Origin of the sequence: Seohaeicola saemankumensis (assembly GCF_021021435.1) — a bacterium.
Taxonomy (GTDB): domain Bacteria; phylum Pseudomonadota; class Alphaproteobacteria; order Rhodobacterales; family Rhodobacteraceae; genus Seohaeicola.
This window is the reverse complement of sequence record NZ_JAINWI010000019.1, coordinates 1-57489: the sequence shown is the minus strand read 5'-3', so window position 1 is coordinate 57489 and position 57489 is coordinate 1. Positions and strand designations below refer to the sequence as shown.

Annotated in this window: 52 protein-coding genes and 3 pseudogenes (1 of these 55 only partly in view); 12 read left to right on the top strand and 43 right to left on the bottom strand. The window is 61.0% G+C overall.

Annotated elements, in window-relative coordinates:
• The 3 genes and pseudogenes from K7H22_RS17235 to K7H22_RS17225 form a co-directional block, all read left to right on the top strand.
• Positions 1–87, top strand: partial view of an efflux RND transporter periplasmic adaptor subunit gene (locus K7H22_RS17235; RefSeq protein WP_230802112.1) — the end only. The gene continues 1350 nt to the left of window position 1, outside the view; only the last 87 of its 1437 coding nucleotides appear in the window; its start codon lies beyond the left edge, outside the window; it ends in the stop codon at positions 85–87.
• Entirely contained in the window at positions 84–3239 is a 3156-nt protein-coding gene (locus K7H22_RS17230; RefSeq protein ID WP_230802111.1) for an efflux RND transporter permease subunit, read from the top strand. The genes K7H22_RS17235 and K7H22_RS17230 overlap by 4 nt, the downstream gene beginning before the upstream one ends.
• Before the next feature lie 232 nt (positions 3240–3471).
• Positions 3472–3795: pseudogene (locus tag K7H22_RS17225) on the top strand (IS3 family transposase); the annotation flags it as partial.
• A gap of 585 nt (positions 3796–4380) precedes the next feature.
• On the opposite strand, the gene K7H22_RS17220 reads toward K7H22_RS17225, so the two are convergent.
• Positions 4381–4662, bottom strand: coding sequence for an EF-hand domain-containing protein (locus tag K7H22_RS17220; protein WP_230802110.1), 282 nt, complete (start codon positions 4660–4662; stop codon positions 4381–4383).
• Between the two features lie 167 nt (positions 4663–4829).
• Between K7H22_RS17220 and K7H22_RS17215 the strand changes: the two genes are divergently transcribed.
• Together K7H22_RS17215 and K7H22_RS17210 are read left to right on the top strand one after the other, a co-directional pair.
• The gene (locus tag K7H22_RS17215; protein WP_230802109.1) at positions 4830–5552 is read left to right on the top strand and encodes a response regulator; all 723 of its coding nucleotides are present in this window, start codon (positions 4830–4832) and stop codon (positions 5550–5552) included.
• Positions 5553–5611: 59 nt separating this feature from the next.
• Positions 5612–6961: an ATP-binding protein gene (locus K7H22_RS17210; RefSeq protein WP_230802108.1), complete on the top strand. Its 1350-nt coding sequence runs from the start codon at positions 5612–5614 to the stop codon at positions 6959–6961.
• 443 nt (positions 6962–7404) lie between these two features.
• On the opposite strand, the gene K7H22_RS17205 is transcribed toward K7H22_RS17210, so the two are convergent.
• From K7H22_RS17205 to K7H22_RS17170, 8 genes are all read right to left on the bottom strand, one after another.
• On the bottom strand, positions 7405–7884 hold the full coding sequence (locus K7H22_RS17205; RefSeq protein ID WP_230802107.1) for a DUF411 domain-containing protein: 480 nt from the start codon (positions 7882–7884) through the stop codon (positions 7405–7407).
• Positions 7885–7922: 38 nt separating this feature from the next.
• A complete protein-coding gene (locus tag K7H22_RS17200; RefSeq protein WP_230802106.1) occupies positions 7923–10256 on the bottom strand; it encodes a heavy metal translocating P-type ATPase in 2334 nt (777 codons plus the stop codon).
• A gap of 66 nt (positions 10257–10322) precedes the next feature.
• On the bottom strand, positions 10323–11633 hold the full coding sequence (locus tag K7H22_RS17195) for an APC family permease (protein ID WP_274561032.1): 1311 nt from the start codon (positions 11631–11633) through the stop codon (positions 10323–10325).
• Positions 11634–11959: 326 nt separating this feature from the next.
• Positions 11960–12676: a copper-binding protein gene (locus K7H22_RS17190; protein WP_230802105.1), complete on the bottom strand. Its 717-nt coding sequence runs from the start codon at positions 12674–12676 to the stop codon at positions 11960–11962.
• Between the two features lie 46 nt (positions 12677–12722).
• On the bottom strand, positions 12723–14081 hold the full coding sequence (locus tag K7H22_RS17185) for a multicopper oxidase family protein (protein ID WP_230802104.1): 1359 nt from the start codon (positions 14079–14081) through the stop codon (positions 12723–12725).
• 11 nt (positions 14082–14092) lie between these two features.
• Positions 14093–15553, bottom strand: coding sequence for a TolC family protein (locus K7H22_RS17180; protein WP_230802103.1), 1461 nt, complete (start codon positions 15551–15553; stop codon positions 14093–14095).
• Positions 15553–15774, bottom strand: coding sequence for a hypothetical protein (locus K7H22_RS17175; protein ID WP_230802102.1), 222 nt, complete (start codon positions 15772–15774; stop codon positions 15553–15555). Before K7H22_RS17175 ends, K7H22_RS17180 begins: the two co-directional genes overlap by 1 nt.
• 73 nt (positions 15775–15847) lie before the next feature.
• Complete coding sequence (locus tag K7H22_RS17170; protein WP_230802101.1) at positions 15848–16219, bottom strand: hypothetical protein; 372 nt, start codon at positions 16217–16219, stop codon at positions 15848–15850.
• Between the two features lie 626 nt (positions 16220–16845).
• Here K7H22_RS17170 and K7H22_RS17165 point away from each other — a divergent pair.
• Positions 16846–17550, top strand: a complete 705-nt coding sequence (locus K7H22_RS17165; protein WP_230802100.1) for a hypothetical protein — start codon at positions 16846–16848, stop codon at positions 17548–17550.
• A gap of 11 nt (positions 17551–17561) precedes the next feature.
• Here K7H22_RS17165 and K7H22_RS17160 read toward each other — a convergent pair whose 3' ends face one another.
• The 19 genes and pseudogenes from K7H22_RS17160 to K7H22_RS17075 form a co-directional block, all read right to left on the bottom strand.
• Complete coding sequence (locus K7H22_RS17160; protein ID WP_008282879.1) at positions 17562–18905, bottom strand: APC family permease; 1344 nt, start codon at positions 18903–18905, stop codon at positions 17562–17564.
• Positions 18906–19250: 345 nt separating this feature from the next.
• Complete coding sequence (locus tag K7H22_RS17155) at positions 19251–19721, bottom strand: ferric reductase-like transmembrane domain-containing protein (RefSeq protein WP_230802099.1); 471 nt, start codon at positions 19719–19721, stop codon at positions 19251–19253.
• Between the two features lie 82 nt (positions 19722–19803).
• Entirely contained in the window at positions 19804–20457 is a 654-nt protein-coding gene (locus K7H22_RS17150) for a methyltransferase family protein (protein WP_018065789.1), read from the bottom strand.
• Positions 20457–20579, bottom strand: coding sequence for a DUF2933 domain-containing protein (locus K7H22_RS17145; RefSeq protein WP_230802127.1), 123 nt, complete (start codon positions 20577–20579; stop codon positions 20457–20459). Before K7H22_RS17145 ends, K7H22_RS17150 begins: the two co-directional genes overlap by 1 nt.
• A 162-nt stretch (positions 20580–20741) precedes the next feature.
• The gene (locus K7H22_RS17140) at positions 20742–23036 is read right to left on the bottom strand and encodes a copper-transporting P-type ATPase (protein WP_419248192.1); all 2295 of its coding nucleotides are present in this window, start codon (positions 23034–23036) and stop codon (positions 20742–20744) included.
• Between the two features lie 56 nt (positions 23037–23092).
• Positions 23093–24040 (bottom strand): ribose-phosphate diphosphokinase, encoded by a 948-nt coding sequence (locus K7H22_RS17135; RefSeq protein WP_008282884.1) that lies wholly within the window; start codon positions 24038–24040, stop codon positions 23093–23095.
• Positions 24037–25545: a thymidine phosphorylase family protein gene (locus K7H22_RS17130; RefSeq protein WP_230802097.1), complete on the bottom strand. Its 1509-nt coding sequence runs from the start codon at positions 25543–25545 to the stop codon at positions 24037–24039. Before K7H22_RS17130 ends, K7H22_RS17135 begins: the two co-directional genes overlap by 4 nt.
• Positions 25542–26924, bottom strand: a complete 1383-nt coding sequence (locus K7H22_RS17125) for an MBL fold metallo-hydrolase RNA specificity domain-containing protein (RefSeq protein WP_008282886.1) — start codon at positions 26922–26924, stop codon at positions 25542–25544. Before K7H22_RS17125 ends, K7H22_RS17130 begins: the two co-directional genes overlap by 4 nt.
• Positions 26921–27286: a DUF5676 family membrane protein gene (locus K7H22_RS17120; protein WP_008282887.1), complete on the bottom strand. Its 366-nt coding sequence runs from the start codon at positions 27284–27286 to the stop codon at positions 26921–26923. Before K7H22_RS17120 ends, K7H22_RS17125 begins: the two co-directional genes overlap by 4 nt.
• Before the next feature lie 466 nt (positions 27287–27752).
• The gene (locus tag K7H22_RS20095) at positions 27753–28007 is read right to left on the bottom strand and encodes a phospholipase D-like domain-containing protein (protein WP_269063181.1); all 255 of its coding nucleotides are present in this window, start codon (positions 28005–28007) and stop codon (positions 27753–27755) included.
• A complete protein-coding gene (locus K7H22_RS20260) occupies positions 27952–28221 on the bottom strand; it encodes a phospholipase D-like domain-containing protein (RefSeq protein WP_419248191.1) in 270 nt (89 codons plus the stop codon). Before K7H22_RS20260 ends, K7H22_RS20095 begins: the two co-directional genes overlap by 56 nt.
• 158 nt (positions 28222–28379) lie before the next feature.
• Positions 28380–29075 carry a CBS domain-containing protein gene (locus K7H22_RS17110; RefSeq protein WP_230802096.1) on the bottom strand — a complete coding sequence of 232 codons (696 nt, stop codon included), beginning with the start codon at positions 29073–29075 and terminating at the stop codon, positions 28380–28382.
• Positions 29076–29114: 39 nt separating this feature from the next.
• Positions 29115–29714, bottom strand: a pseudogene (gene petA / locus K7H22_RS17105) (ubiquinol-cytochrome c reductase iron-sulfur subunit).
• Positions 29711–30556: an enoyl-ACP reductase FabI gene (fabI, locus tag K7H22_RS17100; RefSeq protein ID WP_230802095.1), complete on the bottom strand. Its 846-nt coding sequence runs from the start codon at positions 30554–30556 to the stop codon at positions 29711–29713. Before fabI ends, petA begins: the two are co-directional and overlap by 4 nt.
• Positions 30549–30731, bottom strand: coding sequence for a hypothetical protein (locus K7H22_RS17095; RefSeq protein ID WP_230802094.1), 183 nt, complete (start codon positions 30729–30731; stop codon positions 30549–30551). The genes fabI and K7H22_RS17095 overlap by 8 nt, the downstream gene beginning before the upstream one ends.
• Before the next feature lie 3 nt (positions 30732–30734).
• Entirely contained in the window at positions 30735–32504 is a 1770-nt protein-coding gene (locus tag K7H22_RS17090) for a DUF3141 domain-containing protein (protein WP_230802093.1), read from the bottom strand.
• Complete coding sequence (locus K7H22_RS17085; RefSeq protein ID WP_230802092.1) at positions 32494–32697, bottom strand: hypothetical protein; 204 nt, start codon at positions 32695–32697, stop codon at positions 32494–32496. Before K7H22_RS17085 ends, K7H22_RS17090 begins: the two co-directional genes overlap by 11 nt.
• Positions 32698–32917: 220 nt before the next feature.
• A complete protein-coding gene (locus K7H22_RS17080; protein WP_230802091.1) occupies positions 32918–33544 on the bottom strand; it encodes an RNA polymerase sigma factor in 627 nt (208 codons plus the stop codon).
• A 220-nt stretch (positions 33545–33764) separates the two neighbouring features.
• The gene (locus K7H22_RS17075; RefSeq protein WP_230802090.1) at positions 33765–34655 is read right to left on the bottom strand and encodes a DMT family transporter; all 891 of its coding nucleotides are present in this window, start codon (positions 34653–34655) and stop codon (positions 33765–33767) included.
• A gap of 255 nt (positions 34656–34910) precedes the next feature.
• Here K7H22_RS17075 and K7H22_RS17070 point away from each other — a divergent pair, with 255 nt between their 5' ends.
• The 4 genes from K7H22_RS17070 to K7H22_RS17055 are packed head-to-tail and all read left to right on the top strand — an operon-like array spanning position 34911 to position 38202.
• Complete coding sequence (locus K7H22_RS17070; protein ID WP_230802089.1) at positions 34911–35579, top strand: RNA polymerase sigma factor; 669 nt, start codon at positions 34911–34913, stop codon at positions 35577–35579.
• 57 nt (positions 35580–35636) lie between these two features.
• A complete protein-coding gene (locus K7H22_RS17065; protein ID WP_230802088.1) occupies positions 35637–35792 on the top strand; it encodes a hypothetical protein in 156 nt (51 codons plus the stop codon).
• Between the two features lie 29 nt (positions 35793–35821).
• Positions 35822–37162: an SAM-dependent methyltransferase gene (locus K7H22_RS17060; protein WP_230802087.1), complete on the top strand. Its 1341-nt coding sequence runs from the start codon at positions 35822–35824 to the stop codon at positions 37160–37162.
• A 5-nt stretch (positions 37163–37167) separates the two neighbouring features.
• Complete coding sequence (locus K7H22_RS17055) at positions 37168–38202, top strand: type II glyceraldehyde-3-phosphate dehydrogenase (RefSeq protein WP_230802086.1); 1035 nt, start codon at positions 37168–37170, stop codon at positions 38200–38202.
• A 46-nt stretch (positions 38203–38248) separates the two neighbouring features.
• On the opposite strand, the gene K7H22_RS17050 is transcribed toward K7H22_RS17055, so the two are convergent.
• Genes K7H22_RS17050 through K7H22_RS17025 form a run of 6 tightly spaced genes read right to left on the bottom strand, consistent with a single transcriptional unit; the run spans position 38249 to position 46063 of the window.
• A complete protein-coding gene (locus K7H22_RS17050; protein WP_230802085.1) occupies positions 38249–39019 on the bottom strand; it encodes an SDR family NAD(P)-dependent oxidoreductase in 771 nt (256 codons plus the stop codon).
• 18 nt (positions 39020–39037) lie between these two features.
• Entirely contained in the window at positions 39038–39949 is a 912-nt protein-coding gene (gene arcC, locus K7H22_RS17045) for a carbamate kinase (protein ID WP_230802084.1), read from the bottom strand.
• Between the two features lie 4 nt (positions 39950–39953).
• The gene (argF, locus tag K7H22_RS17040; RefSeq protein ID WP_230802083.1) at positions 39954–40955 is read right to left on the bottom strand and encodes an ornithine carbamoyltransferase; all 1002 of its coding nucleotides are present in this window, start codon (positions 40953–40955) and stop codon (positions 39954–39956) included.
• Between the two features lie 23 nt (positions 40956–40978).
• Entirely contained in the window at positions 40979–42208 is a 1230-nt protein-coding gene (locus tag K7H22_RS17035) for an arginine deiminase (RefSeq protein WP_230802082.1), read from the bottom strand.
• A gap of 23 nt (positions 42209–42231) precedes the next feature.
• A complete protein-coding gene (locus K7H22_RS17030; RefSeq protein ID WP_230802081.1) occupies positions 42232–43680 on the bottom strand; it encodes a YfcC family protein in 1449 nt (482 codons plus the stop codon).
• A gap of 16 nt (positions 43681–43696) precedes the next feature.
• Positions 43697–46063 carry a heavy metal translocating P-type ATPase gene (locus K7H22_RS17025; protein WP_230802080.1) on the bottom strand — a complete coding sequence of 789 codons (2367 nt, stop codon included), beginning with the start codon at positions 46061–46063 and terminating at the stop codon, positions 43697–43699.
• A gap of 315 nt (positions 46064–46378) precedes the next feature.
• Between K7H22_RS17025 and K7H22_RS17020 the strand changes: the two genes are divergently transcribed.
• Complete coding sequence (locus tag K7H22_RS17020) at positions 46379–47233, top strand: patatin-like phospholipase family protein (RefSeq protein ID WP_230802126.1); 855 nt, start codon at positions 46379–46381, stop codon at positions 47231–47233.
• A gap of 49 nt (positions 47234–47282) precedes the next feature.
• Here K7H22_RS17020 and K7H22_RS17015 read toward each other — a convergent pair whose 3' ends face one another.
• Genes K7H22_RS17015 through K7H22_RS16980 form a run of 8 tightly spaced genes read right to left on the bottom strand, consistent with a single transcriptional unit; the run spans position 47283 to position 56146 of the window.
• A complete protein-coding gene (locus tag K7H22_RS17015) occupies positions 47283–48641 on the bottom strand; it encodes an NADH-quinone oxidoreductase subunit N (protein ID WP_230802079.1) in 1359 nt (452 codons plus the stop codon).
• The gene (locus K7H22_RS17010) at positions 48641–50101 is read right to left on the bottom strand and encodes a complex I subunit 4 family protein (protein ID WP_139085412.1); all 1461 of its coding nucleotides are present in this window, start codon (positions 50099–50101) and stop codon (positions 48641–48643) included. The genes K7H22_RS17015 and K7H22_RS17010 overlap by 1 nt, the downstream gene beginning before the upstream one ends.
• 17 nt (positions 50102–50118) lie before the next feature.
• Positions 50119–52008 carry an NADH-quinone oxidoreductase subunit L gene (locus K7H22_RS17005; RefSeq protein ID WP_230802078.1) on the bottom strand — a complete coding sequence of 630 codons (1890 nt, stop codon included), beginning with the start codon at positions 52006–52008 and terminating at the stop codon, positions 50119–50121.
• Positions 52009–52010: 2 nt separating this feature from the next.
• On the bottom strand, positions 52011–52322 hold the full coding sequence (gene nuoK / locus K7H22_RS17000) for an NADH-quinone oxidoreductase subunit NuoK (RefSeq protein ID WP_139085416.1): 312 nt from the start codon (positions 52320–52322) through the stop codon (positions 52011–52013).
• Positions 52319–52834 (bottom strand): NADH-quinone oxidoreductase subunit J, encoded by a 516-nt coding sequence (locus K7H22_RS16995; protein WP_139085418.1) that lies wholly within the window; start codon positions 52832–52834, stop codon positions 52319–52321. Before K7H22_RS16995 ends, nuoK begins: the two co-directional genes overlap by 4 nt.
• The gene (locus K7H22_RS16990) at positions 52831–53730 is read right to left on the bottom strand and encodes a complex I subunit 1/NuoH family protein (protein ID WP_139085420.1); all 900 of its coding nucleotides are present in this window, start codon (positions 53728–53730) and stop codon (positions 52831–52833) included. The genes K7H22_RS16995 and K7H22_RS16990 overlap by 4 nt, the downstream gene beginning before the upstream one ends.
• Positions 53727–55787, bottom strand: a complete 2061-nt coding sequence (locus K7H22_RS16985) for a heavy metal-binding domain-containing protein (protein ID WP_230802077.1) — start codon at positions 55785–55787, stop codon at positions 53727–53729. The genes K7H22_RS16990 and K7H22_RS16985 overlap by 4 nt, the downstream gene beginning before the upstream one ends.
• Positions 55784–56146, bottom strand: a complete 363-nt coding sequence (locus K7H22_RS16980; RefSeq protein ID WP_061979516.1) for an NADH-quinone oxidoreductase subunit A — start codon at positions 56144–56146, stop codon at positions 55784–55786. The genes K7H22_RS16985 and K7H22_RS16980 overlap by 4 nt, the downstream gene beginning before the upstream one ends.
• A gap of 256 nt (positions 56147–56402) precedes the next feature.
• Between K7H22_RS16980 and K7H22_RS16975 the strand changes: the two genes are divergently transcribed.
• On the top strand, positions 56403–57089 hold the full coding sequence (locus K7H22_RS16975; RefSeq protein WP_230802076.1) for a DUF6629 family protein: 687 nt from the start codon (positions 56403–56405) through the stop codon (positions 57087–57089).
• Here K7H22_RS16975 and K7H22_RS16970 read toward each other — a convergent pair.
• Positions 57090–57304, bottom strand: a pseudogene (locus tag K7H22_RS16970) (IS256 family transposase); the annotation flags it as partial. It lies immediately after the preceding gene.
• Between the last annotated feature and the right edge of the window lie 185 nt (positions 57305–57489).

Below are 57489 nucleotides of genomic sequence, written 5' to 3'. Positions count from 1 at the left end.
GTCACCACCTCTACCTTTTTGATCGACGCGGAAAGCAACCTGAACGCAGCCCTGGCTGCGCTGACAGCCCCGGAGGCAGGCGAATGATCTCGCGTGTCATTGAATGGTCCGCCCGCAACCTTGTTCTCGTGTTCTTTGCCACGGCCCTGATCATCGCCGCAGGGGTCTGGTCACTGCGCAACTTGCCGATCGACGCTATTCCCGATTTGTCGGACGTGCAGGTGATCGTGCTGACCGATTATGCGGGCCAGGCTCCGCAGGTCGTCGAGGATCAGATCACCTATCCGCTGACTTCGGCGATGCTTACGGTGCCGCGATCCCGCGTCGTGCGCGGGTTTTCGTTCTTCGGCATTTCCTTTGTCTACATTATCTTCGAAGATGGGGTGGACCCCTACTGGGCGCGCAGCAGGGTGCTTGAATACCTGAACGCCGCAGCAGCCCGCCTGCCGGACGGCGTGACGCCCACGCTCGGTCCCGATGCGACCGGGGTAGGATGGGTTTACCAATACGCGATCACCGGGGAAAATCTGTCGCTGGCGGAATTGCGGTCGTTGCAGGATTGGGTCGTCCGCTTTGGTGCAAGCCGAGCCGAGGGCGTGTCCGAAGTGGCCAGCGTCGGCGGCTTCGTCAAGCAATACTCGGTCACTGTCGATCCGGTGCGGATGCGGGCGCAGGGGATCACGCTGTCCGACATCGGCAAAGCCATCTCCGAAAGCAACATGGACACTGGCGGGCGCACGGTGGAGCTGTCCGAGTTCGAATTCATGGTGCGCGGGCGGGGCTATCTGGCGGGAACCGAGGATATCGGCAACATCACCCTGCGCAGTATCGGCGGGGTGCCGATCAACCTGAAAGATGTCGCGCGGGTCGAAATCGTCCCCAATGAACGCCGCGGCATCGCCGAGTTGAACGGTGAGGGCGAGGTTGCCAGTGGCATCGTGCTGCAACGGGTGGGTGCCAATGCACTGGATGTGATCGAAAACGCCAAAGCGGAACTGGACGTGGTTGCTCAAAGTCTGCCGGACGGCGTCGACATCGTGCCAGTCTATGACCGCTCCAACCTGATCCTGTCGGCAATCGAGACGCTGAAAACGACGCTTCTCGAAGAAAGTCTTGTTGTGGCCGGGGTCACGATCATTTTTCTGCTGCACGTTCGCTCTGCTCTTGTGGCTATCATCATGCTGCCGGTGGGGCTGCTGATGGCGTTCACCGCGATGAAATTCCTCGGGATTGGGGCCAATATCATGAGCCTCGGCGGCATTGCCATCGCCATCGGCGCGATGATCGACGCCGCCATCGTGATGATCGAGAACGCGCACAAGCATCTGGAACGTGCTGTCCCCGACAAGCCCCGAATCGAGGTGCTGGTCGAAGCCGCAAGCGAGGTCGGCCCGGCGCTGTTCTTCAGCCTGCTGATCATCACCGTATCGTTCTTGCCGATCTTTACACTGGAAGGACAGGAGGGGCGCATGTTCGGCCCGCTGGCCTATACCAAGACGTTTTCGATGGCGGCGGCGGCGTTCCTGTCGGTGACGCTGGTGCCTGCGCTGATGGTGGTCTTCGTGCGCGGCCGGATCATCCCTGAACACAGGAATCCAGTGAATCGGGCACTCATCGCCGTTTACCGCCCAATCATCCGCGCCGTGCTGAAGGCCAAAAGTCTCACGATCATCGTGGCTCTCGCCGCACTGGTGGTTACGATCTGGCCCGCGCGGCAGTTGGGGTCAGAGTTCATGCCCGTCCTGAACGAGGGCACGCTGATGTATATGCCGACCACTTTGCCCGGTCTGTCAGTCACCAAGGCCGCAGAGTTGATGCAAATGCAAGACCGCATCATCAAGACCTTTCCCGAGGTCCTGACCGTCTTCGGCAAGGCGGGCCGCGCCCTGACCGCGACCGATCCCGCGCCGACCGAGATGTTTGAGACGATCATCCAGTTGCGCCCCGAAGCGGAATGGCGACTAGGTGTCACCACCGAAAGCCTGCGGCAGGAAATGGACGCCGCGCTGCAATTCCCCGGCGTTTCCAACGCCTGGACCATGCCGATCCGGGCGCGCATCGACATGTTGTCCACCGGCATCCGCACGCCTGTGGGGATCAAGGTCTACGGCACCAGCCTGACCGAGATGGAAAAGGTCGCCCGTGAGGTCGAAGCCGTGGTACGAACGGTGCCCGGAACGACTAGCGCCTATGCCGAACGGGTGATCGGCGGCTATTACCTCGACATCACCCCGGACCGTACAGCGCTTGGCCGCTACGGTCTGTCGGTGCAGGATGTGCAAGAGGTAATCGGCATGGCGTTGGGGGCCAAGGCCATCACGCAGACCGTCGAGGGGCGCGAGCGCTACGACGTCGCAGTGCGCTATCCGGCGACACTGCGGTCTGATCCGGAGGCGATTGGACGCGAGGTTCAAGTTGCACTGCCGGGCGGTGGCACCATTCCGCTGGCGGACGTGGCCACCATTGAACGCACCCGCGGAGCTACGTCGATCCGCACCGAGAACGGACAGCTTGCCGTGTATATCTTTGTCGATATCGTCGGACGCGATCTTGGCGGCTATGTGGCCGAAGCTCAGGCGGCGGTCGCGGCCTCCGTCACTCTGCCACCCGGCTATTCTTTGGGCTGGAGCGGTCAGTTCGAATACCTTGAACGCGCGAAACAGCGGCTGGCCACTGTTGTGCCGCTGACGCTGGCGTTAATCTTTCTGCTACTTTACCTCAACTTCCGCCGCCTGACGGAAACCTTGATCGTGATGCTGTCGCTGCCTTTCGCTCTGGTCGGTGGCATCTGGCTTATGTGGTTCATGGGGTTCAACATGTCGGTCGCGGTGGCCGTCGGGTTTATCGCGCTGGCCGGGGTGGCGGCTGAAACCGGAGTGATCATGTTGATCTATCTCGATCAGGCGTTGAAAGAAGCGCGTGCCCGCGCGGGCGACAGGGACCTGACCCGCGACGAGCTCTACGCCGCGATCATGGTGGGTGCAGTCGACCGGGTGCGCCCCAAGATGATGACAGTTGTCGCAATCATGGCCGGCCTGATGCCGATCCTTTGGGCGCATGGCACCGGGTCCGAGATCATGCAGCGCATCGCAGTACCCATGATCGGGGGAATGGTGTCGTCAACCTTGCTGACCCTGATCGTCATTCCCGCGGTTTATGCCATCATCAAAGGTTGGAGCCTGAAAAAAACTGTCGCCGCGGATCATCTACCCACCGAGCGTGATACAGACCAAGTATAGTGTATTTTTTTTTCTCTCAGAATTGGGCAAAACTAGAGGTCCTCCGCAGAAGTGGTCCAACAACTGTAATAGTATGATCCCGTTCCAGAAGGACCAGACATGGCTGGAAGGAGAGGTAAACCCGAAGACACTGTCCTGAAGCTTCTGCAGGTTGAAGTGATGCCGTGGCAAGGCAAGGCGAGAGCAGATATGGCAGATCGGCGTGACGGTTCAAACCTATTCCCGCTGGTGCAAGCGTGTCTTACGGATCTGGGTGCAAGAAGGGCTCAAAGTTGCACAGAAACACGCTAAGTAGGGACGGCTCTGACTGAGCGATGGCTCCTCTATCCGTCTCCGGCTTGAACGCCCAAATCATGACTGGTCCCATGATTTCGCGCCGGATCGGACGCATGGCGGTCGGCTGTTTCGCACCCTCAACATTATCAATGAGTTCACGAAGAAGGCGCTGGTGATGCGTATCAAATGCAAGCTCAACTCGACCGACGTTGTTGGTGCCTTGACAGATCTGTTCATCCTGCTGGGCCCGACCGATTTTATAAGGTCCGACAAACGTCCCACGTCGGGAACTTTTGGCTGTTTAGGTTAGCAGGTCATAGGACATCCGGCAAACCGGGTGGCCTGTAATCGGCGCCCAGACGGGCTCTGCCATCGAGAAGTGATCTCCTCTACAGCAAACATAGGGTTCGCGCGATGGCGGCCCTCACCGTCCTAAAAACAAAATGCCAAATCCTAAGCAGAAGGCCCGAACATTATCTACGAGGTCAGCGAATTGCCTCCGCGACTCCGTTCAAAGAGAGTGGTGATCTTGGCCCACGAATGACCCTTAATCCGAAATCAGAGGTGGCTCGGTTCTGGGTGAAAATCAACAGCTGCGAGCATCGAAAGACCTCAGCTGGGCGCTCTGGCGACGATGAAGCGGATGCCATCGCCGAAGCTGTATTGAGATAAATATGCCCTGATTGACATTGCTGGGTCAACGCCTGAGCGCGAGGGACGTTGACCGCCAAGTTGCCGAACTCTAGGTCCGCATCGCCGTCCTGAACCGCGCTCGGCATACCTGTCACCGAAGCTGTCGAATAAGTCTGTGACCAAGGCGGGCGATCAGCCAATGTGATCGCCCGCAGGCAAATAGAGCAAAACTCTACTTATCAAAATGCCCAGTTGGTCCTGCCGATGAGCGATGAAACTCTGAAGCGGCTTGAGCGGCTTGCATGTGTGCATCCATTTCAGCGCGGGTGACTTTTCCATCACCATCCTGATCTGCGTGATCGAAATGTTTACGCATGGTATCGCTCATGTGAACATGCTTGTTGTTGACGGAAAGCTCGTGGGGCCCTCTTCCAATCCCCTGTTCGGCGAAAGCTGTTCCGGCGCTGATTGTGGCAATCATGGCCGCGAGAACCAGGTTTGTTTTGTGTTTCATTTTGGTTTAGTCCTTCTCCATTGAGGTTCCGTTAATGTGGCTAATCATGCAAACTATGCAATACTTGCAGTTGTCAGTTTTGTATCGGATTGTCGCAGAGTGCCGCATGGAGACATTCGGTTACATTAAAAATCGGCACTGGCCCTTTTTTCAGGTAAGTTTAGTAAATGACAAAGACACCTCACATCTTGCTCGTTGATGATAGTATCGAAATTTGCAAAGCCGTTTCGCGTTATTTAGAGAGGAACAATATGCGCGTTACGAGCGCTGCCGGAGCGGTGGAGATGGACAGTCTTCTTAAGGTTGGATGTTATGATCTCATAGTTCTTGATGTGATGATGCCTGGAGAGGATGGAATGTCTATATGTCGTCGTTTATCTGCAAAAGGAGGCGTGCCCATCCTGATGCTGACTGCGCTTAGTGAGGAAATGGATCGGATCATAGGACTTGAGATTGGTGCAGATGATTATCTTTCTAAACCTTTTAACCCCCGTGAGTTACTGGCGCGGATAAAAGCGATTCTCCGGAGGGCTCAACGGCCACAACTGCTCGCCGAGGGTCTCACGGGTAAACGCGTTCAATTCGCAGGATGGACTCTCGAGACTGATACTCGTCGCCTATTTTCAGCTGAAGGTCGTGAACAAACGCTAACAACATCAGAGTTTAAACTTTTGACAATTCTGCTGGAACGTCCACGTGTCGTGATGAGTCGTGCGCAATTGATCGACTTGGCCAAGGGTAGCTTACCCTCTGCCTTTGATCGAACCATCGACAATCAGATCAGCCGTCTGCGGCGAAAGATTGAAGCTAACCCCGGACGGCCAAGTATCATCACGACCGTTCGAAGTGGCGGTTACAGCCTTGCGGTAGATGTTGAGACGTTTTTGTGATGCGAGGACTGGTAGTAGGTTTGCGCGGTCAGATCTTGCTCCTGATAATTGGATGCCTTGTGATCGCGCAGGCGACAAGTATTTGGCTATTTATTGACGAACGCAGCCTAGCCGTAAGAGCCGCTATCGGAGCTGAGGCGGCAGGACGCGCAGCGAATGTAGCCCTACTGCTTGAACAAGCTCCTAAAGATCTGCATTCTTCAATCTTGAGCGCAGCCGACTCACCGCTCGCGCGCTTTCAGATCGATCCACGACCAGCGGTTGACCATCTTGATCATCAAGCAAATGGAGCGGTGGAGGAACGGATCAGATCACTTCTCTGGAATGGAGACACGAGAGAGGTTCGCGTTGAGCTTCACGAGGTTGGGCGTCCATTTTCCCCAATTGAAAGTATGCGCACACAAGCGTCTGGCCCTCAGGGAAGGACAATGCATGACAGGGTGTTGGGTCTTGAACTCACTCTCTCAATAGCTCTTCCTGATGATGAATGGCTTAATGTTGACACGCGCTTCCAGCGACCACCCCTGCAGTGGCCGATCTATTCCGCGGTGAGTTTTGTCGTGACTGCTGCGCTGCTGATCGGCGGAGCATGTTGGTATTTGCTTTCAAATTTGACTTGGCCGCTTCGTAGCTTGACCCAAGCTGCCGAGAGGCTTGGAAGGGGTGAGGAAAGTCATCCACTACCAGCTGTTGGCCCGATTGAGGTTCGTGGGCTGACAGAGGCATTCAACCTCATGCAGGAGCGCCTAGTACGAACTGTTTCGGAAAAAACACGCATAATGGCCGCTTTGGGGCATGATTTGCGTTCACCGCTGACCGCTCTTCGTGTCCGTGCGGAAATGGTTGACGATGAGGAGACGCGCGGCGGTTTGATCGCATCCGTTGAGGAAATGCAGAACATGGTTGAGCGCACGCTAGCATTTGCGCGGGGCATAGCAATCAGCGAAACTCCGGAGACGATTGAGTTGGGGAAGTTTCTTAGTGATCTCAAAAGTGACATGCTTGAAGATTTTCAACTTGACGTTGGTGCGCCGCTAGATGTCAGATTAAGACCGCAAAGTATTCGCCGTGCTCTCCGCAACGTTATCGAAAACGCTATTCGCTATGGCGGCAAAGCCGAGGTAACCTACAAACGGGATAATGAAAGAGCGGTTATCGAAATACGCGACTACGGCATTGGTATTCCCAATGAACTACTTGAAGATGTGTTTGAACCCTTTTTCCGTGTTGAGGCATCGCGCTCGCGCGAAACAGGCGGCACGGGGCTCGGTCTTTCCATTTCGCGCGCTATTCTGCGCTCCCATGGTGGTGATGCAACAATACAGAATCACCCAGGGGGCGGAATTCTAGCAAGTTTGAGCTTGCCCCTTTCCCAGAATTTTGAAGACCAAGAAGTCTTTATTTCTTGATGTCACATTAAAATGTAATATTTTGTTCTAGAACTGCTCCAATCGCATGCAATTCTGGCACGAGCCAAGAGCCAATGTAAATCACTTCGGAGAAATTTTGGACTCATTCCGACCACAGCTTCTTTGCTGCAAGATATGTTAGTGGTTTTGACGCCGCAACTCAAGGCTAGGTTTTGCCAGAGCCGTAAAGTTGAACTCAATGTCAGGTCCAATTAACGTGAGAGAAGTAGGTGCGGTGTCTCTCTCCCTTCGCATCTCGATCTGTGGTAGCCAACCGTATCCGACGCCTAAAAATTAGTGCGACAAGTGTGTTCCTGTTAGAAGTATTATTGACTCACAGTGATCTAATGGCCAAAAAACGCTGACATTTATGAGGCGATCCTTTGTTTAGCAAGGTCCAATCCCTTTGACCTCGACCGCCCTTCATTGTCACAGTCTCGAGTTCAGGCTGCCAGATAGTTTGTGAACGGCTCCGTGGTCCCGTCTCGATCGACCAAATGTACCACATAGGCCTCGCGCTCGCTTTCCGGTCCCATCCCGGGCGACCCGTAGGGCATGCCGGGCACTGCGAGGCCGACCGCGTCGGGGCGTTCCACCAGAAGACGGCGAATGTCTGCAGTGGGCACGTGGCCCTCGATCATGTAACCTTCGATGCGGCCTGTATGGCAGGAGACCATCTCCTGCGGGATGCCATTGTCCAGCTTGTAGCGCATCAGAAGCGTTCCGGCGCTCGCCTCTGTCGTGACGACAAAGCCGTCGTTTTCGAGGATCTCGATCCAGGCCGAGCAGCAGCCGCAGTTGGGATCCTTCATCACATGGATCGCCGGTCGCGAAGTTTGCGCTGACGTGCGAAGGGGAGAGGTCGCCACGAGCGCGGTCGCTCCGACCAGAATCGCGCGGCGAGAAATCGTTTCATGGGTCATTTGGTTTTCCTTTCTGATTGATGTTTTGTGCGGGCAGGTCAGAGATTGACCCGCCTGAGCCGCAAGGCGTTGGTGATCACCGAGACCGACGACAGGCTCATGGCCGCCGCCGCGATCATCGGCGAGAGCAGAAGTCCGGTAACGGGGTAGAGCAACCCCGCCGCGATGGGGACACCAAGAGCGTTGTAGGCGAAGGCGAAGAACAGGTTCTGCTTGATGTTACGCAGGGTGGCGCGGGATAGCTTGCGCGCCCGGACAATGCCCATCAGGTCACCACCCAGCAGGGTGATGCCCGCGCTTTCCATCGCCACATCCGCGCCGGTGCCCATAGCGATGCCCACATCCGCGGCGGCCAGTGCGGGCGCATCGTTCACTCCGTCACCCGCCATCGCAATCTTGTGGCCCTCGCGGCGCAGCTGGTCGATCAGGTCCTTCTTTGCCTCGGGCAGAATGCCGGCGCGGACCTCGTCGATCCCGAGTTTGCCTGCAACCGCCTGCGCCGTGCGTTCGTTATCGCCCGTCGCCATGATCACCCGCAGTCCCTGCGCGTGCAGCTCCCTGATCGCCTGCGCGGTGCTGTCCTTGATCGGATCGGCCACCGCTACGATGCCAACAAGCGCGCCATCGACCGCGACGAACATCGCGGTCTTTCCCTCGGCGCGCAGGGTGTCGGCTTGCCCCTCGGCCGTGCCCGTGTCCAGGCCCATCTCAGTCATCATCGCGGCATTGCCGAGCGACACCGCCCGTCCGCCAACCATGCCGCGCACGCCCTTGCCAGTGACGGCGTTGAAGTCCACAGCCTCCTGACGCGGTGCGCCCTGCGCTTTAGCCCCTTCGACGATCGCCTCCGCCAGCGGGTGTTCCGAGCCGCGCTCCAGCGCTGCGGCCAGCGACAGCAGGTCGGTTTCGGTCACATCCCCCAGCGCCACCGTATCTGTCAGCTTCGGTTTGCCCATCGTCAGCGTCCCGGTCTTGTCGACGATCAGCGTATCGACGCCCGCCATGCGCTCCAGCGCTTCGGCGTCCTTGATCAGCACGCCCGCCTGTGCGCCGCGCCCCGCGGCAGTGGTGATGGAAATCGGTGTCGCCAACCCCAGCGCGCAAGGGCAGGCAATGATCAGCACCGAAACGGCTGATGCAATCGCGAACACAAGCGCGGGTTCCGGGCCGAATATCATCCAGACCACGAACGCTATGATGGCGATGGCGACCACGGTAGGCACGAAGACCGCCGACACCCGGTCGGCCAGCCCCTGGATCGGCGCGCGGGACCGCCGCGCGTTCGACACCATGGCCACGATCTGCGCGAGGACAGTGTCGGACCCGACTTTGGCCGCCTTGATCACCAGAGAGCCGTTCTTGTTGATCGTGGCCCCGGTCACAATGTCTCCCGGGCCCTTTTCGACTGGCATCGATTCACCGGTCAGCATGCTTTCGTCCAGCGAGGATCGCCCTTCGATCACCGTGCCGTCGACGGGCACCGCATCTCCGGGACGGACGCGCAGCCGGTCGCCCTCCATGATGTTTTCCAGTGGCGCGTCGTATTCAGTGCCCTCCGGGAGGATACGCCGCGCGGTCTTCGGTGCCAGATCCAGAAGCGCGCGGATCGCATCCCCGGTGCGTTCTCGCGCTCGGAGTTCCAGCACCTGGCCCACGAAAACCAACGCGACGATCACCACGGCCGCCTCGAAATAGGTGCCGACGCCGTGGCCCATTCGGTACTGTTCGGGGAAAACGCCCGGCAGGAACGTCGCCACCAGTGAATAGAGGTAGGCAGCCGCCACGCCGAGGCTGATCAGGGTCCACATGTTCGGGCTACGGTTCACCACCGAGTCCCAGCCGCTCCGAAAGAACGGCAAGGCGGCCCAGAGGATGATTGGCGTCGCCAGCACGAACTCAAGATAGCTGGCGGTCTGATGCCCGATCCAGTCGCGCACTGGCAAGGCCACCAATTCGCCCATCGTGAGGATGACAAGCGGCACCGCGGCTGCGGCCGAAATCCACATGCGACGCGTGAAGTCGGTCAGTTCCTCGCTTGGCTCGTCAGACGGCACCATCGGCTCCAGCGCCATGCCGCAGATCGGGCAGGCACCTGGCGCATCGCGGACGATTTCGGGATGCATCGGACAGGTGTACTTGACGTTGGCCGGGGCGGTCTTCTTCTGTCCAGCGGCACGCCCTGAAGCGTAGAACCACGGATCAGCTTTGAACTTCCCTTGGCATTTTTCCGAGCAGAAATGGAAGGTCTCGCCCTGAAACTCGGCGTGACGCCCGTCAGGCTTGACGGCGACAGTCATGCCGCAGACCGGGTCCTTTGCCGTCTCGGTCCCAGCCGGGATGTCGGGGGGCGCGTGATGGTGATCTCTCTCCATGGTCTGCCAGCCTTTCGATCTGTTTTTTCAGTTTGCGGTTTCTAACGACCGGAACCTCAAGCCCTTTTAGTGATTGGCGTGAGCGCCTTCCCCGACCGAGTTGCGCGCGAGGAACAGCCGGACGAACAGGAACACCAGAGCCATGCCAACGATGCCGACCACAACGATGAGCGGGTCGGACTGCCATTTCACTGCGGCGAAGGCGGCCAGCACCACGGCATCAAGTGCGATGGCCGTCAGCAACACCCAGCCTCTCGCGCTGATTTCCTCGCGCAGATGCCGGAACACACCGAAGTGGATGATCATGTCCATCACCAGATAGAAGAAGGCCCCAAGCGAGGCGATGCGGCTGAGGTCGAAGAAGACCGTCAGGAATCCTGCGATAACGACGGTGTAGACAAGCGTGTGGTCCTTGATCGTGCCCGGCATCCCGAAATGGCTGTGCGGGATCATCTTCATGTCGGTCAGCATTGCCAGCATCCGCGAGACCGCGAACACGCTGGCGATCAGACCCGACGCCGTGGCCACCAGCGCCAGCGCCACCGTAAGGTAGAAGCCGGTCTGACCGAGGGACGGCTGGGCCGCTTCGGCCAGCGCGTAGTCCTTCGCTGCCACGATACGGTCAAGCGGCAGGCTGGAACCGACCGCGAAAGCCACCAGCAGATAGACGACGACGCAGATGGCGATCGACCAGACGATGGCCCGGCCCACATTGCGGTGCGGGTCGGTGACCTCTGCACCGCTGTTGGTAATGGTCGTGAACCCCTTGAAGGCCAGGATCGACAGCGCAACCGACGCCACGAAATCGGTTTTGTCCATGTCTCCATCCATCGCCTCGAACGAGATTCCGCTCGTCCAGAGGCCGGCTGCCCCAAACAGCGCGATGCCGCCCACCTTGAGAACGGCCATGACAAGAGAAATCAGCCCGACCGACCGGTTCCCGGAGGCATTCACGAGATAGGCAAAAATTATAAGCCCAACACCCAGCGTTGGCACTAAAGCGCTATCCGGATTACCGCCAATCACCTTAACTGCATAAGTTCCAAAAGTGCGCGCGACGAGACTTTCGTTGATGACCATCGACAGCGCCATCAAAAGTGCAGCACCCGCTGCGACCGTCGTCGGGCCGTAGGCCTTCTTCAGGATCATCCCGATGCCGCCCGCTGACGGATACGCGTTCGACATCTTGATGTAGGTATAGGCGCTGAACGCGGTCACGATGGCGCCCACGATGAACGAGAGCGAGAAGAGAGGCCCGGCGAGTTCGGCGATCTGGCCGGTTAGGGCGAAGATGCCCGCGCCGATCATCACGCCGGTTCCCATGGCTACCGCGCCAGGCAGGGTAATGCTGTTCTTCTCGTAGTCGTTTCTCGACACGGGATTTCCTTTTTGAGCTTTTGGCGCGTATTTTGTCAGTGAAACCGCAAGTCTGTGACATGCCCCAGGCTAAACATAGTCCATATCTTGCAGTCACTTTCTCTGATGACCGGCTCGCCTCAGGAGCGCAAAACACTTGCCTTGCAAAGGACGCAGCTAGATGCACCTCAGATCACGCAGAAGGGGACAAAGGACACCATCATGTTCATAAAACTTGTTTTCATCCGTATTTGACGAATCCGATGCTAGCATTGGAAAGTGGGGCAAGGCTTCATTTCGAAACGTTGCCCCACCAAGTTGTAGGTGGCCCCGTAGACGTCTTGCTATTATTTCAATGCAGTCACAGTCAGCTTGCCTTTTACGCGGTCTGCAACGAATTGAATGTCCTGCCCTTCTGACATTTTTTCCAGCATGGCTTCGTCCGCGCGGAACACCATGGTCATCGCGGGCATATCCAGGTTGACGAGAGGGCCGTGGATAATTGTGACCTTGCCGGCTTTGGCGTCGATTTTCTTGATGGTCCCGCTCGTGTATTCCACGTCAGCCTGAGCCATCTGGTCACCGACTGCGACCTCCCGGTGCATGCCGGATTCGTAGTGGCCAGGGATCAGGCACGCCGCTTCGAATGTGCCAGAATTTGCGAAAGTCCAGACAACCTCGCCGGAAGCGCCCGCATCGAGACGGATACGGTTCGGATCGTCATGTTCCATGTCCATCTTGGCCATTTCGATCTTGTGCTCGGCATTGCGCTCTACCGTGTCGAGGACGAATTCATGCTCCAGCTCACCCTTGTTGGTGATGTTGAAGCGGATGGTTTCGCCCTCCTTGATATCCATCGGCTCACTCTCGATCAGCATCTGGCCCTCATCGTTTTCGAGTAAAGTGACGTCGATTGTGCGGTCAACCTTGGCGGCGTCACCCGGCATGCCGACCATCATTGCGGCTGGCTTGGTCTCCCCATGTCCACCGTCGTGTGTACCTGAAGCAAAGGCCGGTGCTGATAGCGCGATCGCGAAGCTTGTCGTCAAAAGAAGATTTCTCATTTTATTGTCCTGTAGGTTGGTTCGGTTGGAGATGACGAAGGGCCGCTCAGCCCTTCGAGGTTGGTTTCGGTGTGAGAATGGTCTTGGGGCTGTTGTTGGAGGCAAAGTCGGGTAATTCGCCAGTCCATTCGTAGGCCATCTCGCCCGGAGGGTTCTCGTACCAGCCGGGATCGGAGTAATCGTCCGCGTCGATGCCGTCCCGCACCTTCACGACCGAAAACATGCCGCCCATCTCGATGGGTCCGTACGGGCCCCAACCCGTCATCATCGGGATGGTATTGTCGGGTAGCGGCATTTCCATTTTTGCCATGTCCCCCATGCCGGACATGCCCATCGGCATGTATTCCGGCTGGAATTGACGGATCTTCTGGGTCAGCGGCTTCTTATTCACCCCGATGAACGTCGGCACGTCATGGCCCATGGCGTTCATCGTATGGTGCGATTTGTGGCAATGGATCGCCCAATCTCCCAGATGATCGGCGACGAATTCGTAGGCGCGCATCGCACCTACGGGAATGTCGATGCTGACCTCCGGCCACTGTGCTTCAGGCGGCACCCAGCCGCCATCCGTGCAGGTGACCTTGAAGTCATAGCCGTGCATATGGATCGGGTGGTTCGTCATCGTAAGGTTCCCAACCCGTACTCGCACCCGGTCGCCCTTGTTCACGACCAGCGGATCGATGTCGGGGAAGATCCGGCTGTTCCAGGTCCAAAGGTTGAAATCCGTCATCGTCATGATGCGGGGTACATAGGTACCCGGATCGATGTCGAAAGCATTCAGCATGATCAGGAAATCACGATCCACCGGCATGAATGTGGGATCCTTGGGGTGGACCACGAACATGCCCATCATCCCCATCGCCATCTGGGTCATTTCATCGCCGTGGGGGTGGTACATGAACGTTCCGGACTTCACCAAGTCGAATTCGTAGACGAAGGTTTTGCCCGGCGGGATGCTTGGATGGCTCAATCCGGAGACCCCATCCATGCCTGAAGGAAGAATGAGCCCGTGCCAATGCACCGTTGTGCCTTCCGGCAGCTTATTGGTGACGTAGATACGCACCCGGTCGCCTTCGACTGCTTCGATCGTCGGGCCGGTGGATTGGCCGTTGTAGCCCCACAAATGCGCGATCATGCCGTCGGCAAGCTCGCGTTCTACCGGTTCGGCCACGAGGTGAAATTCTTTCACCCCGTTGTTCATCCGGTGCGGCAGGGTCCACCCGTTCAATGTGACCACGGGTGTGTAGTCCGGCCCGGAATTGGGACGCGGCGTAATCGCCGTTGCCGCACTGTCCATTTGGGCAGCTTCGGGCAGGCCCATGTTCAGTGTTTTACCCCAGGCTTTCGAAGATACCAGCGTTGCACCTGCCGCGCCGGCTCCGAGTAATTGACGTCTGTTCAACATGTCAGTTCCTTTCAGTGTCCTGCGCCGCCACCGGCGGCAAGTGTTGCGCCTTCTCCACCAGCACCGCCGCCATCGCCGCCGCCATAGATCGCAGCGGTCAGGTCAGCCTGAGCCATGTAGAATTCGCGTTTTGCATTTGCCGCTTCCAGCGATGCGCCAAGCTTCTCGCGCACATCAGTCAGCAGCTCGAAAGTATTGGTGATCATGCCATTGTAGGACAGCAGACCCTCTTCTTCGACGGTCGTGCGTAGCGGCACCAGAACGTCGCGGTAGTGGCGGGCGATCTTATACGCGGCATGATAGGAGGTTTCGGCACCGCGCGCCTCAGAGCGGACGTTGACGGCTTTCTCCGCAAGCACGTTGGCCGCTTGCAGGTACGACAATTCCGCCTTGCGCATCCGGGCCTTACCGGTGTCGTAGATCGGGATTGCGAACTCCACTTCCACCTGAGGGGTGGTTACAGTCTCTGTTTCTCCATCCTCGATTTCCCGCTCTGCCTCGAATCCGGCAATGAATTCGAGATCGCTGACAATGCGGGTCTGGTCGGTCAGACCAAACGCCTTGGCCTGTGCTTCCAAGCCGAGTTTGGCAATCCGCAGATCAACCCGATTCCGTAATGCTTTCGCTTCGATGTCAGTCACACGACCGACGGAACGCGGCAGCGCAGGAAGGGCATCGGGCACATAATAGTCTACCTCGGTGCCCCATAGGCCCATCAATCTGGTCAAAGCCTCCTTGGACCGTGTCGCATTCAAGCGTGCCTGGGCAAGTTGTCCGGCGAGTTCGGCATTGAACGCCTGTTCACGGGCCTGTCCGGCTTTGTTGAGGGCTCCGGTCTCACCCAGCCTCATGGCCAATTCCGATCCGGCGTCAGAGGTCGCTTTCGCACGGCGAAGATAACTCACCGCCTCGAAGGCGGCTACGGCATCGACCCATGCCTTCCGCGTCTGATTGGCCAGTGCGAGCGTATCATTTACAGCACTAAGCTGCGCCTGCTGGAAGTTTGCGTCTGCAATGGCCATACGCTGCTGGCGCGTGGTGGCATCGAGCACGTTCGACCGGATTAGTCCCTCGATTGCCCTATATGCACCCAGTTCGGGCGCACCGATGCCCAGGATACCTATCGAAACGATCGGATTTTCCGGGGTCGATTGCTGCCAGGCCTCGGCGGCGGACAGGCCGACGTTCGCGTATGACGCCTGCAACCCCTTGTTGTTTAAAAGAGCGACCTGAACGGCGGTGTCCGCCGAAATGGTCTTGCGATGCACCATTGCGTGCACCTGCTTTTGCAGAGCCTCGTTTTCGGCCTGGGTTTCAGCGAAGGCTGTCCGTTTGCCGATGGCTGGTGTGACCTGGCTGGAAATGTTGACGAAGCCAGCCTTTGGTTCCGTGTAGATGCCCGGTACAGCCGTAGCGCAAGCACCCAAGATTAGCGGAAAGCCGAAAACCAGCGGAAACTTCGATAGCCGCATCAGTTGCCCTCCGTCTGCTCTTGATTGACGGAACGCCAATCCCGGGGGCCAGTTGGTCCGCGATAGGTGTAGCCAGCCAACGGGTCCTGATAGCTGATCGGCGACGAAACTGTCGTATTAACGGCGGCCTGTTGAGTCTCGACGGACGGCAAGGCGGTGGGTTCATAGGCGCATGCGCCAAGCCCGAGGGCCGAAGCCCCCATAAGAAGATGAATTTTCATGAAAGTAACCTGATTGGTGAACGTTGTCTCACGCAGAAACTGCGCAAGGCTCACACCCAATTTGGGCGCCGGTTCAGATCAGGAATCGAGGGGGCCGCAGAAAACCAGTCGTTTCGAAGGAATACGTCTGTCCGTCCAGAATCACATATTGCCTCGTACCAACTGGCTCTGCTCGCAAGTTGGTATCGTCGAGGAAGGCGACAGAAATACAGATACCGTTACAACATTCGTCTGACTGCCGCTCTTTGCCATCCTTGTCGGACACTTCTATGCCGATGTCACTTACGACCTCAAGCATCGTGTGTGCGTGATGCGCATCGCTTCCGGTTTCACGGGCCTCCGCAGCACCAACGACACCAACAGACTTGACTTCATGTCCGTCATGCATGCCGGACGACGCGTGAGCGGCAGAAGGTGGTGACAATACCAACGCCAGCGCAAACACGATGCACGTAAACGCCCTTGACCAGCTTGATATGAAAACTCGGAAGCTCATGCCGCGACTATCGGAGAACGATGCAGTACAGTCAATCCGTCCTGCGCAGGAAGGTTAGTTGAATTCTTCGTGAAACGGGCGGGATACGGCCGCTGCTGTCAAAAATGTTGAAAATCGGAAACATGTAACGGGCCAAAGCCTCGCCCGCGCTCAGCTCACCAATTTCTCACAGCCATAGCTCGCTTCGTTGATCGCTGTGGCCAATTCACTTTCATCTAAGTTGCTGTCAACGTCGACTTCAAGTGCGGTTAGACCGCACGAAACCGTCGCATCTGGGCCGGCAGCCATGATGGGCTTTTGTATGGAAGCGGCACGATGGCCGCGATCTCCGCGCAGATTGCAATAGACCCTGAAAGGAGTCCGCCCACTCGGATAGGAATATTCCGTTCTGAAAATCACCGCCAGCGTAAGACATGCAGAAAAGCTACTTTCCAATGCTATCAACATTTCCGCAACTAGGTCCGGCAGTAACCTACCATTTGTTATGTCGCTCGGCCTGCAGTTGAGACATGGAACGCGGTTCAGGAGATTTCGAAACTTAAATTTCATTCGTCCCAAAGACCTGGAGCGAATGCTTGGTTCCCAAACGCAGGTTCAACATCCTCGATCTCAAGCCGTATATGTGCCAACGTTCTTACATGCAGAGGTTTTTCTCCGTCGACATGCCCGGTATTCAGTTTGTGAGCATTGTCTTGGCATTCAGCCTCGCAGCGTTACTGCCGGTCCTCTGCCTTTATATCTTGCTTTCGCCGGGCTTTGCAGCGGCTCTTGCCGCCGGCGGGCCATCGCTGGCCCGCTTTCTGAGGCAAGTTACGACCAACGGTCTGCCCGTAGTTTTTGCCGTAAACTATGTCAGTTTTTTTCTTTTCGCGGTGATACAGAAACCAAAGGTCGCCCGCCGAGATACGGCGTTTTTCGTGCTGGTGGATATCTTGCTCAGAGCCATTCTCTTTCCAAGCCTCCACGCATTGATCTACGTTTTGTCTGCCGACTGGTTCGAGTCATTCGGGGGCAGTCGTGCAACCGCGTTGTCGGTCGTTGCCCCAACCCTTGCGCGTTCGGCGTTTTTTGAGAACATCTCCGGAGTTTATCTTTATGCGACAATGATCAGCGCGCTGCCGCTATATGTTTCAGCTTTCGGGCAGTCGGAATTTCTTGGACCGACTGTTCGTCGCTTGCCAATAAAAGCGGGCTTGATGCTGCTCGCCTTGTTTGCGTTTGCCCTGTCGGTCGGATTGATCGCAATCGGTGCACAAGGCATCGCATACCTTCAGGGCTAGATGATGGCTGGCTATTCACCGTGGGAATGCGCGGCCTGAGGTGCCAACCATCGCGACAAGTAAACGCGCTCGAAAGCGAAGACAGCGATCATTCCGACAGCCGCATACAGAACGATCATTGGATCACTTTGAAGCTTCATTACGGTGAAAGCTGCCAATACAATTGCATCGAGAGAAAGCGCAGACAAAAGCACGATACTGGAGGCGCCAACTTCGGTTCGACGATAGCGGAACACGCCCCAATGTATGATCATGTCCATGACGAGGTAAAAGAAGGCACCAAGGGATGCGATCCGTCCCAAATCAAAGAGCACGGCCAGCGTCGAGGCGATAACGACTGTATAGACCAGCATATGCCGCTGGACAGCCCCGGACATGCCAAAATGGCTGTGCGGGATCATTTTCATCTCCGTCAGCATGGTCAGCATCCGCGACACTGCGAAAACGCTGGCCAGCACGCCGGATGCCGTGGCCACGGCCGCCAACACGACCGTCAAGTAAAAGCCGACCTGCCCGAGTGCGGGCTCAGCCGCCTGGGCCAGCGAATAGTCGCGCGCGGCGATGATTTCGTCGATTGTCAGGCTCGCGCCCACGCCAAAGGCCACAAGCAGGTAGACCACCACGCAGATCGCGATGGACAGCATGATAGTGCGGCCCACATTGCGGTGGGGATCGGTGATTTCGCCGCCGCTGTTGGTGATCGTGGTAAAGCCCTTGAAGGCAAGGATCGCCAACGCAACGGACGCGATGAAGCCTGTCACTCCAAAGGTCTCGGCCGTTTCTGACGCGGCTGCGAACTGAAACCCGCTTGACCAGAGTGCTGCGATACCGAACAGCGCGATGCCCCCGATCTTGATCGCCGCCATGATTAGAGAGAATAGCCCGACGGAGCGGTTTCCTGCGATGTTGACCAAGAATGCGAACACGATCACGGCAACCGCCAGAACGGGCACAAGTGGCCCGCCCGTGATGTCGAAAGGCCGCAAGACATAAGTGGCGAATGTCCGTGCGACGAGGCTTTCCGCGATCACCATGCTGAGCGCCATCAAAAGCGCCGCTCCCGCCGCGACCGCCCCCGATCCATAGCATTTCTGAAGGATCATCGCGATGCCCCCTGCCGAGGGCCAGGCGTTCGACATCTTGATGTAGCTGTAAGCGCTGAAGCTGGTCACGATGGCACCAGCGATGAACGCGAGTGGAAATAGTGGTCCAGCCAGCTGGGCGATTTGTCCGGTCAGGGCAAAGATGCCCGCACCGATCATCACGCCCGTGCCCATAGCAACAGCTCCGCCAAGGCTGATCGAGCCTTCACGGTAGCCGTCGTTCCCATCGTGGTTTTTATTGTGTTTCTGCATTTCGATCTGCCTTGGTTGCTTTTTAGGTCGTTACGCCTCTGCGCATGCCCACCCGATAGGTTTCAGGCCGCCAGAAGTCCCGACCCTGGGCGTCTGATGAAATCGCGACTACTCCCGTTGCGAGGGTGCGCCGTAGATCCGCCGGGAAGTTTGCGAACGCCATGTGACTACAACGGCGGCCCCTTGCAGAGCGATAACTGACGCCACAAGGGCAACGAACGGCCATCGCGCCCAGTTCGGCTCAGGCATTTGGCGGTGAAAATCAAGAAAATGAAAGAACAAGAAATAGGCCGTGTGCAGCACTGCCAGCCACCACAGAACATAAGGGCCCTGCTGGATGTATTTTCACACGGACGTGCCAAGTACCCTTTGGCTGAAATTATTCGACGTACCGGCAAGCACAAAGCCGTAGAGCAGTGCCGCGATCCCAACCACATTGGCCAGCGCAAACCCGTGCCGAAGCATCACGTAGCGTTGCAGCTGGGGGTGAAACTCAAAACCGAACAGCCGTGCAAAATCAAGCTCGACCCAGCCGATCAGTATGATGATGGTATGCACCGTCGCCGCCAGAACCGCATAAATACCGAGCTCGCGTCGGTACGGCATGAGCTTCCGTAAAAAGGGCGCAGACGACAAGCGTGCGAGCGGCCCAATCGCCATTGCAGCAACGATGAGCAGCAGTGAAAGATCCCCCAGCGCTCGGTTGTAGCGGTGCATCTCCGACCACTCGGCACGCGAAGCAAGCAGCAGGTATCCCGTCAGCACGGACGTTCCTATGATTAGTACGTGCCGCAGAAGGGCGGGTTTTTTCATCATGGTTTCAGATACCGTATGTTTGCAGTCTTCCAAAGATGTTTTAGGCACGCAAATAACACATCAGATCGGCTTTCGCTTCCAATCAGCGTTCAACATTCTGCAGAGTGTTGACGTTTGGTATGAAAGCCGGAACCCGGCTGGCATACCTGTCCCAGCTTTCGCCAAAACGGGCGCGACTGTCCCCCTCCTCGCCGCGGGCAAGCCGTGCGTACATCCAGACCAGCACCGGGAACATCGCGAGCGTCAGGAGGGTCGGCCATTGCACGAGAAAGCCCAGCATGATCAGCACGAACCCCACATACTGGGGATGGCGAATGCGGGCATAGGGGCCTGTCGTCGCAAGCAACCCCTGACGCTGCGCGTTCCACAGATGGTACCATGCCACGGATATGAGCCAGAAGCCGCCGCCGATAAAGACGAAGCTCAGGAGGTGGAACGGCCCGAAATGCGGGTTCGATTGCCAGCCGAACATCATTTCGGGGAGATGTCCGCTGTCGTGGGCAAACCAGTCTACCTCCGGCCAGGTCGATTGCAGCCAGCCGGAAAGAAAGAAGATGGTCAACGGGAACCCATACATCTCGGTGAAGAGAGCTACGACAAAGGCGCTGAACGCTCCAAAACTGCGCCAGTCGCGTTTTGTCTGCGGCTTGAAGAAACTGAAGGCGAAAATGATGAACACCGCCGAATTGATAAATACTAGCAGCCAGAGTCCATAGGAAGCACCTGCATCGGTCATTACTGGTCGTCTCCCTTACCGTGCCCGCCGTGGCCTCCATGACCGCCGTGCATGAAGAAGTGCATTCCAACGCAAAGCAGCAATGGCAGCCAGATCAGCAATCCGCTGCTCAGGATGTGCACCCGGTGCTCGTAACCCAGGAGAAGGCCGCCAACTGCCAGCGCAACGATCAGATAGATGCCGGCGCGTGATCGCCAGAATGAGGGCGGGCGGGGGGCATGCTCCGATTGACTTTGATTAACATGTGATGGATCAGGTTGATGGGTCACGTTGTGGCTTCCTTTCTAGATCTTTGCGCCGCGAAGGCGCAGCGAATTGAGCACCACCGAGATCGACGAGGCGCTCATGGCGAAGGCGGCAAACATCGGGCTGATGAGGATGCCGAAGAACGGAAACAGCACCCCCGCCGCGACAGGCACGCCAGAGGCGTTGTAGATCAGCGCGAAGAACAGGTTCTGCCGGATATTACGCATGGTGGCCCGTGCGAGCCGCCGTGCGCGCACGATACCGTCGAGGTTGCCCTTGACCAGTGTGATGCCCGCGCTTTCGATGGCCACATCGGCCCCGGTGCCCATGGCAATGCCGACATCGGCCTGTGCCAAGGCCGGTGCGTCATTGACGCCATCGCCGGCCATCGCGACCTTGCGGCCCTGCTGCTGCAATTCCTTGATGATCCGTGCCTTGTCCTCCGGCAGCACATCGGCCCGGATCTCGTCTATGCCCAGACGCGCGCCGATGGCCTTGGCCGTGCGTTCGTTGTCTCCGGTCGCCATGATAACGCGGAACCCCAATTCATGCAGATCCTTGATGGCGGCGGGTGTGGTTTCCTTCACCGGGTCAGCGACCCCGACAAGACCGGCGATCTTGCCATCCAGCACCACGAACATTACTGTCTCGCCCTCGTCGCGACGGGCATTTGCCTTGGCGGTCAGGTCGCCCGCCTCAAGGCCAAGGTCCCGGATCATCGCCAGATTGCCGAGCGCGACCGCTTTGCCGTCGACGACCCCCTTGACGCCCTTGCCGGTGACCGCCTCGAAGTCGTCGGCATTAGCCATCTTCACATCGCGCTCTTCCGCGCCGCGCACGATGGCCTCGGCAAGCGGGTGTTCCGATCCGCGCTCCAGCGATGCGGCGAGACGCAGGACCTCGGCCTCGTCGTGACCGGGTTGCGGCAGGACGGCGACAAGCTGCGGCTTGCCCATCGTCAACGTGCCGGTCTTGTCGACGATCAGGGTATCGACCTTCTCGAACCGCTCCAGCGCCTCGGCGTTCTTGATAAGTACCCCGGCCTGGGCCCCCCGCCCCGTCGCCGTCATGATCGACATCGGCGTGGCGAGGCCGAGCGCACAGGGACAGGCGATGATCAACACGGCGACAGCCGAGATCAATGCGTAGGACAGCGCAGGCGCGGGCCCCCAGATCGCCCATGCGATGAAGGACAGGAGCGCGATACCGATCACGGCCGGAACGAAATATCCCGCCACTTTGTCGGCATACTTCTGGATCGGTGCGCGCGACCGTTGCGCGTTGGAGACCATCTCGACGATCTGCGCCAGCATCGTGTCGGATCCGACCCGCGTCGCCTCCATCACGAGGCTGCCGGTGCCGTTGATGGTGGCACCGGTCAACGGGTCGCCCTCGGTCTTCTCGACTGGCACGGGTTCTCCGGAGATCATGCTTTCGTCGACTGAGGACCGGCCTTCCAGAACCACGCCATCTACCGGCACCTTGTCGCCGGGACGCACGCGCAGCCGGTCGCCGACCTGCACATCCTCCAGCGGAATCTCCTCTTCGGATCCGTCGTCCCGGATGACCCGCGCGGTCTTTGCCGCCATGTCGAGAAGCGCGCGGATCGCCTTGCCAGTGCCTTCACGGGCGCGCAATTCCATCACCTGGCCAAGCAGCACAAGCGTCACGATCACCGCCGCCGCCTCGAAATAGACGCCGACATGACCTTCGGCGTCGCGAAATCCGTCCGGGAATATGCCGGGTGCCAGAACGGCGACGACGCTGAAGAGCCAGGCCGCGATTACCCCCATACCGATCAGGGAGAACATGTTGAGATTCATCGTCCGGAACGAATTCCAGCCCCGAACCAGAAACGGCCAGCCGCACCAAAGAACAACCGGGGTTCCGAGAACCAACTCGATCCAGAGGGTTGCGCGCTCGCCGAAAATCTCTCGCACTTCCGGGAAGCCGAGATAGGGACCCATGGTGAGGATCAGAAGCGGAATGGTCAGTACCGTGCCAACCCAGAAACGCCGGGTGAAATCCACCAGTTCGGGGTTCGGGCCGTCGTCCATCGGGACCCCGGACTCAAGCTCCAGCCCCATTCCGCAGATCGGGCAGGAGCCGTGCTCGACCTGGCGAACCTGCGGGTGCATCGAACAGGTGTAGACGGCGCCGTCATAGCCCTCCGGGACGGTATCGTATCTGCCGTCCGCCGGGGCGGCACCAGCGTTATGGTCATGACCGTGGTGATCATGCCCGGCATGGCTGTCGAGCTCCGCCTCGGGCACAAGATGCATCCCGCATTTCGGGCAATCGCCCGGACCGTTCTGCCGTACCTCAGGGTGCATCGGGCAGGCGTAAATGTTGGATTCGGTTTCATGTGAAGCATGGCTTACTTGGTCGTTCATTCGGTTGTCCTCTCGGCGGGATTCGGGTCCAGCCTAATTGTTCCGGCAACTGGAAGGTCAAGGGCTGTCACCACAGAAAGGATCGCTTCGGCCAATAAACCGGCAATTCCGATCGCATTCGTTGGATGGGGTATGGTGTCGGTGGTGATGATTCTTGCCGCACCAGCCGACAGAATGGCGTCCTGAGCGCCGTGCGCAAAGACCGCATGGATAGCCAGGCAGACAGGCGCGGCGGTTCCAGCCGCAAGCAATCTTTCGACGGCGCGTGCCATCGTGACGCCGGAAGATGCGATGTCGTCGAGGATCACTGGCGTACCTTCGTGCAGCGCCGCGCTTTCGGGCACACTGACATCGACACTGCGGTCACCGGATCTCACCTTGCGCAAGACCTCATAGGGCCGTCCGGCCAGCCGGGCCACCTCGGCGACCCATTGCTGGCTTTCGCTGTCAGGGCCCAGAAGAACGGCGTCTGGCAGGTTCGTGCTGATCCAGGTCGCAAGCAGCGGGGCGGATACGGCGCGTATGGCAGGCATCGGGAAGACATCCTGCAGCCGCGCGATGCGGTGCAGATGCGGATCGACACTCGCCAGCCAATCGAAGCTTTCCCCCAGGAATTGCGCAAAGAGCGGCGCGCTGACCGCCTGCCCGCGCTCGAAGCGGCGGTCCTGCCGCATGTAGCCAAGATAAGGCGCGATCAATCCGACGCGACGCGCGCCCATCTCGCGCGCCGTCGCCGCGGCGAAGCGCAAGGGCAGGGCAAGCCGGTCGGGATCGCGCAAAGTCGCCAGAAATGCCACATCGGCCCCGTCCAGATCGCCGGGCAGCGAAATCAGGCTTTCGCCATCTGGGAAGTGGTGCCAGTCGAGAGCGAGCAGGTCCGCCCCAAGCGCGGGTGCCAGGTCTTCGGCAAGCGGCCTCATCTCGGGAAACGCGACAAGGATCATGACACTGCCTCGGACAGCGTCAGCACCCCGGTCTGGGACTCCGCGTAAGCCAGGGCATAGGCCAGTTCGCCTGGTGTCTCGGCATGAAGCTCATAAAGCGGCTGGCCCTTGTCCACCCAATCCCCGATCCGCACCAGAAGGCGGATGCCGGCGCTCTTCTGACGCGGGGCCCCGGCCAGCTTGGCGATGCGTGCGATGCGTCGGTTGTCGATGGCGGTCAACTGGCCCGCATGAGGGGCGCGTATTTCGATCTGCTGCGCTGCGGTTCCGGGTTTGCGGAAACCGCCCTGTGCCGCGCAAATTGCCATGAACTTTGCCTCCGCTGCACCACTATCGAGAAGCGCCTGCGCGCGGTCCCGCCCCCGCCCAGCAACGGCGTGCGGTGCGAGGTCCAGAAGATGTCCGGCCAGATCCAGCGCCCGCGCACGCAGGTCGCCAGGTGCATCCGGCGCGCGCCGCAAAACCGCGAGCACGTCGTGCGCCTCCAGCGCCGGGCCCATGCCACGTCCCACCGGGGCCACGCCATCGCTGATATGTAGCGCCAGGTTCAGACCCAACGCCTTGCCCACCGAAGACAGCCGTATCCCGAGTGCCTCCGCCGCTCCGGCAGACCGCACCTTGGCCGTTGGTCCGACCGGCATGTCGATCAGAACATGGGTGACACCGGCGGCCGCCTTTTTCGACAGTACGCTCGCTACGAGTTGACCGGTGGAGTCGAAATCGAGGGGGCGTTCGACACGGATAAAATGATCGTCGGCAGGACTGAGGGCGAGCCCGCCACCCCAGACGAGGCAACCGCCCTCGGCTTCGACCACCCGGCGCAGCGCGGCGGCGTCAAGCGCGACGGGCGCCATCACCTCCATGGTGTCGGCGGTTCCGGCAGGCGATGTGATCGCACGGCTCGACGTCTTGGGGATCAGATGCCCCGCCGCCGCGACGATCGCGACGACGATGGGTGTCGTCCGGTTGCCCGGCAATCCGCCGACGCAATGCTTATCGAGGACAGTGTGCTGCCCCCAGTCGAGCGTCTGCCCTGCTTCCTTCATGGCGCGGGTCAGCGCCACGGTTTCGGCCTCGTTCAGCCTGTCGCCGGCGCAGGCGGTCACGAAGGCGGCAAGGTCGAGATCCGATAACCGGCTGTCGAGCGTGTCGCGCACGATCGTCGCGAACCCGGCCCGGTCCAGCCTCTCGCCATAGGCTTTCGCCCGGATCATAGACGCCGAAACGGGCGGTTCAGGGTGCGAGAAAGCGGCTTCGTCTCCAATCTCAGCGCCAAGCGCGGCCCAGGCGGAAACGGACAATGCCGCCTGGTCCACGGCAAGCCATGCTCCGCGGCGGACGACATTCAGGGTCGCGATGATCCAGCGGTCCTTCAGGTCGATTCGTATGCGTGTCTGGGCAGCAAACCCCTCGGAACGGCAGACGTGACAGTCTTCATGCATGTAGACGACCGGCTGCCGGTAGGTGTCGATGCGGGAAGAGACCAGGGCAAGCGTTTCGGTCATCGCGGCCTGTCCAGGTAGACGGATTCGAGATGTTCGGGCACGCGCACGGATCGCCCTAGCTCGTGTTCGACGCGGAATCGCAGGGTGTCGGCGGTGACAGGTTCCCCATGGGTGAGATAGGTCATCTCGGGGGCGGGACCGGCGGACATCCAGCGCAGGATCTCATCGGCATCGGCATGTCCGGAAAAGGACTGGAGCTGAACCACTTCGGCCTCGATCGGGAACTCCCGTCCGAACATGCGCAATGTCCGCGCGCCCCCGGCCAGCGCCGCGCCACGCGTGCCGCCGGCCTGGAAACCGGAGAGCAAGATCGCGTTCCGCCGATCGCCGCCGAAGCTGGCCAGATGGTGCAGGATACGCCCGCCGGTCAGCATTCCGCTGGCGGAGACGATGATCATCGGGCCCTGGCGCGTGTTCAGCTCCTTGGATTGCTCGACCGTGTTTACCCTCTTGGCGATCTCGAACATCGCAATGCAGTCTTCGCGGCTGACGTGGTGCTCGGCGTGATGACGGTGATAGATCTCGGTCGCATTCACCGCCATCGGGCTGTTGAGGAACACCGGGACATAGGGAATATCGCCGCGCTCCATCAATCGCGCAATGTGCAGCATCAGCCCCTGCGCCCGTCCGACGGCAAAGGACGGGATCAGCACCGTGCCGCCGCGGGCAAAGGTGCGTTTGAGGATCGGGGCCAGTTCGGCTTCTGGGTCCACGTCGGGATGGGACCGGTTGCCATAGGTGGACTCGCAGACCAGAACATCTGCTCCGCCGAATGGCTGGGGCGGTCGCATCAGCGGATCGGGATCATGGCCCAGATCGCCGCTGAAATGGACAACCCTGCCGCCGACCTCAAGCCGGATCTGCGCCGCCCCGAGCAGATGCCCCGCCGGAATGAAACGGGCCGCGATGCCGTCGCCTAAATCTATTCGCCGGTCGAACGGTTGAAGATCAAAGCGGTCCAGCGCGGCCTTTGCATCCTTGAGCGTATAGAGCGGTTTTGGCTTCTTGTGTTTGGAATATCCCCTCCGCGCGGCAAAGCGCGCCTCTTCTTCCTGGATATGGCCGCTGTCGGGCAGAATAAGCCCGCACAGATCTGCCGTTGCTTCTGTGCAAAGAACCCGCCCGCGAAACCCCGCCCGGATCAGTGTCGGCAGATATCCCGAATGGTCCAGATGAGCATGGGTGAGCAGCACAGTGTCGATGGTGTTGACACGCACAGGGAAAGGTTTGCGATTGCGCGCCCGCAACTGCTTGAAGCCCTGGAACAGCCCGCAATCGACCAGAATGCGCCGCCCCAGGGCCTCGACCAGATAGCGCGATCCCGTCACCGTCCCGGCGGCGCCAAGAAAGCGCAGTTTCGGACGTGCGGTCGGGATCATGTCGCTGTTCCCCTTGCCGCGATGGCGTTGTAAAGGCCGCCGAAGATCAGCGCGGCGTACCAACCGTAGAGAAAGCTCTCGACCAGCCCGATGATGAAGCCCACCGGGGTCAGCCAGACGAAACCGGGCAGCAGACCGGACCAGGTTTCATACATTGCATAGGCGGGAAAGATCAGATCGAATGCGATGCACACAAGGTAGGTCAGCGCCAGGAACAGGCTCAGCGCCCAACCAAGCGGCACAACCGGCAAACGCACACGCCCTGCCCCGGCAGGCCCGCCCATGACGCAGGCCCCGCACGTCATGCGCAGGGCCAGGAAAAGGATCACCGCGACTGCGGTGAAATAGAAAATGGGCATCATGGCTTTCTCCCTTCTTGTCGTGAATTCGGACGGAGCGCGAACACATCCGCTGGACGGCGCCGGTTCAGGATGGGCGAACCAAGCGCCAGACGCCCATCCTGCGGTGGCTTTGCCTCGGCCCTAGCCGCAGCAGCAGCCGGATTTGGCCGGTTTTGCCTTTGCGGGTTCCGCGACCTGCGGTTCGACATTTGCTTTCGGCTGCGCATCGGTCTTGCCACCGCAACATCCGCCCTGTTTTTGCTGTGCTGTGTCTTGCGTCTGAGAAGTTGATCGGTCGTCCATCTGGACCTCCTTTTGTTTGGTTTCTTTCTATAGACGCGCCCCGACCGGAAGCATTACAGAGATTGGCAACCTGTCGGTCTTCGTTAGTACAGGAACAAGTGTATCGCTCTGCCGTAGGAAGGCGTCGATATTGCAGACAGAGTTACTGCATCCCGGCAGGCTGTCGGCTGACCGGTGCTATAGGTTACAGCAGCCGCCGCGCGGCCCATCCGATCACCTCGAAACCTCGCGCGCGCCAGCTGCGGGAATGCCAAGCCCGAAGAGTGACTTCGCGGGCATCCGAAAGATCTTGCAGATATTGCGCCTGCAACTGCCCTGCCAGGACGCGGTCATGTGCGACCAGAACCAGCTCCTGATTGACGAACAGGCTTCGGTAGTCGAGGTTAGCTGACCCGATGATCGACCAGCCTGTATCGACGACCGACGTCTTGGCATGCAATGGACGGGGCAGATACTCGTGAGACCCTCACGCCCGCCGAGAGAAGCTGCGCATATGCCGCCCGCGTCGCCCAGCCAGCGAACATAGGATCGCTCGTGCGAGGCACCAGCACACGGACGTCCACGCCGCGACGCGCGGCATCCTGAAGCGCCCGGTCGACCACGGTGTCCGGACCGAAATAGGGCGACGTCAGATAAACGCAGGTCTGTGCCATCCCGATCAGTCCCGCGTGCAGACAGGCAAGCCTCTTTTGAAACTTGCGCGAATAGCTCGGTACCAGCAGTCCTTCGATTGCGTCGGCCTCTTCGGGAATGGCGTTTGACGGAAGCGGGCGGGCGTCCTGCCAGGCCGGGTTTATCTGCGCAATGTGAGTCAGATCCCGTAAGCCCAGGCCGACAGTCGTCCCATATGGACCTCAACCATCCTGACACCGGGCACGTTTTCGACGGCAACCCGGATCGCATTCTCCTCGAAATCGCTGTCGGCGACACCCCAGACGGCGACATTCCCCTTGTCCACCGTGTAGTTGATGAGGTTGACCGCTGCACCGGGCACTTCTTTCAGAGCCTCTTCAATCTTCGCACGCAGCACGCGGTCGTCCTCCGACGGCTCCGGCAGCGCCCCATCCTGAAGCGCCGACAAGGCGTGGAGCAGGTTCGCACGGCTGACGATGCCGACCACTTTGTCGGATCTCACCACCGGCACGCGCTTGATCCGGTGCTTTTCCAGAAGACGCGCGATTTCCGCGACATTCGTATCCTCTTCTACCGAAACCACATCCCTTGTCATCACGTCTTCGACCCGGTGGCTTTTGAGCTTCACGAAATCCTGTGCGGATTCGCTTGCCCCGCCAAGCACCTCGAGCCACCATGACCGGCGTGGTCCGTCTGTTTCGCGGACACGCCGCATGAGGTCGCCTTCGCTGACAAGTCCCTTGAGGTCGCCCTCGGCGTCAACGACGGGCAGCGCGCTGATATTGTGGTCGAGCATCAAGCGTACCGCGTCCTCGATTTGTCCCTCCAGCGGGACCGAGATCACCGATGTTGTCATGATATCCTTGGCGAGCATGTCATAGTCTCCTTCTTGAGTTTTGGCTTGTTCAGCACGTCAGGTGCCGATAACGAGTTGCAGGTCGTCGCCCAGATTATAGGGCGGGATGTCGAGGTTGCGTGGGGCCGGCCCCTTCCGGATCCGGCCCGAGGTATCGTAATGCGATCCGTGGCACGGTCAGAACCAACCGCCGAACTCGCCCACCGCCGACCCATCCTGCCCTAGTGGAATGCACCCGAGATGGGTGCAGACACCGATAACGACCAGCCACTCGCCATCCTCGCCCGCCGCGCGGTTTTCATCCAGTGCTGGCTCTTCGCCACTTGCGTTCGGATTCTCACCCGCTTCGTCAACTGGATCGGGAAGCTGGTTAAGATCGACGGCCCGTGCAGCCTCGATTGCGGCTGGTGACCTGCGCCAGACGAAGACCGGGCGCCCCTGCCACTTCACAGTAATACGTTGGCCCGGTTCGACGCCGGAAAGATCGACCCTGACCGTGCCGGACGCGGTCACGTCGGCCGAGGGGTTCATCGAATTGATCAACGGCCAGACCGCCGCGCCTGCGGCAACCGCGCCGGTTGAGGCCGTTGCATAATACAGGAAATCGCGGCGCTCAGTTGCGGGCGATTGTCCGGGGTTGTCACTGGTTTTGATCATCGTGAATTCTCCGATTTAGAGTTCATCTCGGCTGCCGCGACAGGGCTTTCGACGTGAACACCCGCATCGACATGCAGCACCTCGCCCGTAATGCCGCCGGTATAGTCGCTGGCGAACAACAAGGCGGCGCGGCCCACCTCATCGGCCGTGACGTTGCGCCGCAAGGGGGCAACTCGCGCGGTCGCGTCCAGAAGACCCGCAAAGCCGGTTAACCCGGACGCCGCGCGGGTCATCACGGGTCCCACCGAAATGGCGTTGACGCGGATGTTCGATGGCCCGAGTTCGTGAGCCAGATAGCGCACCGGGGCCTCAAGCGCCGCCTTGACCGGCCCCATCACGTTGTAGCTCTCCACGACGCGCTCGCCGCCGAGATAGCTCAGCGTGATCAGGCTGCCGCCGCCCTTCATCAGGGGTTCTGCCAGATGCGCCATGCGGATCAGCGAATGGACGGACACCTGCATCGCGTCGGAAAATCCGTCGGCAGAGCAATCGGTCAGGCGGCCATGCAGATCGGCGGGCGGCACGCTGCCCACGGCATGCAAGATGAAGTCCAGCTTTCCCCAGCGCTCGGTGATGGCGTCGAAAACAGCGTCGAGTTCGTGTAGCACACTCACGTTGCAGGGTAGCAGGATCGGGGCCTCCAGCCGTTCGGCCAATGGCGCGACAAAGGGTTTGGTGCGCTCGTCGACATATGTGATCGCCAGATCCGCCCCCGCCTGCCGGAAATGCAGGGCGGCGGGCCAGGCCAGGCTGCGATCATTCGCTATACCGACAACCAGACCTTTCCGGCCGGACAGATCAAGCAGTTCGGCCGGATCGCAACATTCGTCGAAGTCAGGCATCCTTCGACGCCGCCTCGGTATCGGCGGACGCTTCGGTCTTCTTGTCGTGCGCACCATGACGCTTGGCCGACTTGCCATGTTTGTGCCCGCCATGTCCGTGCCCGAAAAGGTGCATCGCGGCCATTCCGCCGAAGAGGAGCACCAGAACCCAGTTCTCGAAAAGCCATTCCATCATTGTTCACTCCTTGTGTGATGCGGCGTCCGGATGGTCCGCCTGCGCAGGTGAGGGGATGCCGGGCAAAGGGCCGAATATCGCGCCGAAGACATGGGTGATCCAGGCATCGCGCCCCTTGCGCCATGCGCCCAGAACCTCGCCGGTGCGCGCCGACAGCGCGCGTTCGGTGACAATCGCCGGGTGGTCTTCCGGCAAGGGGTCGCGCGTCTCACGGATCGTTTCGGCGGTAGATTTGACGAGCGCCATCCACGGGTTCACGCGCTCGGAAAACATCGTCCGCGTCCAGCGCATGGGATGCAGGGTGCGCAGGGCCTCGGCGCTGGCCGCGCTGGTCGCGGCCCGCAGCCACGGGCTGACGAAGGTCGAGTAGGCCGCCTCGTTGATCCGCGATATCTGCGCCACTTGTTTCAAGGCCGCATCGTCCGATGCAATGCCCAGATCATCGACCTCGCGCGGTTCGAATCGCACCTCAAAATCGCCGGTCTCGCAGTCCGGGTCACCCGACGGGTTGTCGATCACCATCTCGTAGAGACCCGGGGAAAGGGCCTCGACATCGTCCAGGCTTTCCAGAATCGCACGATGCTGGAGCCGCGCGACGGAGCCGGAGACGAAGATGCCCAGATGCCCGACACGCGGATGCGTCATATAGACGATGCGCTGCCCGGCTGCCTTGAGCGCATCGGTATCGGGATAAAGCTTGCCAATCCACCCCATTGCCTGTTCGGGCGGCGTGATGTTGTCACCGTCCGAGGCGAAGATGATCAGCGGATTGCTGATGCGCTTAAGATCGACGGTGCAATGCGCATCCAGCTGCATCTCGCCCTGTTCCAGCCGGTTGCCGATGAACAGGTTCTGCGTGATGCCGAGGATTTCCTCGCGGCTGAGCGTGTAGTAGCCATTCCACCAGCGTTCGAACTCAAGGAACCGCTCGCGTTCGGTGTCGGCATGGGCAAAGAGGTTCGCGTATTTGTCCCAGATCGCCTTTTCGGGTTGCAAGGTCTCAAAATTCTGTGCCAGCCAGGCACCGTCGAACCGCCCGTCCCCCAGATCGGAGATCATATGGGCGGCCCATGCCCCGCCCGACAGTGCGCCCATCATCCGCATCGGGCTGCTTGCCGCCTCGCCCGACCAGTAGCTGAGCGGCGAGCCGTTCAGTACAATCGGACCGGTCAGACCGTCGCAATCCGCCGCCAGCAGCGTGGCCGCCCAACCGGCCTGGCAATTGCCGTAAAGTACGGGAGCTGTGTCCGGGTGACGGCGAGCGACCTCGGAGACGAAGTCGCGCAAGGCATAATGCACATCCGACAGCGTCTGACCTGGCATGGGCTCGGGGTAGAAGATCACGAAATAGACCGGATGGCCCTCGTGCATCGCCATGCCGACCTCGCTGTCGCGCTTGAAGCCGCCGATACCGGGCCCGTGCCCGGCGCGCGGATCAATGACGATCACGGGCGGCTTGGCCTCGTCCACGCAATCGTCCCAGCAATCGTCGCCGACCCGCGTGATCCTGAGCAGCGCGTAGTTGGCCGACCGCTCAAAGGTGCGTGCGTCCAGCAGCAGTTCGTAATCGAAATCCAGAAGCGGCGGCATGCCCTGCCGCTCATGCGCGATCATATTGTCGGCGCGTTCACGCAGCGTGTCGAGAAGCAGCACCCAGCGTTCAAAGGCGTCTTGGACGTAAGGCACGTTACTAGCGGTCGTTGCGTTACCGGAAACGGGTGCAAGAAATTGTTCCGGGGTCACTGTCGCAAGGCGCAGGCTCTTATTCATCATCAGCTTCCTCTTGATTGGTAGTGTCTATGGAGGGTCGTCCAGCGAGCATCACACGCACGAAATCAATCGCCACATCCTCGCGCAGACCGGAAAGGAGATAGGTCGCATCGCGAGACGCAATACCCAGCGCGCGTGCCGCAAGCGTCGGGGGTTGTTTCATCACTTCCACACGGTTGAACAACGCGCGTGCCATCGGGGCATCTGCGTACGCGGAAGTCTCGGCACATGCGCAGGTCATCCGGGATAAAAAGACGCGAAGATCGTCATCGGATGATGGTTGACGGGGTACTCCCGAGTTCCAATCCGACGTGATACGTGGCATGTTCAATTTCTCCTGCGGTTGTGCCTTCGGGCACACTCACAGAAGAAGACGCTGGATCATGGAAATCGTTACAGACCCGACTTCGCTGCGATCAGGATAGTTGTCCCTCTTCTTCGCAATCAGTCTCGTGTTTGTCGTTCTCGCAGCCCTCGGGCGGACAGTAACAATCGTCCCGGTCCTCTTGGCAGCACTTGCCGCAATGCGTTGTAAGCGCCTCGCGCAAAGCAGTGCGTGCCCGGTGTAGCCGGACACCAAGTGCGTTGCGGTTAAGCCGCAGATCGGCTGCCACGCTTTCGCGATCTTCTTCGCCGAAATCGATGCGCCGGATCAGTTCGGCATCCGCCGGGCGCAGTTCGGAAATCAACCCGCCATGGCAGGTGCACAGCCGCGCCATCTGTGAGGGCGCATCGGCAATCCATTCCTCTGGTTCGCGCGCCGCCGCCGCCGCCAGCCGGCTACGCCGGGTCCCTTTGCGGTAGTGATCGTTCAAAGTGGACCGCAGGATTGTGTAGAGCCACGCATCCATTCGTTCGACCTCTCGGAGCTGATCCTTGCGTGACAGCACGCGGATGCAGAAGTCTTGCAGGACATCCTCTGCATCTGCGCGGTTGCCAAGCCGTTTGACCAGAAATCCCATAAACGCTCCGCGCCCGTCCAACAGGGCGCGTTCCGGCGAAGCGTCGGGCACATCGGGCTTGCCACTGTCTTGCGATGCCATGATGTCTCTGCCCTTTCCAAGAGGTTTGCGAAGGTGCGATCAGCGCTGATTCGAGCATTGTCTCTCTAACGTACAATGCGCGCAGTCATTCTAAGAACAATTTGCCCCTCCGCGCGTCACTCTGAATAAGCAACACACATTCGTATCGAAGCAAACAGGCTTTCGACGAAGACAATAGCCAAAACGACCGTTTGAAAACAGGTTAACAGGTTGTTCTGTATTATCGACCTTGAGACCGCCGTGCTCCCTTAAGATTGACGAACACGATCCCCAAAATGACCAGCGCAATACCGGAAAATTGAATCCCGGACAGGCGTTCCCCGAAAAACAAGGCACCAATTGAAAGACCGAAGATTGGAACAAGAAAGCTGAACACAATCGCCCGGTTCAGCTCAACTGCCTCCAGCACGGAAAACCAGAGCCAATACACCAGCGCTGAGCCGAACAGGGCCAGCCCCAAAAGCGATGCCGTGAAGACCGCGTTCCATTGAATGGCGTTTTGATCTTCCAGCGCGAGGGCTGCGAACGCGAGCGGCGCGCTGCCGATGAGCAACTGTAACCCCATTGCAAAAAGCCCGTCCACTTTGCCGGCGATGGACTTGATGGCCACGTTGCTGATGGTCACCCCAACCGCGGCCAAAACGATATAGGCGAAACCGATGGCCGACCCCTCTTGCCCTCCATCAAGCAATTGCGGCAGCGCGATCACGAGGATTCCCATGAATCCGATCGAAAGGCCGACCCAACCGACCTTCGGCAGCCTTTCGCCAAGCCATACAACACCCAGTATTGCGGCCAGCAGCGGCTGCGCGTTTGCGATGACCGTGGCGAGGCCCGGAGACACGAATTCTGCTGCATGAAAAATGCCCAGAAATCCCAAACTTGTCGCACCAATCCCGACGATCCCCAAGGTCAACCACGTGCGCCAACCGCGCGGGAATGGTCTGCGCAAAATCATGGCCAGACCCACCAAAGTTGCTCCGGCCAGAACTGCGCGCATTGTCGCAAAAGTCAGATGCGGCGAGTATTGCAGCCCTGCCGTGATCAACGGAAAGCACGCCGCCCACAGGAACATGGCCAAAACGATTTTGGTTATGACAGTCGGCGACATCGAGATTTCCTTTCCAAGTCAGAAGTGGCAGGAATTGCAGAAATTTTCCGATGTGCCAACTCAGGGGCGAAGTAAGAAGACGCTGCGGCAGCCGAAACCTTACGCATTCCTGGGCATACGCCCGTTGGCCCGGGTTCCAAAAGACCGCGCCTGTGCATACCCAACAGCAAAACCACCAACAATCAGGTCACCCGAAGCACCCGAAAAAGTGTAACGTTCTCGATGCTTCGGCGTCTTACTCTTCAGAGGTGTATCATGAATCACGACCCGAATGATCGGTTGTCCGCGGCAGATCAGCCCGACACAGCCGCCAAAGATGCGGACATCGCTGTCCGTCGCGCGCTGGTGGAAGGTCGTCAACATATCTTGAATTTCCTGCGTCGGCGCCTGGGTGATGCAGAAGCCGCTGAGGATGTCCTGCAAACGTTCATGCTGCGGGCCATAGACCGCTCCGAGCAACTACGCGATGTACGCGCCGTTCGCGGCTGGCTCAGTCAAATCCTGGCGTCGTCAATCGCGGACTTCGGTCGCAAGGTTGCGCGGCAGCGTCAGAGGGAGATGGTGATGGCCCCGGCCAATTTGGACAGTTTCCAAGACGGGTTCGACGATGAACTCGATGAGGCGATATGTAATTGTCTATACAAGCTATTGCCGACGCTCAGACCGGACTATGCCGAGGTCATCTGGCGCGTCGATCTTCAGGAGCAGCCGCGCGAGGCTGTCGCCAAGGACCTCGGCATCACCTTGAACAACCTTACGGTCCGTCTTCACCGGGGTCGGCAGGCGTTGAAGACAAGGTTGGAACAGATGTGCCTGACCTGCCCGGTTCATGGCTTTCTTGATTGCGATTGCGACGCAGCAGAAAAGGCCCGCGCGCGTTTTCAAGCGATGAAGGACGACGCCGGAGCGAAAACAACGGACTGAGCCCCGATGCGCTGACCCTCTCTCACCGGCGTGTCTGCAATTCACGGATCGCGTTCTATGGTCCGCAAGCGAGGACACGCCGATCCGTTTCTCAAGGGTTCCGCCTACGTACGCGTGTGCACCGCCGGCACCGTGTCGGCAGGCCGCTGCGCTGTAATGAACCTTGTCGTCTTTCGTCTGTTTTATCAGAAAGCGGCGGTTGACGCCGCCTGACGACGAAAAACAAGACGGAGCAAGCGAGCATGTCCAACAGCGAAACCTCTCCCGACGAAGGCTTCGAACGAGAAGCCGGACAAATTGAAACCGGACGTTTCGCACCGGGGCGAGCGGCCATGTGGTTGCTCGCCAAATTGCTGCTCCGCCTCGTTCAGAACGGACGCCTCACCATTTACGATCCCTCCGGCGAGGCATGGCATTTCGGCCCCGGCGGCGAACCCGCCGTCTCTGTCCGTTTGACCGACAGGCCGCTGCCCGCGCAACTGCTTGCGAACCCCAGCCTCGCGCTTGGCGAGGCCTATATGGACGGGACGCTGCGCATCGAGTCGGGCAGCCTGCGCGATCTGCTCTCGATTTGTACGTCCGACATGGACGCCATCGAAGCATCGCCCGGCGTGCGGTTGATCCGCTGGTTGGACGCGTTCATGGCACGCAGGCTACATCACAATCCGATCAGCCGATCCCATGCGAACGTCGCGCATCACTATGACATCTCGACTGAGCTCTACGATCTTTTTCTCGATGCGGACCGGCAATACTCTTGCGCCTACTTCCCGACTGGCAACGAAACACTGGACGAGGCCCAAGCGCTCAAGAAAAAGCACATCGCGGCAAAGCTGCTGTTGCGGCCAGGGATGGAGGTTCTCGATATCGGCTCGGGTTGGGGAGGACTGGCGATGGAATTTGCACAGCTACACGGCGCCCGCGTCACCGGCCTCAGCCTGTCGACCGAACAGATCGCCGCCGCCCGCGACAGAGCAGCGCAATCAGGTTTGTCTGGTCGGGTCACGTTCGAGCAGCGCGATTACCGCGAAGAGCGCGGACAATATAACCGCGTCGTGTCGGTGGGCATGTTCGAACATGTTGGCCGCAGCGGGTTCGACGCGTTCTTTGCCACCCTGCAAAGGGTTCTGCGGCCCGATGGGGTCGCTCTTGTCCATGCGATCGGCACAAAAGCGCCCAGAGGAGGCAGCGATCCGTGGATCCGCAAATACATCTTTCCCGGTGGCTATCTGCCGACCCTGTCCGAAACCATCGCGGCAGCGGAGCGGTCGGGGATGTGGGTCACGGATGTCGAGGTCCTGCGGTTGCATTACGCCGAGACGCTGCGACACTGGTCCGAACGCTTCGCCGCCGAGCGCGAAACTGCGCGCATGCTTTACGACGAGCGGTTTTGCCGTATGTGGGAATTCTATCTGGCTGTCTGCGAAATGGCGTTCCGGAACGGGCGGTTGATGGTCTTCCAGATCCAGCTTGCCAAGCGCCGTGATGCGGTTCCGCTGACCCGCGACTATATCGCCAAGGTCGAGGCAGGCGAATCCGCCTGGGATATTTCGACCGGCACAGAATTCAACAGAGGGAGATGACTGACATGAAACCTATCAGAGTTGCCGTAAACGGATACGGCGTGATCGGCAAACGTGTGGCAGACGCAGTGGTCGCACAAGAGGACATGGACCTCGTTGGCGTGGCGGATGTCACCGCCGACTGGCGCGCCCGCATGGCGCGCGCGAAGGGTTTCGCGCTTTATGCCGCCGACCCGGATCGCACCCCGGCCATGCGAGAGGCCGGCCTTGATGTGGCCGGAGGGCTCGACGACCTGCTTGCTACCGCAGACATCGTGGTGGACAGCACGCCCAAGAAAGTGGCTGTGCGCAATGTGGAAACCTATCGCGAAAGAGGCATCCGGTTCATCGTTCATGGCGGCGAAAAACACGAGGTGACCGGCCATTCCTTTGTTGCCGAAGCAAACTATGCAAGCGCGATTGGGCGCGACAGCACCCGCGTGGTGTCCTGCAACACGACGTCGATCGTCCGCACCCTCACAGCGCTGAAAGTTGCAGGGCTTCTTGGCTCAGCGCGCGGAACGCTCCTGCGGCGCGCCACCGACCCGTGGGAAAGCCATCTGGGCGGTATCATGAACACGCTTGTCCCCGAACCCGAGATTCCCAGCCATCAGGGCCCGGATGCACAAAGCGTCGATCCCGATCTCGACGTGATCACGATGGCGGTCAAGGTGCCGCAGACCCTTGCCCATCTGCACTATTGGTCGGTCAGGATGCCGCGCAAGGCGTTCAAGGACGAGGTACTGGAAGCGTTCCGCGCCTCCTCGCGCATCGCGTTGATCCGGATGGCGGACGGGCTGGGCGCACTCAACGCGGTCAAGGAGATGATGGCCGATCTCGGACGCCCCAACGACAGTCTCTACGAGGTGGCCCTGTGGGAAGACATGCTTAAGGTCGAGGGCGACGAATTGTTCTATGCCTACATGGTTGACAACCAGGCCATCGTAATCCCCGAAACCATCGACGCGATCCGCGCCCTGACGGAAGCCGAGCGCGACGGATCGGCGTCGATTGCGCGTACGAACGCGGCGCTTGGGGTCGGGACATTTGCGGCGACCTGACAGCCCCCTAGCAACAGGTTCCAAACCCATGCGGGCAGAGAACCGATCAGCCTGCCGCCATGCCCCCGTCGACGGGATACTGCGCCCCAGTGATGAAGGCGGACTCGTCGGAGGCGAGGAACAGGACCAGATTGGCGATATCGTAGCTTTCACCATAACGACCCAGCGGAATCGTGCCGGTAAGCTGTTGCTTCACTTCGTCGCCGTGGCCGGGATTGAACCCTTCCTCCAGCGACCGCATCATCCGCGTGTTGACCGGCGAGGGATGCACCGAGTTGACACGCACGTTGTGGCCTGCGGCCTCTATTGCGGCGGCGCGCGTCAAACCGACAACGGCATGCTTCGACGTGATATAGGGCGCGACGTTCGGGCTGCCCTTGAGGCCTGCGATCGACGACATGTTGATCACGCTACCCGATTGCTGTGCAGTCATCACGGGCAAGACATGCTGCAACCCAAGGAACGCGCCGCGCACATTGACCGCCATCACGCGGTCGAAATCCTGGATCTTCTGATCGACCAGCGGCGCGACCTTGCCTTCGATGCCGGCATTGTTGAAGAACACGTCGATGCGCCCGAACGTCTCGACAGTCTGCGCGACGTATCTATTGGAATCCTCGACCGAGGAGACGTCGGCTGCGATGGTCAGCAGGTCGTCCGGATTACCCAGATCCCGCGCAGCATCCGACAGGTCGTCTTCGTCGAGGTCCACAAGCGCGACCCTGGCCCCTTCGCTCAGGAAGAGCCGCGCGGTTTCCAGCCCGATACCCGCCGCGCCCCCGGTGATCAGGGCGACTTTATCTTTCAGACGTTTCATGGATTGTCCTCCTTTGTTTCAGGTGTTTGCGATCATTGTTCCTGCGCGGCCTTCCAGCATGGCCAGCGCATCTTCCAGCCGACCCACGCAGGCGAAACGGTCCCGATCGGATACGAAAGTCGCGGCAGCGGCCACCTTCGGCGCCATCGAGCCGTCGGGCAAGTCCAGGCGGACCGCGTCCTCCGGTGACAAATGCCTTATAGCCGATTGCGCGTCGGTGCCGAAATCGCGGAACACGGCCTCAACGTCAGTCAGCAGCAACAGCGCGTCGGCGTTCAGCTTGTGTGCCAGAAGCGCCGTCGCGTGATCCTTGTCGATCACCGCCTCGACCCCGATCAGCGAACCGTCGGCACGCCGGACGACCGGAATGCCGCCACCACCCGCACAGATCAGCGTCACGTCCTGCGCGAGCAGGAGCTGAAGCACCCGCAAGTCCGGAATGTCCATCGGCATCGGCGAGGGCACAACACGCCGCCAATGCGCACCGTCGGCCGCAATGCTCCAGCCGCGCGCTTCGGCCAGCCGCTCAGCTTCGGCCTTGTCATATACCGGGCCGATGAACTTGGTTGGCCTGTCGAATGCCGGATCCTTGGGGTCGACCTCGATCTGGGTCAGCAGCGTGGCCACCGCGCGGTCGTGACCGAGTGCGTTTTCGAGCGCCTGTTCGATCATGTAGCCGATCATTCCATCGGTCTCGGCACCAAGCACGTCGAGGGGAAACGCCTCGTCAGGCTTGTAGGCCGCGCCCTGCAGCGCAAGCAGGCCGATCTGCGGGCCGTTGCCGTGGGTGATGACCAGCCTGTGTCCGGCGCGGATGATCTGCGCCAGCGCAGCTGCCGCACCGGCGACGTTGGTCCGCTGCGCCTCGGCGGTGAGCGGCTCGCCCCGGCGCAACAGGGCATTGCCCCCCAGAGCTGCGACAACCCGCATAGCCTTACGTTCCAAGCGTGGCGACGAGCACCGCCTTGATCGTGTGCAGCCGATTCTCGGCCTGATCGAACACGATCGAGGCCGAACTTTCGAACACCTCTTCCGTCACCTCCATCGCGGTGATGCCGAATTCCTCTTCGATATTGGTGCCAACTTCGGTCTCGGCATTGTGGAAGGCGGGCAGGCAATGCATGAACTTGGCCCTCGGATTGCCGGTCTTGACCATCACGTCGGAATTCACCTGATAGGGCGTAAGCAGCTCGATCCGTTCCGCCCATTTTTCCTTGGGCTCGCCCATCGACACCCAGACATCGGTATAGATGAAGTCGGCACCTGCCACGGCGGCGTCAACATCCTCGGTCAGCGTGATCCGCGCGCCGGTTTCGGCGGCGATGGCATCGGCCTCGTCACGGATCTCCGGCTCGGGCCAGAGGCTCTCGGGCGCGCAGAGCCGCACATCCATGCCCATCTTGGCCCCGCCGATCAGCAGGCTGTCACCCATGTTGTTGCCCGCGTCGCCTAGGAAGCAATAGGCGATCTCGCGCAGCGGCTTGTCGGAATGTTCCTGCATGGTCAGAAAATCGGCGAGGATCTGGGTCGGGTGAAACTCGTCTGTCAACCCGTTGTAGACCGGCACCCCGGCGTATTGCGCCAGCGTTTCGACGATTGGGTGACCAAATCCACGATATTCGATCGCGTCATAGACCCGGCCCAGCACGCGGGCGGTATCCTTGACCGTTTCCTTGTTGCCCAGATGCGAACCGGAGGGGCCGAGGTAAGTGACATGCGCGCCCTGATCGTGGGCGGCCACCTCGAACCCGACGCGGGTGCGGGTGCTGTCCTTTTCGAAGATCAGGGCGATCTCCTTGCCGGTCAGACGCGGGACTTCGGTGCCCGCATATTTGGCCGCCTTCAGGTCGGCGGAGAGTTTCAGCAAGAAGCTGATTTCCTGCGGCGCGAAGTCGCGCAGGGCCAGGAAATGGCGGTTTCTCAGATTGTAGGACATGGGATTTCCTTATCGTCGGTGGTTCAGATTGCGTCGCGGATCGTCGGGCAACTCATGCAGTGGCTGCCGCCCCTGCCCCGGCCGAGTTCGGCACCGGGGATGGCCAGCACCTCGATCCCGGCCTCCTTCAGTGCGGCGTTGGTGTCGTCGTTGCGGTCATAGCCGATGACGACGCCGGGGCGCAGCGCCAGCACGTTGTTGCCGTCATTCCACTGTTCGCGTGATTGCTCGGCCGCATCAGAACCGCCAGTGGGCACCAGATGCAGTTTCTTGTGGCCCAGAATTTCCGCGGTGATCTCGAAGAGGTGGCGGGCATCCCGGCGGATATCGAGCGCAGCCTTGCCCTGACCGGGGCGTAGGTCGTAGCAGGTGATGGCATCCGCCACCTCCTTGAACGTGGTCACAACATCGCCGCCGCAATGGGTGAAAACGGTGTCCAGGTGCATCGCCGCACGCGAGCGGGGCATCTGGCTGGCGATGACGCGCGTCACATCGCCGCCCTCGAACAGCGCCTCGGCCAGTTGGCCCACAGCCTGGGGTGTCGAGCGTTCGCCCATGCCGACCATGACCACGCCGTGCCCGATCGGCATGATGTCCCCACCTTCCAGCGTGGCGGCGCCGTATTCCCGCGTCGGATCGCCGAAGAGGACCCTTACCCGACCCGCGAATGTCGGATGGAACCGGTAGACTGCTGCTATCAGCAGCGTTTCGGGTCGCCGCGCCGCGAAATGCATCGGGTTCAGGCTGACGCCGCCATAGACCCAGGCCGAATTGTCGCGAGTGAAGATGAAATTCGGTAGCGGCGGCAGCACGAAACCGTGGGGGCCAAGGTAGCTGCCGAACATGCCGGAGGGCGTGAAAGGCAGATCGTCCACCCGGATGCCGCCGACCAGCAAACGGGCCAGTTCCGTGCCGGGCAGACCCTCCATCCAGGCACGCAAGTCGTCCCGCATCCCCACGCCGACGTCATTGCGGGTGATGCGGTGGTCGAGAACCCAGGCGCGCGCGTCGGAAATGTCCAGCGTCTCGCCCAGCAGCGCCATCGCATCCAACACCTCGACCCCTTCGCCGCGCATGACATCGGCAAAGACGGCGTGATCCTTGATCGCCTGTTTGACCCAGAACACATCGTCGAACAGCAGGTCTTCGCGGTTGTCCGGTGTCAGACGGCGATGCGCCAGGCCGGGTGGCGATACGATCACCTGCCGCAATGTACCGGCTTCGGAATGAACGCCCAATTTTGGTTCAGACATCTGGAATGCCTCCTTCTTTCTAATCAGAGAATGGCGGCCAGGCTGATCCCGGCCGAGATGAAGACGACGAGGATCAGCAGCAGGGGCCAGACGAAGACGACCCAGCGGTCGAACGACACGCGCCCGATGGCCAGACCGCCGATCACAACCGCAGAGGTGGGCGTGATCAGATTCACGAGCCCGCTCGCCGATTGATAGGCCGTCACCACGAGGTCACGGCCGACCCCCGCGAAATCCCCCAACGGGGCAAGGATCGGCATCGACAGGACGGCCAGGCCGGACGACGACGGCACGAGAAAGCTCATCCCGATCTCAATCCAGAGCATCAGGTTGATGAACGCGACTTCCGGCAGGCCACCGAGGGTATCGGCGGCACTGTTCAGGATCGTGTCGGCAATCAGGCCCTGCTCCATGATCACCACGATGCCGCGCGCCAGACCGATCACCAGCGCCACCCCCAGAAGATCCTTCGCTCCGTCCACAAAGGACGACGTCAGCTTCTTCTCCCCCATGCGGGCGACCAGCCCGACGACGATGGCCATGCCGAAGAACAGCGCGCCCATCCGGGCCATCCACCAGCCCTGGCTGGAGACACCCCAGATCATCACCGCAAAGGTCGCAAAAAACAGGATCAGGACCAGCTTCTGAGTTCCGCTCAGCTTCGGCTCCTCGAACGTTGCATCAGTCTCGTTCAGAGAAAACTGCCGGTCGCTGTCGCGTTGCGCAGCGACGACGGACCGAGCCGGGTCGGCTTTGACCTTTGAGGCATAGTGCATCACATAAGCCACGCAAATCACGAGGCCGCCCAGCAGAAGGACCAGCCGCAGCGCGATACCATCCGTGAATGGGATGCCCGCCGCGTTCGACGCGATCACCGTGGCGAAGGGGTTGATCGTCGATCCCAGCGTGCCGATCCCGGCACCGATCAGGATGATCGCCACGCCGGTCACGGAATCGTACCCCGCCGCGATCACCACCGGGATCAGAAGCGCGTAAAAGGCCAGCGTTTCCTCGGCCATGCCATAGGTCGTGCCGCCCAGGGCAAAGAGCGACATCAGGATCGGGATCATCCAGATCTCGCGCCCCTTCAGCCGCACCATCGCCGTCTGGATGCCGGTGTCGATGGCATTCGTGGCATTCACCACGCCCAGAAAGCCGCCCAAAAGCAGGACGAACAGCGCCACGTCGATGGCATTTGCGGCATAGCTGTCGGGATCATAAAACCCCGCCACCGGTGCCAGCATGACGTCGATGATCCCTTGTGGATTGGGCTCGACCGTTCGATACGTACCCGGCACGGCGATCTCGCGCCCGACCTCTTCGTTCATGGCGCGGTCATATTGGCCCGCAGGGATAATCCAGGTCAGCGCCGCGACAACAATGATGAGCCCGAACAAGATGGAATAGGCGGTGGGAAACCGCGCCGCCATGCCCTGCCCGTCCGGTGTCTTGGTTGATGATGTGTCAGACATCTCAAGTCCCCCTTCTTCAATGTGATTTCTGCGAGTGTCCAGCGTGAAGCGGCACCTGGCCTGCCTGCGCATCGCCCTGACCGCCGCCGCTGGCGGACCCACTCTTGCCCGCACCAATACCTTCCAGCCGCGTTCGTTTCAGCAGCAGCGCGTTGACCGCCACCAGCGCGGAACTGCCCGACATGGCAAGTGCTGCCACGGCGGGGCTGATGATCAACGGATAAAACACCCCTGCCGCCATCGGAAAGGCGACCACGTTGTAAGCCACGGCCCAGAACAGGTTCTGGTGCATCTTGCGCAAGGTGGCGCGCGACAGCTCGATGGCTCCCACGACATCGTAGGGATCGCTTTTCATCAGCACGACATCGGCGCTTTCCATCGCCACGTCGGTGCCCGCACCGATGGCAAATCCGACATCGGCCTGGGTCAACGCGGGTGCGTCGTTGACACCGTCACCGACCATGCCGACCTTCTTACCCTGGGCCTGAAGCTCTTTGACCTTCTCGGCCTTTTGGCCCGGAAGAACATCTGCCAGCACAATGTCGATGCCCAGCTCGCCCGCGATCCGCCTTGCGGTACCTTCGTTGTCGCCGGTCAGCATCGCCACCTCGACGCCGCGTGCGCGCAGCTTGGCCACGGTGGCCTTGGCGCTCGGACGCGGTGCATCGGCAATAGCAATCAGGCCCAGCATCCGTCCGCCCTGCGCCACATGCACAACCGTGCGGCCCTCGCCCTTCAGGCGCTCGGCCTCCGCCGTCAGGGTGCCGACGTCGATACCCTCCTCGTCCATAAGGCGCCGATTGCCGACCAGCACGGTCTTACCTGCGACTTCGGCGCGTGCGCCGCGGCCTTCGAGGTTGAGAAACTCGGCCATCTGCGGGACGTCGAGGTCCGCAGCGCGTTCGACAATGGCGAGCGCCAGCGGGTGGTCCGAGCCGCGATCGACGGCCGCCGCAGCACGCAGCGCGTCATCTTCGGTGCTGTCCTCAGCAGCCACGACTTCGACCACGCGCGGTTCGCCCATCGTCAACGTGCCGGTCTTGTCGAAGATGATCACGTCAAGCTTTGTCGCGTCTTCCAGCGCACCCGCATTCTTGAACAGGATACCGTGCTGCGCCCCTAAGCCTGTGCCCACCATCACCGCCATCGGCGTAGCAAGCCCAAGCGCGTCCGGGCAGGCGATAACGAAGACGGTGATCGTCAGCGTCAGTGCGAACAAAAGCGGAGAGCCGATCCACCAGAACCAGACCGCGAAGGTTGCAAGTCCGATCACGACGGCGATCAGCACCAGCCATTGTGAGGCTTTGTCGGCCAGAAGCTGGGCGGGTGCCTTGGAGTTCTGCGCCTCCTGCACCAGCTTGACGATCTGCGCCAGCGCGGTGTCGGCCCCGACCTTGGTGGCGCGGTAACGGAAACTGCCGCTCTTGTTGATGGTGGCGCCAATCACGGTGTCGCCAACGGTCTTGTTGACCGGCATGGACTCGCCTGTCAGCATGGATTCGTCGACCAGTGATGCGCCTTCGACAACCTCGCCATCCACAGGGATCTTGTTGCCGGGCCGGATCAGCACGATCTCGCCCTCAAGTACTTCGGAGGTAGGCACCTCGACGTCTTGCCCGTCGCGGATAACGGTCGCCATCGGCGGCGCAAGATCGAGAAGCGCCCGGATCGCCGCCGAGGCCCCTGCCCGCGCGCGCATCTCCAGCCAGTGACCCAACAGGATGAACACCAGCAGCACCGCCACCGCCTCGTAGAATTGCACGCCCGGAAAGAAGAAGGTAGACCCGACGCTGAACACATAACCGGTGCCAACCGACAGCACGACCAGGACCGCCATGTTGAGGATGCCGTTGCGCAAGGCGCGCCAGGCGGCGACGAAGAACGGCCAGCTTGGCCAGATAATCGCGGCACTACCCAGGAAGAACAGCCACAGATCCAGTTCCAGCCCGAAGGGCGGCGCGGGTGGCGTGAACAGGCCACCCATTGGCGAATAAGTGAAGATCGGGATGGTGAACAGCAGCGCCACCCAGAAGCGGTTGCGCATGTCGCGGACCATGCTGGCCATGTCCATGCCACCGCCGTGGCCCATCTCGTGCGCCATCGCGTCGTGGCCAGCCGGGGCCTCTGCGCCAGACATTTGATGGTCGGCATGGCAGACATGGTTCGGAACCCGCTCCCCGGCGCAGTGGAATCCGCAGGCCTCAACCGTGTTGCGCAGCTCTTCCTCGCCCACTGCCGTCTCGTCGTATTGGACTGTCACGCTTTCCGATGCCGGGTTCGCTTCGGCTCTGTGCACTCCGTCGAGAGCTGACAAATGGCGTTCGACCGCGAGATGATCGAGTTCCTCGAACAGCCCGCGGACCTCAAGGGTCAATGATTTCATGTTGGCTCCTGTCCACTTTCCTTGCGATCGAGAACGACCGTTTAGGTAAATAGACGTTGCCCACTCTCTGACGTTACAACGTTGGTTGGCAAAAATCGTTACGGTTTGATTTTTTGGCGTGTTCCACCTTCTCGAGTAAGTGACCGAGATACGTCAGTTACAATTCATTTCGTAACGATATCCCTCGTTCAGCGTCTATTTCGATGCAGGGTTTAAGCGAACATGCGGCTGCTGTATGCGTTTTTCGAACATGAAGGCTGAACATTGACGGATTTCACGAAACCAGTCGGCAAGACGCACAAATCCTTTGCCCTCGTGTTAAGTGGTGGCGGGGCGAGAGGCCTGTCACACGCCGGTGTCCTACGCGCCCTCGTCGCAAGGGGCTATACCCCGAGCGCGATCGTAGGGGTGTCCATGGGTGCGGTCGTCGGCACCACATACGCCATGAACGACGATTGGTTCGACGCATTGGTCGCCATGGACACCAGCGGGTTTCCGGCAACCCCGGACTTTCGCTTGCCAGGTCTAACCGCTCGGATGAAAGGCCTTCGAACCGCTTTGCTTGCCGCGCGGGACATGTACTTCGGCTGGGGAGTTGGAGCGCCTGCCGAGACATGGGGCCGCAGCGTCCTGTCCAGTCTGACGCAAGGTAAAAATCTTGAGAATGGTCGCATCCCGATCTTTGTCTGCGCGACGGATATGCTGACCGGGAAACGTGTGGTTTTCGGCAAGGGGAATGCCACAGATTACATCTATGCAAGCGCGGCGCTCGCCGGAATATTGCCACCCCTGGTCGATGGACCGCATGTGCTGATGGACGGGGCTTACGCAGACATAGCGCCGGTCGACGTTGCGAGGGCTACAAGTGCCGAGATCGTGATCGCCGTCGACCCAAGCCAGCGCGAAAACACCATTGGCCCGAAAAACGGGATGCAGGCGATGCTGCGATCCATAGAAGTCTGCCAGTATGAACATGCACGGTTGCGGTTCGCGCAGGCGGATCTGGTGATCCGGCCTGAATTCGGACGGTCGATCGGCACACTTGAATTCGGTCTAAAGCGCCACTGTATCGCGGCTGGGGCCGTGGCCACCCGCCGCGCTTATGGTGATATCGAGACGCTGCTTAATCCCGGGAATGCGGAGCGAATGGCCGAGCCGCTGGCAGGCTAGGATAGCAAGATCACCACTTTGACCGACTGGCACAAAACCGCGCCTTAAGTCAGCCGGGAAACACTCCCGCAAATAGCCCCATCAGCGCCGTGACCAGCGCGGTCGCCCAGAGAACGACCAACAGCGGCGGCGCCATCTCAGTCCGGCCCGCATCGCCCTCGCGCGCCTGATACATCGACACCACTATGCGCAGATAGACCGCCAGCGCCAGCACACTGTTGAGGATGCCGATCACCGCCAGCCACAGATAGCCGGTCTCGATCGCGGCGCCGAACAGCAGCACCTTGCCGACAAAGCCGAAGAGCGGCGGAATGCCGGTGAGCGACAGCAGGAACACGACCATCGCCACGCCGACCACCGGTCGCGCGCGGCCGAACCCCTTGAAATCGTCCAGATTGCGGCCCGCGATCATTATGACTGCAAAGGCTCCCAGGTTCATCGCCACATAGGCCGCACCAAACACGATTACCGAAGGCAGGGCCAGCGCGCTGGTACCGAGCGCCACGATCCCCATCATGAAATAGCCCGCCTGCGCAACCGAAGAATAGGCCAGCAGCCGCACGGCATTGGTCTGCACCAGAGCCGCCAGATAGCCGAGTGTCATCGTCACTGCCGCGATCAGCGCGACGACGAACGGCCAGCCGGTGGCTACCGGCAGATCGCGCAGCACCTGCGCAAAGGCGAAGATCGCGGCAACCTTGGTGATGACCGACAGGAACGCCGCGACCGAGACCGGCGCGCCGTCATAGGCGTCCGGTGCCCAGAACTGGAACGGCACCAGCGCCGCCTTGTAGCCCAGCCCGATCAGCACCGCGACCAGCCCCGCCAGCGCGATCAGCGGCTTGCCATCGAGCGCCCCGAGCTCGGAAAAGAGCGTCGACCCGGCCCCACCGAACCAGAAGGTCAGCCCGTAGATCATCACCGATCCGGTGACGGCGCCGAACACCAGATATTTCATCGCCGCCTCGGTCGCGGCATCGTTGCGCGGCCAGGCCACCATCGCGAAGGAGCCGAGGCCCGTCAGGACCACGCCCAGGACCAGCAGCATCATGTCGCCACCGCCCGCCAGCATCAGCGCCCCCAGCGTCACCAGGCACAGCAGCACATAAACGCTGCCCTCGCGGTCCTTCCCGGCGATCTCGGCCCGCGTCATCAAAAGCGCCAGCGCGGTGCCCGGCAGCAAGATCAACTTGGCCCAGCCGGACAGCAGATCGACGCGGTAGGTGCCGCCAAAGACGCTGGTGTCGGCCTCCAGCAGCGGAAGGGTCAGCGCGGTGGACAGACCCAGCCCGATCAGCCCGAACGCCAACGCCAGACGGGGCGCGCGCAGCATCTCGGCCACCAGCATCAGCACGACAGTGGAGGCCAGCATCAGCTCGGGAAACAGAAAGGACAGGTCGCGCGCCATTAGAATTGCAGTGCCCGCATCGTCGCGTCGATCATGCCCAGCAACCAGGACGGCGCGACCCCGATAAGGATGATGAGGATGAGCAGCGGCACGACGGCCTGCATCTCGCCGCGGTCCAGATCGGGCATCGCCGCCCATTTCTCGTTCGGCTCGCCCAGAAATACCGCCGCGATCGCGCGCAGGTAAAGCCCCGCCGTCACCACAATGGCGATAATCGCCACGATGGCCCAGGGCTGAGCATTCAGCGTGGCCAGGAAGATCTGAAATTCAGCCGGGAAATGCGCCAACCCCGGCAGCCCGAGCGAGGCAAAGGCCGACAGCACGAAGGCCCAGCCCAGCCATGGCACCTGCCCCAGCAGCCCGCCGAACGCGGTCATCTCGCGTTCGTGGGCGCGCGACTGCAACATGCCGACGAGAAAGAACAACGCCCCGGTGACGACGCCGTGGCTGACCATCTGCAAGGTCGCACCATTGAGCGCGACCGCCCGCAAGTCAGGGTCCAGCGTCAGCGCCGCCACCGCGACGCCGATCACCACATAGCCCATGTGGTTCACCGACGTATAGGCGATCATCTTCTTCAGATCTGACTGCGCCAGCGCCACGAAGGCACCGTAAAGGGCGCTGAATACGCCAAAGGCCAGCACCACCTGACCGGCCTGCGCAAAGGCGTCGGGCGTCATCTGTAAGGCGAAACGCACAAGGCCGTATGTGCCGAATTTCAGCATCACCCCGGCGAGGATCACGCTGCCCACGGTCGGGGCCTGCACGTGGGCCGCGGGCAGCCAAGTATGCACTGGAAAGGACGGGATCTTGACCGCGAAGGTGAACAGCATCGCGATCAGCGCCAGCATCGCCGCCAGCCCAGTCAGTGGCGGCGCCTCGATCCACAGCCGCATGTCAAAACTTCCCGTGGCCAGATACAGCCCGATGATCGCCAGCAACAGCGGCAGCGAGCCTAGCAGCGTGTAGATGAAGAACATCAGCCCGGCGCGCTGGCGTTCTTCATAGCCCCAGCCGACGATCATGAAGTACATGCCGACCAGCGACACTTCAAAGAAGACGTAGAACAGGAGCGCGTCCAGCGCCGCGAAAGTGCCGATCGACGCGGTCTCCAGCATCAACATCAGCGCGACAAAGACCGCCGGGCGGTCGGTGATCCGCGCCGCATAGATTGCCGACAGGAAAAACAGCAGCGAGGTCAGCAGGATCAGCGGCAGGCTTAGCCCGTCGATGCCCAGCCGGTAGGCCGCGCCGATGGCCGGGATCCATGCGATCTCCTCGACCTGCGCGAAACCGCCTGGCAGCGTGCCCCGCGCCCAGATCGCCAGCGTCACCACGAAGGTCAGCCCGGTGGTGGCGATGGAAACGCCATGGGCGATGCGCGCCGACTTGTTTGGCAGGGCCATCAGCAGCACGCCACCAAGAAGCGGCAAAAAGACGGAGATCGAGAGAAGGGGCATGGCGGGGTCGTCTTTCTTCAGGAGGACATCGGTAAGATCAGCAGCACCGCCGCGATGACGGCAATGCCCATGACGGTCAGGGCGAGTTCGCGGTGGATGAGCCCGCTTTGCAGCAGGCGCAGGCGGCGGCCGGCGGCAATTGTCCGGTCGACAAGGCCGAAGATCAGCCCGTCGATGCCTTTTGTGTCGGTGGTCTCGGCGCTGTCACCCAGGCGCAGGTTCATCCGGCCCACCTGAAGGGTCGCGGCATAAAGCCGGTTGTCTGAACGCTCGGCACTGGATGCGGTGCCAAGGCTCAAGATCCGCACAAGGCCAAGTTGCGACGCCAGCAGACGCCGTTCGAAACCTTCACAGGCGGCGGCAAAAGCCAGCGACGGGCGCAGCACCAGCCCGTCCATACCGCCCGCGACGGCAAAGCCGCGCTGCGCCATCGGCAGAACCGGCCCCATCAGGCGGGCAGGTTGGATGAACCAGCCCAGCACCAGGCCGCTCAGCGCCGCCATAAGCCCGAGGATCATCGCGGTTCCTTCCGGCGGCAGTTCGGCCTCAAGCAGATGTTCCAGCGGCGTGAAGGCGAACCCAAGCCCCGCCGCCAGCGCCGTCAGCACCGCCATGCCCGCACCCATCCAGCCCATCCCCTTGCCCAGAACGGGCTGGGCCTCGCCCTGCCACAGCACCCGCAGCGCCCGCGCCATATAGGCCCCGGTCAGCACCGTGCCTGCCAGCGCCAGCGGCGCGAGCCATACGACCCCGGGGGCCGCCAGCGCGGCGGCAAGGATCGCGTCCTTGGAAAAGAACCCCGCCAGCGGCGGGATCCCCGCCAGCGCCAAAGCAGCAATGCCGAAAGCGGCCAGCACCAGCGGTCGTGCCCGGCCCGCGCCCGCGACCGCATCCATGTCGGTGCTGTCGCGATCATGCTGGAACACACCCGCCCCCAGAAAAAGCGTGCTCTTTATCGCCGCGTGGGCGATAAGGTGCAGCAGCGCCGCCACCGGCACCCCCGCGCCAATGGCCAGCAGCATCAGCCCGTACTGGCTGGAGGTCGAGGCGGCCAGCAGCCGCTTCAGGTCCCGCTCGGCCAGCGCGATCAGGCCGGCAACGACGGCGGTGACGCCGCCCACCAGCCCGACCGCAATCAGCGCGCCTGCGGGCAGCATCGGGGTCACGCGGATCAGCAGGATCGCCCCCGCCGCCACCAGAGTCGCGGAATGCAGCAAAGCGGAGACCGGCGTCGGGCCGGCCATGGCGCGCTGCAACCAGTCCTGCAACGGCACCTGCGCCGACTTGCCCATCGCGCCGATCAGCAACAGCAACCCGGCGACCAGTGCGGGCGTGCCGGTGATATCCAACGTGGCCGAGATTTCCGCGGTGCCGGCCCAGCCGATCAGCACGAAAATCCCCAGATAAAGCCCCAGATCGGCGCTGCGGGTATACAGAAACGCCCGCATCGCGGCACCGGGCACGCCGTCACGCCCATGCCAGAACCCGATCAGCAGATAGCTGGAAAAACCGATCAGTTCCCACGCCGCCAGCACGGTGATCCAGTCGCCCGCCAGAACCAGCGCCTGCATCGCGGCGACAAACAGCAGCAGGATCCCGAAAAAGCGCGGCTTCTCGGGGTCGCTGCGCATGTAACCGACAGCGTAGATCAGCACACTGGCCGCCACCGTCGCCACCATGGCCGAAAACACCGCCGTCAGCGGCGTCGCGACCAACCGCAGCGGCATCTGCGGCAGCCCCGGCAGGACTAGTTGCATGGTGCCACCGGAAACGATCCCCGCCAGCAACGCCATCGCCGCGACAAACCCAAGGCCGACGCCCGCCAGTGCAATCGCTTCGGGTGCGCGGCGCAGCACAAGCGCCGCGAGACCCGCCAGCAGCGGCGCAAGGATAATGAGCGCCAGCATCGTCATCCCTTCAACTCGCGCGCTTCTTCCATCTCAACCGACCCGCGCACCCGGAACCGCGCGATGGCGATGGCAAAGCCGACCGCCATTTCGACCGCCATCACCGCCATCACGATCAGCACGAACATCTGACCGGCCGGTTCATCGGGATGCAGATAGCGCCAGAAGGCCACCAGATTGACCAGTGCTGCGGCCAAAATCAGCTCGACCCCCATGATGATCATCACCAGGTTCGTCTGGCTCAGCGCGCCGTAAAGACCGATACCAAACAGCCCCGCGCCGACGCTGAGCGCGATCATCATCTCCACAATCATTTGCTCTGCTCCGCGTTGGGGACGATGGCCACCATCGTGGCCGCAACCATGGCCGTCAGGATGGTCAGCCCTGCCGACTGGAAGATGAACATTGACCGGCCCAGCAATTCGCGGCCCAGATCGGCGGCCTGTTCATGCGCACCCGGCACAGACAGGGCGACCGGACCCCAATCGGGCAGCCAGACCAGCAGCAGCGCCGCCAGCAGCCCAATGCCCCCGGCCCAGAGCGACAGGCGTTTCTGGTGGGTCATGTCCATTTTGCCCATGCCGCCGGGATCCATCATGAACATCACCATGAAAATCGCCATCACGCTCATTTCCGTGGCCATCATCATGATCTGCAACACGCCCAGAAACTCGGCCTGCATGACCAGAAACATCGCCCCTATCGCGGTTTGCGAAAACAGCAGCGCCAGCGCCGAGCGCACCATCGAATGGGTGCGGAAAACCACGACGCCGAACCACACCGCCGCGCCGCCGAAGAACGCCAAGAAGATCATCTGAACCGTCATATCGGCACCACCAGCGCGATCACGCCCACGACAAAGATATTGGCCAGCGCCAGCGAGATCCCCAGCTTCCAGCTCAGCGCCAGGTAACGCGCTTCGCGGATGCGCGGCATATAGCGCCCGACGCTCAGCATGGCCGCGGCCACGGCCAGGATCTTGATCGCGCTCCAGGCCCACGCGGGCAGCCACGGGCCCAGCCAGCCGCCCAGATAGAAGGTCACGGTCGCCCCCGCCAGCGCCAGGATAATGACCATCCGCGCCAGCCGCAGCACTGCCAGCCGCACGCCGGTATATTCCGCCTCGACCCCGCCGGCCAATTCGCCGGTCGCATCGGGCAGGTCCAGCGGCGGCAGCCAGGCCAGCCCCATCGCCGCCACGACGAACAGGACAAACCCCATCGGCTGGTACAGCACGTTCCAGAGCTGCGCCTGCGAGGCGACGATCTCAACCGTCGAGAGCGACTCCGCCCGCATGGCGACGGCGGTGATCGGCATCACGATCAGCATGGCATAGGCAATGAACTGGCCCAGGAACCGCCAGCCCGCGATCATGGCGTAGGCCCCGTTCGGCCCCCAGCCCGCCATGATCAGCGCCACCAGCACATAGGCCAGCGCAGCGTTCAAAAACAGCGCTCCGGTCGCCAGGTCGGTGATGATAAGCCCCGGCGCCAGCGGGATCACTGCCACCGCCATCAGCCCCGCCACCAAAAGCAGCACCGGCCCAAGCTCAAAGAACAACCGGTCAGATTTGCGCGCCAGCAGCGATTCCCGCCCCATAAGCGCCAAGGCGGCCCAGGCCGGACCGGTCAGGCTCAGGTGCCCATGCACGGCCCATCGTTCGATGACGGCCAGCGCATAGGCCCCGGCGGCGAGCGACAGGAGAACGACAAGAATGCTCATCCACGCACCTCCCAGGGCGACAGGTCGAGCGAGGCGACGGCGCTCAGGGCATCGCCCAGTTCCTGCTGCGCCGTCACCGTTTCGACAAGGGCGATGTTCACGTCTGTCGGCGTGTCGAGATCGGCCTCGACCACCTTGCCATTGGCCAGCTTCACGCGCAGCGACGCCGTGCCGCGCGGTGTTTCGATGCGAGCCTCGCCCTCGCCCGACACCCTGTCCACATCCGGCACCTGCGGCACAGCAATCATCCCGGCGGCCGCGATCAGGTCGAGGCTTTGGGCGATCTCGTCGCAGCGCAGCCGCAGCCGCGCCAGCGCATCGCCGCCGTTGCGGACGCGCATTTCGAACCCGAGATCCTTCAGCGTTGGATCACCCGTTCGGGCATCCGATCCGCCACCTCGCGCCCGGTCCACCGGGCCGCTGGCCGGGGCGTCATTGCCGATGCGCGCGATGCGTCTAAGCCGCATCCGCATCAGCGGGGCCGCCTGCACCCGGCGCGACAGCCGCCGGATCGCCCCAGCCTGCGTGGCAATCCCGGCAACGTCGGCACCTTGAACGGCCAGTTGCAACGCCCCAGCGCGCGCGGCGAGCCACAAAAAACCCGACTGAAGGCCGAACTCGGCCAGCCAGTTCAGGTGGCTGGCGATCCGCTCGCGTTCCACGGCGGCGGCGCGGCCACGGCGCGCGTCATGGTCGGGCTCGACGCCGGCGGCCACCTCAATCGCAGCGCAAGCCAGCGCGCGATAGGACACGCTGCTGAGCGGCATCATGGTGGCCAGACGCTCGACGAAATCGGCCACCCTCATCTGCGGCCCATCCATCAAATCCGTCGCGCCGACAAGGCTCGTGGCGTCGCTGGCCGCAACGGTATCGCCATCCAGCGTCAACGTCAGCCGCAGCCCAGCCGGCAGGCCGGGAAAGAACGGCCCGAACGGCACCTTGATCCAGTCCATCTGTAACCCGTCGCTGCTGCGCGGCTGGTCCTTGGTCATCTCGACCATCGACATGAAATGCGGCTCGATCCCGTCGATAGTGGCCTTGGAGTGGCCGCCATGTCCGGCATGCCCATCGTGGCCGGAATGGTCCTGCTGTTTGCCATGACCGCCGTGACCGCCATGCCCGTGACCGTGACCGGGACCGTGGCTTTCCACCTCCTCCGCCTTCACCAGGTTCATGCCGCATTTAGGGCACTTGCCCGGTGCATCGCTGATCACCTCGGGGTGCATCGGGCAACTATATGCCCCCGACCCGCCCGCCTTGTCGTCGTGACCGGCATGATCGCCATGCGCGGAGGGCGCGTGGCTTGCGTGCCCATGCCCATGCCCGTGACCGTGGCTTTCCACCTCCTCCGCCTTCGCCAGGTTCATGCCGCATTTGGGGCACTTGCCCGGTGCGTAGCTGATCACCTCGGGGTGCATCGGGCAAGTGTATGCCCCCGACCCGCCCGCGTCGTGAGCGTGGCCCGCATGTGCGTGATCGGCGGGGTTTGGCCTGTCCTCCCGGGGCATGTCGTGGCCACCGTGCCCACCATGTCCATCGGACGCTGTTTCGCGCGGCACCAACGTCATGCCACATTTGGGGCAGTCTCCGGGGGCGTCGCGGACGATTTCGGGGTGCATCGGGCAAGTGTATTCCACGCGCACCTCAAGAGCGGGGGCGTTAAACTCCCCGCTGTCAGCGCGAAACGCGCCCGCGGCGATCACGCGGCGCAGATCGGCCAGCCCGGCCCGTGTCAGCGGGGCCGACACGTCCGCATCGGGCAACGGGGCGATGTCGCCTGCGCCCAGTGCCAGGATCGCGCGGGGGCGCGGCATCTGCGCGTAGGTGACGGCGGCGGCATCGCGCAGACCGTCCGGAATCGGGCCGACGACGATGAGAACGTCGGCATGGCGCGGGGTGCCTACAACACGCAGGTGCGCATTGGCAAGGTCGATCCCCATCGACCGCGCGACAGACGGGCCGGGCAGCACAAAGGCCGTCAGATCGCGCGCCATGGCCGCCGCGACCGCCCGCCTGATCCCGTACATCGCGCCCTCTCGCGCCCCGGCTATGGTCATTGCCGCCTCAACGCGCCCTGGCTCCAGCCATAGAGCAGGCCCAGGAACAGGATTGAGAGGAAAACGCCCATGTCGAGCAATGCGATCAGCCCTTCTTCGCGGTAGACGACCGCCCACGGATACATGAACGCCATCTCCATGTCGAAGGCCAGAAACAGCAGCGCATAACCGGCATAGCGCGCATGATAGCGGACCCAGACCGGATCGCGCGACAAGGTACCGGCCGTGGCGGGCACGTCCTTGCCCGGTTCCGAGCGCGTGCGCCCGATGGCCCGGGCGAGCCCGTAAAGGCTTAGCACGAAACCGAACACACCGACACTCAGCCCGAAAAGGATCGCGTATTGGGAAAGCTCGCTCATCCGTGTTACCTCCTTCGGGTGCTCGACTCTCTAAAGTGTTAAGGGTTTAAGCAGAACGGCACAATCAAACTAACGCCAGCGGCCATGCTGCCGTTATGCACAGACGCTTTGAGCTGCGGATCATTACAGCTCTCCGAAAATTCCGGGCTTGGGACTTCAAGAACACAGGTCTCCAATTGGTTTCTTCCAATTGGGTGGCCGGTGATTTAGCGTTGCATGATTGACGATCCGAACAAACAGGACAGAGGGAAGTCAAATGTGCCTGTCCGCTCAAGTCAGCTTTGCCGCCAGTGTTTTTCTTGTTGGCGGCGGCACGGCCATTTCAATTGTGGCTTGGCGGCGCAACAAACGCTATCTCCCGCTTGCCCTGATGCCGCTTTTCGCCGGACTGCAGCAGTTTACCGAGGGTTTTGTCTGGGTCGGCATGAACGGAAACGATCCCCTGACGGTTTTGTGGGGGGCAATGGGGTTCATCTTTTTCACCTGGTTCATGTGGCCGATCTGGGTCCCCTTCTCGGTCTACGTGCTTGAACCGGACGACAGCCCCCGAAAGCGGTTGTTCCGCCTCATGGCGTTGATCGGGCTGGCTTTCGGACTGCTGCTTTACATACCGCACGGGCTAAACAGTGACATGGTGGTGGTCGAGGTCAACAATCAGTCTCTGGCCTATGAAAAATCCATGTGGCTGGATTTCATGATGCCACGCTGGCTGACTAATACAATCTATGTGACCCTTATCACCCTCCCGCCAGCGCTGTCGCATTACAAACACATGCGCCATTTCGCCCTGACGCTGGGGGCGGTGATCGTGGTCGATATCGCCTTCCTGCAATTCGCATATATTTCGTTTTTCTGCCTGCTGGCGGGTCTCGCAACGCTGCATCTGGTCTACATTATCCTGACTAATAAATGCGCCCGTGAGTGCCCTGAACTATTTGCCTGACGCCGCGGTGCCGACAAGCACATCCCTGTCCCATTCCCGGTATCCAATACGCTGAACCTCGCGCAGCGGTGACCGCGTGCCGTTCGCGGCGCCGGTGCGCAGTTCCACTTCCACCTCCATGATCCGGGCGGCCGCATAGGCCAGCATCTCGCGCACCAGATCCCTTTCGGCCTGCTTTTTGGTCAGACGAACAGCGCCATTCTCTCGTCGGTCATCGTTATTCCATCTGGTTCAGGGTTTCGTAGCCCAAAAAATTGGACGTTGGGCCAAGTAGAACCCGAACGCATGGTTGTTCGTACCCGACGGCATGGGCTGGCATCGGTGACTCGCCCCAAAGCACCATTCTTTGTCTTTGGCCCTAGCCCGGCTCTGATGATGTGACCGCCCCCCGACGGCATCA

What these genes read in the sequence shown, in the direction of transcription:
- K7H22_RS17230 (WP_230802111.1), top strand. Translation starts at nt 84, where the DNA reads ATGATCTCGCGTGTCATTGAATGGTCCGCCCGCAACCTTGTTCTCGTG.
- K7H22_RS17220 (WP_230802110.1), bottom strand. Translation starts at nt 4,662, where the DNA reads ATGAAACACAAAACAAACCTGGTTCTCGCGGCCATGATTGCCACAATC.
- K7H22_RS17215 (WP_230802109.1), top strand. Translation starts at nt 4,830, where the DNA reads ATGACAAAGACACCTCACATCTTGCTCGTTGATGATAGTATCGAAATT.
- K7H22_RS17205 (WP_230802107.1), bottom strand. Translation starts at nt 7,884, where the DNA reads ATGACCCATGAAACGATTTCTCGCCGCGCGATTCTGGTCGGAGCGACC.
- K7H22_RS17200 (WP_230802106.1), bottom strand. Translation starts at nt 10,256, where the DNA reads ATGGAGAGAGATCACCATCACGCGCCCCCCGACATCCCGGCTGGGACC.
- K7H22_RS17190 (WP_230802105.1), bottom strand. Translation starts at nt 12,676, where the DNA reads ATGAGAAATCTTCTTTTGACGACAAGCTTCGCGATCGCGCTATCAGCA.
- K7H22_RS17185 (WP_230802104.1), bottom strand. Translation starts at nt 14,081, where the DNA reads ATGTTGAACAGACGTCAATTACTCGGAGCCGGCGCGGCAGGTGCAACG.
- K7H22_RS17180 (WP_230802103.1), bottom strand. Translation starts at nt 15,553, where the DNA reads ATGCGGCTATCGAAGTTTCCGCTGGTTTTCGGCTTTCCGCTAATCTTG.
- K7H22_RS17175 (WP_230802102.1), bottom strand. Translation starts at nt 15,774, where the DNA reads ATGAAAATTCATCTTCTTATGGGGGCTTCGGCCCTCGGGCTTGGCGCA.
- K7H22_RS17160 (WP_008282879.1), bottom strand. Translation starts at nt 18,905, where the DNA reads ATGCAGAAACACAATAAAAACCACGATGGGAACGACGGCTACCGTGAA.
- K7H22_RS17155 (WP_230802099.1), bottom strand. Translation starts at nt 19,721, where the DNA reads ATGATGAAAAAACCCGCCCTTCTGCGGCACGTACTAATCATAGGAACG.
- K7H22_RS17150 (WP_018065789.1), bottom strand. Translation starts at nt 20,457, where the DNA reads ATGACCGATGCAGGTGCTTCCTATGGACTCTGGCTGCTAGTATTTATC.
- K7H22_RS17140 (WP_419248192.1), bottom strand. Translation starts at nt 23,036, where the DNA reads ATGCACCCTGAGGTACGGCAGAACGGTCCGGGCGATTGCCCGAAATGC.
- K7H22_RS17135 (WP_008282884.1), bottom strand. Translation starts at nt 24,040, where the DNA reads ATGATCCTTGTCGCGTTTCCCGAGATGAGGCCGCTTGCCGAAGACCTG.
- K7H22_RS17130 (WP_230802097.1), bottom strand. Translation starts at nt 25,545, where the DNA reads ATGACCGAAACGCTTGCCCTGGTCTCTTCCCGCATCGACACCTACCGG.
- K7H22_RS17125 (WP_008282886.1), bottom strand. Translation starts at nt 26,924, where the DNA reads ATGATCCCGACCGCACGTCCGAAACTGCGCTTTCTTGGCGCCGCCGGG.
- K7H22_RS17120 (WP_008282887.1), bottom strand. Translation starts at nt 27,286, where the DNA reads ATGATGCCCATTTTCTATTTCACCGCAGTCGCGGTGATCCTTTTCCTG.
- K7H22_RS20260 (WP_419248191.1), bottom strand. Translation starts at nt 28,221, where the DNA reads ATGGCACAGACCTGCGTTTATCTGACGTCGCCCTATTTCGGTCCGGAC.
- K7H22_RS17110 (WP_230802096.1), bottom strand. Translation starts at nt 29,075, where the DNA reads ATGCTCGCCAAGGATATCATGACAACATCGGTGATCTCGGTCCCGCTG.
- fabI (WP_230802095.1), bottom strand. Translation starts at nt 30,556, where the DNA reads ATGCCTGACTTCGACGAATGTTGCGATCCGGCCGAACTGCTTGATCTG.
- K7H22_RS17095 (WP_230802094.1), bottom strand. Translation starts at nt 30,731, where the DNA reads ATGATGGAATGGCTTTTCGAGAACTGGGTTCTGGTGCTCCTCTTCGGC.
- K7H22_RS17090 (WP_230802093.1), bottom strand. Translation starts at nt 32,504, where the DNA reads ATGATGAATAAGAGCCTGCGCCTTGCGACAGTGACCCCGGAACAATTT.
- K7H22_RS17085 (WP_230802092.1), bottom strand. Translation starts at nt 32,697, where the DNA reads ATGGCACGCGCGTTGTTCAACCGTGTGGAAGTGATGAAACAACCCCCG.
- K7H22_RS17080 (WP_230802091.1), bottom strand. Translation starts at nt 33,544, where the DNA reads ATGGCATCGCAAGACAGTGGCAAGCCCGATGTGCCCGACGCTTCGCCG.
- K7H22_RS17075 (WP_230802090.1), bottom strand. Translation starts at nt 34,655, where the DNA reads ATGTCGCCGACTGTCATAACCAAAATCGTTTTGGCCATGTTCCTGTGG.
- K7H22_RS17070 (WP_230802089.1), top strand. Translation starts at nt 34,911, where the DNA reads ATGAATCACGACCCGAATGATCGGTTGTCCGCGGCAGATCAGCCCGAC.
- K7H22_RS17065 (WP_230802088.1), top strand. Translation starts at nt 35,637, where the DNA reads ATGGTCCGCAAGCGAGGACACGCCGATCCGTTTCTCAAGGGTTCCGCC.
- K7H22_RS17060 (WP_230802087.1), top strand. Translation starts at nt 35,822, where the DNA reads ATGTCCAACAGCGAAACCTCTCCCGACGAAGGCTTCGAACGAGAAGCC.
- K7H22_RS17055 (WP_230802086.1), top strand. Translation starts at nt 37,168, where the DNA reads ATGAAACCTATCAGAGTTGCCGTAAACGGATACGGCGTGATCGGCAAA.
- K7H22_RS17050 (WP_230802085.1), bottom strand. Translation starts at nt 39,019, where the DNA reads ATGAAACGTCTGAAAGATAAAGTCGCCCTGATCACCGGGGGCGCGGCG.
- arcC (WP_230802084.1), bottom strand. Translation starts at nt 39,949, where the DNA reads ATGCGGGTTGTCGCAGCTCTGGGGGGCAATGCCCTGTTGCGCCGGGGC.
- argF (WP_230802083.1), bottom strand. Translation starts at nt 40,955, where the DNA reads ATGTCCTACAATCTGAGAAACCGCCATTTCCTGGCCCTGCGCGACTTC.
- K7H22_RS17035 (WP_230802082.1), bottom strand. Translation starts at nt 42,208, where the DNA reads ATGTCTGAACCAAAATTGGGCGTTCATTCCGAAGCCGGTACATTGCGG.
- K7H22_RS17030 (WP_230802081.1), bottom strand. Translation starts at nt 43,680, where the DNA reads ATGTCTGACACATCATCAACCAAGACACCGGACGGGCAGGGCATGGCG.
- K7H22_RS17025 (WP_230802080.1), bottom strand. Translation starts at nt 46,063, where the DNA reads ATGAAATCATTGACCCTTGAGGTCCGCGGGCTGTTCGAGGAACTCGAT.
- K7H22_RS17015 (WP_230802079.1), bottom strand. Translation starts at nt 48,641, where the DNA reads ATGGCGCGCGACCTGTCCTTTCTGTTTCCCGAGCTGATGCTGGCCTCC.
- K7H22_RS17010 (WP_139085412.1), bottom strand. Translation starts at nt 50,101, where the DNA reads ATGCCCCTTCTCTCGATCTCCGTCTTTTTGCCGCTTCTTGGTGGCGTG.
- K7H22_RS17005 (WP_230802078.1), bottom strand. Translation starts at nt 52,008, where the DNA reads ATGCTGGCGCTCATTATCCTTGCGCCGCTGCTGGCGGGTCTCGCGGCG.
- nuoK (WP_139085416.1), bottom strand. Translation starts at nt 52,322, where the DNA reads ATGATTGTGGAGATGATGATCGCGCTCAGCGTCGGCGCGGGGCTGTTT.
- K7H22_RS16995 (WP_139085418.1), bottom strand. Translation starts at nt 52,834, where the DNA reads ATGACGGTTCAGATGATCTTCTTGGCGTTCTTCGGCGGCGCGGCGGTG.
- K7H22_RS16990 (WP_139085420.1), bottom strand. Translation starts at nt 53,730, where the DNA reads ATGAGCATTCTTGTCGTTCTCCTGTCGCTCGCCGCCGGGGCCTATGCG.
- K7H22_RS16985 (WP_230802077.1), bottom strand. Translation starts at nt 55,787, where the DNA reads ATGACCATAGCCGGGGCGCGAGAGGGCGCGATGTACGGGATCAGGCGG.
- K7H22_RS16980 (WP_061979516.1), bottom strand. Translation starts at nt 56,146, where the DNA reads ATGAGCGAGCTTTCCCAATACGCGATCCTTTTCGGGCTGAGTGTCGGT.
- K7H22_RS16975 (WP_230802076.1), top strand. Translation starts at nt 56,403, where the DNA reads ATGTGCCTGTCCGCTCAAGTCAGCTTTGCCGCCAGTGTTTTTCTTGTT.